Raw genomic sequence first — 57,671 nt, forward strand, 5'->3', positions numbered from 1 at the left:
GGGCGGCGTGCGTTCAGCGGTTAAGGCTGGGACTCGCAACCAATGCAAGTAACCCCACCGAACAGGCCAGAACCTGAGTTTTTGCCCACGGAACACACTGACCACACGGATGGAACCGCAGAGAAGACGGCCCATCCCCTATCCAATCTGACCTCTGCGCTCTTCCCGTCTCTGTGGTGCAATTCGGACGTCCCCAGTTCGGGTCCCATCCGTGTGATCCGTGTAATCCGTGGTCACAATCGCCTCGTTCCCTCTTCCCCGGTCAGCGGCGGTTCCGAAACAGCAACAGGGGGCATCGTCCGGGGACGGACGACACTACAACATCAGAAATCGATCTCCATCCCCGGGTCATCCCCACCGACTCTCAACATGATGCCCAGGCTCTTCGAAATCTTCAGGCAGAAGGGACAAGGTCCGAATCGTCCTTCCACAAACCCGTCGCCGAACAAGGTCAGACTGGCTCCCGCGGGTGCCGGTTGGTCCGCTCGATCCAGAAGTCCGCCATTCTTCGGATCGCTTCCAAGCCCCCCATTCGGCACGCTAGGCGTGCCCGGGATGTCCACCAAACCGACGAGTTTCAACTCTCCACGGACGCTGAAGATGCAGAGGAGTGTTCCTTCGACACCGAAGAACTGCTTAGCTCCCACCAGGATCCGACCTTCGTCGTTCACAAAGGCGAAAAACCCTGCTCCGCCACCCACCCGCACCGTGAAGAGGCAGGTGGAGGGGATCCCAAACACTTCGTTCAGCGGGATCCAGCCCTCGCCATAGGCATACACGCCCGTCAGCGGTAGCGTGCCTTCCAGTGAGGGACTGGCTTTCGACAAGGCTCTACCGACCTCCGGATCGATGTCAGCAATCACCTTCAGGTCGCAGGTCCGACCAAAATACAGACCCGCCGCCACCTCATACGCGTTCATCCGACCGCGAGCCTTCGCAGCGATGTAAGCCCAGTCCTTCGTCTTGCCGCCGCCCACCGCAATGGAGCCCATGCCCGCCGCCAACCGCACTTCCGTCACCACGACGGGGCCAATTCCAATCTGCCCGGTCAGCCCGAAGTACCCATCAAATCCCTTCACCACCAACGGGGCCTTCGGATTGCTGGGCGGATCGTTCTGCAGAGTGATTTTGCTTCCAACTTCCGCGCGGATCCCCTCGCCAATCCAGGAGATTTCAGCGTTGGCATCGACTATCACCTCGGTCAGACGGGTCGTGCCGTTCCGACATCCCGACGGCGGGCTGTCCGAATCAAACTCTTGAATCCGGAGATGCGCCCCCACCTTCATCTTGTCCGGCACGTTGAACTCGAACTGTCCGTTGATATCCAACAAGCGCAAAGACTCGTCGTTGATCTGCGCGTACCCTTCCAACTTGGCCGCGCCTAGCTTGCCGGCAATGTCGCCCAGGGCGCCGTTGACCGTGGCATCGAGGCCAGCGGTGTAATCGGACGCTTTTTCTTCCACCACCGTCCGAAGCAGCGTGTTGACCTCTCCAAACAAATCATCCAGCGCCCCGCGGAACGACGTGTTGAGATCGGCAAGGTTCTGCTTCAGGACCGACTGCAACTTCGGAACGAGCACCGTGGCGAGCAGACGCTCCTTGATAAGCCGTTTAAGCTGAGGAACCACGACATGTGGCGGGTTCTCTGTGCGCCAGCGAACGGGGTCTGGTAACGTGCCATAGCGAGCTTTGATATCATCCAACGCCGCCCGGCTGGCAGTGTCCAAGGCCTGCCCGGATTTGCCAAGCGCCGCGAAGAGCGCGCTCACTTGTGACAGCGTCACGGTTCGGGCCTGTCGCAGCCGATCCCGCACCGACGTCAGACCCTGGCTCAGACTGCGCAACTGCAGATCCATTTTCGGCAACTCAGCCACCAACACCTCGTCGACCGCGGCGCCGGCAATCGCGGCCAGGGCCGGGATGTCCGACTGGGCCAGGAGGGCCTTGACCATCGAGCCCACTCCCGGCTCGCCCGCAGGATCCGCCGAATTCAGCAGGGCGATCAGCAGGTTGAGCCCCTGCTCGGCCTGATCGAGTCGCTGAACAATATCCGTGACCAGCGCACCGTCCGATCCCACAGCGGTCAACTCCGCTCGCACCGTGGCGAGCTGAGCATCGATCGCAGCCACATTTCCCAAGCCCTGATACACCAGCTGCACCGGCGTCTCCAAGGCCGCGTCCAAGGGCGGATCCAAGGCCCGCGTCATCTGTTCGGCCAGCAGACCGTCCAGTTGTTGAATCGCATTCGCAATGGGCAGCGCCTCCCCCATCGCCTGTGACAACCCCGAGAATAGCCCAGTCACTTCCTCGATCGCCCCGGTAATTAGTTTGGCGGTGTTGAGCCGGGGCAGACCCTGGTACTCCGCTCCGAAAGTCAGTTCCGCAATCTCGGGCGTCAGCGATGTGAGGCTCCGATGCACCCCGCCAAGCACGAGCAGATCTCTCTGAATGGAGGCGGCATCAAACCTACGCGTCGTTCCCTGCCACTGCAGCGGGAAGGAAAAGTCCACCGTGTTCAACCAGACGCGTTCTCCCAGGGGGTTAAAGGTGGAGGTCGCGGGATTTCGATACTCGTTCACATCAGACCCTTCGAAGGCGTAGTGGTTGGTATCGAAGTTCCGATGCGTGAAGAAGTGACGGCCTAAGCCGTCCTTCCATCCCTCGCCCGGCCCGCGCGTAGGATCCGCATGCCAGCCGCCCATGAGAAACTGCTGACTTAATTCCGTCGCGCGCGAGCTGGAGCTCGCGTGCACCTGAACCTTGCAATCCTGATACCAGGGCAAATCCATCGTGCCGGCAAACGAGAGGAAACCGCGGTCCGGCCGGGTTTTACCCGCTGGCAATTCCGGATTGTTAAAGTATGCCTTAGTAGCAGGCGTGAGTTTCCAGGGCTTGCTGCCAGGACCAGCAATCGTCAGCTGGGTCGGCAACTCCAATCTCGAGTCCACACCCAAACCTGCGGAAAGAGGATCCCCCTCGGTCACGAAATTCCCCGAGGCTTTGAACGCGAACTCACCGAACAAGCGGGACGCGGTGACCGCCGGCAATTTCGTCTCAACTCCCAAAGCAATGAATCCCGTCGCCACGTCGGCACAGCCGTTCAAGACCGGCTGCTTGAACTCCATCGACAGCGGGATGAAATCCGTCTCCCAATAGTCCAGAGTCTTTGTCTCGCCACGAGTGTCCAGGGTGCAAACTCCCGGCTGACCCTGACACTTGAAGAACAGATTCTTAAACTGAAGGTCGAAGCCGAGAGCGGGTGTCACCGGGTCTGGCACGCGAACCGAACCTCCCGTTCGACTGTCGGTATTCTCGTTGTCCAAGTAGGCGAGGCGCAAGCCGTCCAGGGTCACGTCAAACCCATACATCTTGAGCACCGGAGGCAGGAGCGAGACCGCGTCATGAATTCCGTTCACCCCAGCCGGACGGACATAGTACTTGGAGCGCAGCTTAAGTGCGTAGGGCGGCGTTTCGCGATTGGCCAGAATGCTCTGGGCTTGCTGATCCGTGGTGCGGAAGTTCAGTCCGGCATAGTCGGAAAAACCTTCCGAATATTCGGGAGTCAAAGGCCGCTCCAGACGGTCCGCCACCTCAGGAGATCCATACCCCGTCAGAAGCAAGGCCGCCGCCTGATCGACAGTGGGTAGCGTCGAGGCCACCAGTGCGTGACCGGGCATGTGTAACCCAGCCCGCGTCCATTCCGTCGTGCGATGCGCGAACCGCGGGCTGTCATCAATCGTGCCCCATTCCATCGTTTGAGGGGCCACATTCCCTGCCGCTTGCAGCCCGCGATCCGGCGTAAAGCGCATGGTGGCATCGTCCGCGGCGAATTCGAAGCTCCCCGCCTCCACCTTCGATCCCGGACAATCCGGACCCGGGCATCCTCGATGGTATCGCAGGGTCGTTGGGTTTAACGTATCGATGAACGAGGGTTCCGTGACCACCGAGTTCACCAAGGTCAGCTGGCCACGACCGCCACCCGACCAATCGACGGGCTGCCCCAATGGAAAGTGGCTGATCAAAAAGCCCGGATCGATATCCAGCTGCGTCGTGAGCAGCGCTTTCCCCTCGGCATCGGCTGCGATGGACACATCTCCTACCCGGCCGACAAACCGATAGAACCCGTCATTGCCATAGCGTTGTTGCAATGTGGTTAGGACACCCACCTCATGACGAAGATGTTCGTTCAGCCGAACCCACTCCTGCGATTCGACCGAGAATGTCAGAGTTCCTTCACCGCGATTCCACTGAATGTAAGGAGTTCTCAAACGCAGCGGCAAGGTGTCATGAGAGGCATACCAGCTCACACCGCCTGGCGCCTCAAATCGCACCGGGGATGCGGCCGGAAGAAGGCTGTCGTCCAGCAGCACATCCCGCACCTCAAGCACCGGCAACAGCAGACGAGACGTGGGCGAAGTCGTGACACCGAAGCCGGCCGGCAACACGAGGCCCAGGGCATCGGCCACCACGCCATTCGGAGTCAACTGGAGTATCGTGCGGATCACTCGCAATCCCGCGACCGTCTCGATGTCGACGCCCGGCGTGCTCAAAGCCTGCTTGGCGGTGTCGACCATCAAGGCATCGCCATTGCGAAAAATCATCACGGGGAACGGCACACCATCCCCGTAGGTCCGGCCGGGGGCTGCGGAATAAGTCCCGGTCCCGATCGCGATCGCCAATTGTGAAGTAAACCAATCCCCGCCCGCTGGGTCGTTCGCCGGAGCGGGGACGATGGCGGCCGACGTTGGATCGTTCGCGATCTCGGTAAAGACCGTCTCAGGGGCACCCGCGAAGAGCTTTCCTGAAAGTCCCAGCAGCCGACTTGGCATGGTCGCGGGGGAACGCGGAAAACCCTGAGGAATGACCGTAACTCCATCCGACTCCAAGGTCTCCATGGTCACTTCCAGTCGATACGGCCGCAACGGATCGAACGTCAGCCAATCCGCAGGCGCAAATGTCACTCGTTGGCTAATGGCGGTGACGCTGGGACTCTGGATCAATTCGTCCTGCCGATAGGTCGGGACCGAGACAACAAAGCTGACGGTATCGGCCGCCAAGACCACATCCACGGGAGCCAACGGATCACTGTCGTCGAGCAGCCGCATGCGCAACGTCACCGTCACATCATCCGAGGTCGGCGCGGCACCCAACTCATCGAAGCGCAACAGCCGTCCATCGACTTGGGCGGAGAATTCTTCCTGTCCCGGCTGGGAACGGATGATCACCGTGCTGCTCATCAACACCTCATCCACATCTCCCAGAACATGAAACTCGGCATCCGTCGGCTCCGCAGCCGCGAAGTAAAAGAAATACTGTGGCGCGGTGGTACGGGGGGTGGAAGCCCCGGTGAACACCCCTGAGCCGGGAGGCACTTCTCGCTCCAGGGACGCTTGCACTCGGTACGCCCCAGCTGGGTTGAGAGGTGTCAACGGAATGAGCACCGCCGGGACGAACTGATCCGTTCGGATGGTTCCGATGCCACCCGGAATTCCGCCAGGTTGTTCCACTGTGACGGTCGAAGTCACTCCGCCCGCCCCATCATCGAGATCGACCACATTGCCCGCCTCGTCGAGCAACTGAAAGTGAGTCCGAAACAAGGCCGACTGCGGAGCGAGCCCCGTGCCGGTGAAGCGCAACGTCGCCTGCGCTGCCACCCCATGGCGATTGGATGCCGGGTCCCCGTCCGTGCCGTCCGCCGCAACGATGACATCATCGGGATTGGTGATGACTAGCCGGCTGATAGTGGAGGTGAACGCCGCATGGGCCGAGTGTGAAAGGCCGAGCGTCAGGCACATCCAGACACTGATCCGCAGGCAACATAGAAACGAAGTCTTCATAGGACGTAGGACAGTGTATTGAGGGAAAGGGATCATCGCGGATTAGGGTGCACGCAAGCGGAAGAACAGCCGCGAATCTTGAATGAGTAGCTCGTAAGAACGCCCCGTGGGCTGAGGAACGACATCGGTCCACGTGATTAAATCGGGACTCGATTGGAGCACAATGGCACCGGCATCCGCCGGCCAGTCGAGCCGCAGCACCGGACCATCGGGTCCAGCTGAGGTGCTGAGCGAAATGATCCGCTGAGGGTTGTCGATTGATGGGCGGCTGCGCGGATCCAGCGGGTCGGTACCTGCGTTTTGTTCCGTTAGGGCGTTCGCCCCGTCCCCATCGGTGTCCGCATTGGGATCGAACTGTCCGAACGCCGACTCCCAGGCGTCCGCCAATCCGTTCTGATCAGCATCCACCCCTGGATTCGAGGCGATGTCGGATGGACGCGGTGAAAAAGTGTAAGTAGCCGTCCGCAATAAACCCGGCTTGCCACCCGGCGGAATCGCATAGGCTTGAAGCGCGGTGGGTCCGGTTAGCTCAATGGGAGCATCCGCCACCTGCCAAGCGGACTGGCGATCCTTCCGGAAGAGGACGCTCTCGCCGCTTCGAGTGGCGCTCAGGGTTACCGACAATCTGGCGTCCCCCTCTGGGTTCAACGTCGGATACTGCCCGGCCGGCGGCGAGAACTTCACATCCCCAATGGGCGCTCCAACCCCGGCGGTCAAACTGGCGGCGCTGGCGGCCGGCAGGAGTTGATTCACTAGAGCGAAGCGGGCGGTTGGGTCGGAAACGGTCACCGAACCATTCGGACGCAACCCTTGCTCAGCATTCACAAAACGCTCCGACGCGATGGATCGGCTGTTCCCGGACAACTGCCCTCCCTGAGAACTCCAGTCGCCCTGACGCTCTCGATTGATCAAGGTCGCCCGGGGATTCACCAGCGGCTCTGCGGAAAAGAAGAACACATTGGCACGCCCTGCCGTCGAAGGAATCGCCGGAAGGGCCGTCGTAGCTCCCTCCGTCCACACACCGCCCGACAAGGTCCATCGGGTGATGGCTTGGGAACGTCCACTCGCTCCGTGGAGCAGCCCGAGATTTCCTTTCCCGCTGGGGACGGCGGTAGTGAAAACCTCCCCACCGGCAGCCGTCAGAGACTGTTCCAATCGGCTCGGAGTTCCTCCCTCGAAAGAATAGAGCGCTGCGCTTGTTCCACCCTCAAAGAAGACCAAGAGCTGCTGCGGATCGGCATCGATCACCACCAAGGAAACGAGTGGCTGTGGAAAGGCATAGTCCTCGCCGTCCGACCACACCGAACCTCCCGCGCCATTGTGACTGGAGATTTGGACATCGGCGCTGCCCGGCTTCCAGAATACAGCCATGGAATCGGCGTTTCCTGCCACAAACCGCCCGGTGACAAACCGGCTGCCCTCCGGCAAACCGGTTCGAAACACAGTCCCCGCGCCGTCGGGACTCACGCCGATCCAATCACCGGCCCGCATCGCGGCCACGCGTCGTGTCTGGCCGACGCGACGCGTGATCGGATTACCCCAAGCCAAGGGAACGTCTATCGTGGCGGCAATCGCGGTGTTTACTGCCGCTCCCGCAGTATTCAAGGCGTGAGCCAGGACAGCGCCTGGAGGATCATTCTGATCCGTCACCGCGAGTAAAGGGGCGCCAGCCGCGGCGTGGGCAGCCAAAACGCTGAGCCCCAGTCCCGGCTGATACCAGATCGCGCGCTGATTGTTGCCCGGGCTCCAAAGCTGAATCCGGTTCCAAGCGGTCGATGCCACCGCCACAACATGAGCCGAGCCTCCAAAAAAGGGTCCCACGGCCAGCAGGGAGGGATCATCGACGCCACTGGAACTCGAACTCCAGTTCCACGATCCGTTGGCTTGCTGCAAGCCGATGCGGACCTCGCCCGAGGCACGATCCACCAGCGCCACATCCAAGCGTCCATCCGCGTTGAAATCGCCCGGAGAGCACAACTCTTGCTCGGTAAAGGTGGTGACCGGCTCTTGGGCAGAAGCGACAACCGACAGCAGCGCCGCTCCGAAGATAAGAACAAAACGTTTCATAGGCGTGTGAGCGGGAAAAGTTATTCAATCAAGAGCTGACCCGCGTTGACGGAGTGCAGCAGTTCGCCTCGAGGACTGAAGGTCACCAGGGTGTATTCGTAACGAGCCCCCATCACGACCGGCTGAGTGTCGAGCAGACAGAGTTCAAAGGTATCTTGAATCTCCGAGTTGGGGCTGAAGCGGAATCGGATCGCGAAGAACGGGTCGCTCAGTGCGATACCCGGTCCATCGATTGCCGGCCGAAACGCGATTTGCCGGACCAAGGGCGAAACTTGGACGGTGTCTCCCTGCGCTTGGGGAAAGAGCGGGCTGGGCACTTGCCGACGATAGAGGACAAAGCCTTCCGCCAACTCCGGCTTCCCGTTCCCCATGGGCGCGTAGACATGAAGGTTGGGATTGGCGCGCTCCGCACCGGCCGATCCGGGCCGAGGATTGTAGACCACATGTGGATCTCCCTGCCCCCGAGGGCGTCGATAATCCCGTCGATCCGTCGAGGCCAACGTCGCCACTCTCACCCCCACCACCACAGCGTCAGGTTCATCGTAGGGCCAGAGCGTTTGATCTGTGGTATCGGGAGTGGGACCGCCAGGGGGGACCGGAGTCGCGAGGCGAACCACTTCCACGCCCGGGAAACTTCCCGAGGGCGGCAACGGTCGTGCCGGCCAGGGAACCACGGGCTCGGGCGCTGGCTCTTCAAAGGTCCAGCTAAAGGAATGGGTAGCACTGGAAGGGCCCTCCAGCTTGGGAATCCCCAGTGCCGTAACCCGGACTTCGTAAGTCACCCCTTCTTCGCAATGGAAGTCGATCGTGAACGGCGGGGCCGATGGAAAATTCCCGCCCAGCCGGCCGGTCTCAAAGAACTCCGGTGCCGAAGCCAGTTTCACAATGGCCCCTCCCGCCAGCGTTTGCAGCGGTTTCAAGACCGATCCGACCGCGGAGTAAATGATCGGAATTCCACCCGCCGTCACGCGGTCAAAGTCGGCTCCAAACTTCGGAGGAAGCGGCTTGTTGTTCAACGGCTTCACGAACACCCGAAAACGATCCACTCCCACCGGCGGACAGGACCAGGTCAAACGCATGATGGGGTCCTCGCGGGTTCCAGCCGATTCCGGCGGACTGAGCCGCGGCGCCGGCAGCGACACAGGCTGGATCGGCACGCAGGGTTCCATGCGGACGAGGGCGGAGCCATTCCCGTCACGATCAACCAACTGCGCATAATAGCAAACCGTGGCTCGCGTCGTAGGCAACCCCGTGTCCAAGGCGACCACTTCGCTCGACGGCACGCTCGGATCGAAACTCTTGAGACCTTGTCGAATCAGGGTGTAGGGCCCGTCATCCACGCGTCGGAACAATCTCCACTCCTCGGTGCGCGGCTTGAGCGGGAATCGGATCTGAAGAGGAGGAATCTCCTGACTGCCAGGAGCCGTCGCCAAATGCTCGCATGGTGAATCATCGAAACGCAGGACCGGAAAGGCTCGCACCGAGACGTTCCCGGGATTGCTCGGAAAACGCCAACCGATCACCCCCTGACGACATTGGCTGAAACCCACCTTGCGCCAGATGGTTGCAATGCCCCCGATCGACGAAGCCTGAATCAGGAGCGTCTGGCCATCGAGCTGAACCGAGGCGACCCCTTGAGCGGTGAAATCTTCCGGGTCCAGGCTGAGGATCTGCACCCCTACCGGCGGGCCTAGCAACACATCGGACAGCGGTTCTCCCGGAACCAGTTCAGCATCGGTGAGCGCTGCCGTCAGAAACGAGAGAGTCAGGCTGACATCGCCCGGAGGCGTCAATTGAGGGGCGCAGGACGCCGTATTCCCCCTGGTTCCGCCGTACGTTTGCGTCACACAGTAGAACAACTGGGTGTCACCGAGTTGAGCAATCGGAAGATCGATTTCCTGCACCACGGTGTCGAAGGTTTCCGCAAAAACGTGGGTGGGGAAGTTGATGGTCGACACCACCACCCCCCGGGAAATGACTTCCATCCAAAACGTCGCCGAGGCGATGCCGCGATTTTGTCGCGTGCATTCCACTCGGAAATGGCGACGCCCGTCTTGCGGTCCGGCATACGGTTCGAATCGCTGCGGCTGGCAAATCACCGCGGCATTCGGGCAGCTTCGATCCACCACTCCGCTGGGGGCGTCCGGACCGGTGCGCTCGCGCAAGGAGCCAAAGACCGGGGCGCTGAAAGGACTTTTGATGGGGCCGCAGGGCGAATCGTGAATCGCGCGGACCGAAAACCAGAATGTCTTGCCGCGCGTGTCTTTCACGTCGGCCGCATCGTCCACGTAACTCAACCACACGGCGTCGCCCGCATGCGCGACGGTCGCCAGCGGAACCAACCCTTCGCGAAGCACGGGATCCTGCAGTACGGGGAGATTATCCGACCCACGATAGATCTCATAGCGTTGGGTGGTGTCGCGACCGGTGTCGGTGTTGGACTCAAACGAAAAGAGGAATCCCTGAGTTCCCTCGGAGCTATCGGGAGCCGGTTGCCAATGATTTTCCAACTTGAGCCGGAAAGGCGACTTCGGCGGAAGGGTTCGGCAGACGATGCCACGTCCTCCGGCCGAAACCGCACCGTCCCGTCCTAACAGATCTCGTGCGGTGGCAAAATAGAACCACTCCGTTCCTTCAACCAACGGATCGTCGACATTCACACCCTCGGCATTCATGCGATAGCGGTTGCCGTCGTCGGAATAGAAAACCAGATCCTTGAACGTGACGAAATCGATGGCCTCTGCGGCCGTCAACATCTGCTCGGGAACGATCGACTGAGGTGTCACCAATTGGGCCGAGCCCTGGAGATCGTTGAGCGTGGGAGGGGTGTTGTCCCACCCCCGGGTCACAGCCAATTCCAGAGGCACGCGCCAGAGTACCACCCCGGCGCTGAGCAACGACTGTCGACGCAGCGGATCGGGTGTCGACCAGCGCAGTTTGATGTTCAGGTCGCCTTTGGGGGTAAGGTCTGGAACCTGAACCGGGGCACCCGGGGCAGGCAGCGGATCCGGTTGTCCGGCGGTCAAGGTGAGCCGTCCCAGAACCCGGACCACCTCGCCGGCTGCGTCCAGTTCCCGCAATTCGAAGGTAAAGACCTCCCCGAGGGCCACCGGAGTCGGCCCAGCCCATCCCAGCCCTAAAGCCATCCTCAGACTAGGATGACCTTGCGCTAGAAATCGGAGGTTTTGATCCAAGGGCGCGTCGACGGTGGCCTGTTGCAGCAGGGCCGACAGCATTTCTGCCAGCGAAGGATCCCCCGCCCCATTGAAACGACGGTACAGCTGGGTGACCGCATCGCTCAGCGTGGATAGATTTTCACCCAACTGGCTCGCACGCTGCAAAAACACTTGCAGCACAGCGACCTCCGTTCCAGCCGAGACCGGCAGGGTGGGAGCAAAGAGACCCGGACCGCCCTCTGCGCCCGCCTTCATAGCCACGCCAAGTCTCTTGCCGGCGAGCAGTTCGGGTTGGCTGGGAGTCCAGACCGCGTAGACCCACGGTCGACCGGAAGCGTCGGTGGTGGTGGTTCCCACGGTCAGAAGGGTGTCGGGCACGTCCAACTGGCCCCACGCGGACCAAGCCAAACTGCTGGCGATGATGAAAGCAACTAAGGTTTTCATGGAAAATCGATGGGTTCCGCCCTAAAAGTAGAACCCTACCTCCATTACCTCAGGAACCAGAAGCCACGATTACAAAGAGTTTACAAAATCCCAACCGAACCGAAAAAGTCCGGTTCCGGGTTTGCGTCGTGATGATCGATTGACTCAAAGTGGGACAGATCAATAGCCCGCACCCATCCAATCAAAGAACTATGCGACATCTCTCCCTGAACTGGACTCGATGGAGTCGAGCGGTCCTTCTCGCCCTAGCCGTGCTGTGTTTCCCACGTCTGTCACCGGCAGCCGAAGAATCCGCCCTCCTCGAGATTGAGCGCAAGGTGACCCATGGCTACGCCACCAACGAAGGTGTTCGTCTCCACTATGCCCAACTGGGTCAAGGCCCCCTGATCGTCATGATTCACGGATTTCCGGACTGCTGGTTGACCTGGCGGGCACAGATGGAGGTGCTGGCCAAGGATCATGAAGTCGTGGCGGTCGATCAACGCGGTTACAACCTCAGCGACCGTCCCAAGGGGGTGGAGAACTACGACATGTCGAAACTGGTATCGGATGTTGCCGCCGTGGTCCGAGCTCGCGGCCGTGAACGGGCCATCATCGTAGGACATGACTGGGGTGGGATCGTGGCTTGGACGTTCGCCATGACCCGGCCGGAGATGACGGAGAAGTTGATTATTTTGAACCTGCCCCACCCGCGGGGACTGAGTCGCGAGCTGGCCACCAATCCCGAACAACAGAAAAACAGCGCCTACGCTCGACGGTTCCAGCAGGAGGGAGCCCACACCAATCTCACGGCCGCCGGCCTCACCTTCTGGGTCAAGGATCCAGCCGCCCGCGCCCGATATGTTGAGGCCTTCGAACGGTCGGACTTCGAAGCGATGCTCAATTACTACAAGCGCAACTATCCTCGGGAGCCGTACACCGAGGACACCTCGCCCGTCTTCAAGGTGAAGTGTCCCGTGCTGCTGATCCACGGGCTGAAGGACAAGGCGCTGCTGTCCGACGCCCTGAACGGAACCTGGAAATGGGTGGAGCAGGATCTCACTCTCGTCACCGCGCCCGAGGCTGACCATTGGGTGCAACAAGACGCGGCTGATTTGGTCACCCGAACGATGGTGAGCTGGCTGAAGCGGTAGGAAAGGAGTATTCAACACGCGGGCTTCATTGTTAGAATCGGAACTCATGAAGCCGATCCGTTATGGACTCCAGGTTGCCATCGCTCTGGCCACCACGCTATTCATTAACTCGCACTCACGTCTTGAAGCCGCCGAGCAGTCTGCCAGCGCACCGGGCTTCCGAAAGGTGATCCTCGAGACGAACTGCTTCAACCCGATGGAACTCGCCGTGCTGCCTGATGGCCGGGTGCTCTTCGTCGAGCGCTTCGGAGCCGTGAAGATCTGGAAACCGGAGACTCAAGCCAGTGTGCTAGCCGCTCAAATGAACGTTCATGGCACCCTGAACGCCATGAACGCCCGTCAGGAGGACAAAGGCAGTTGGGAGGCTGGGGTGCTCGGCGTGACTCTGGACCCGGGTTTCGCCCAAAATAATTGGGTGTGGCTCTACTATTCTCCTAAGGATGCCCCGGGCAATCACCTATCGCGCTTCACGCTCAAGGGCGATACCCTGGATCTTTCCAGCGAGAAGCGGGTCCTGTCGGTGGCGGTGCAGCGCGAGGTTTGCTGTCATGAAGCCGGCTCGCTGGCCTTCGATGGCTCCGGAAACCTATTCTTGTCCACTGGCGACAATACCAATCCATTCGCGTCGGACGGCTACAACCCCACCGACTACCGAACGAACCGATACGCGTGGGATGCGGCGCGCTCTGCCGGCAACGCCAACGACCTCCGCGGAAAGATTCTGCGAATCCGCCCGCAGCCGGATGGCACCTACACGATCCCGCCAGGAAACCTGTTTCCACCGGGAACCCCCAAAACCCGCCCGGAGATCTTCGTGATGGGATGCCGCAACCCCTTCCGCATCGCCGTCGATCCACTCTCCGGGACGGTCAGCTGGGGGGATGTCGGTCCCGACGCGCGCGAAACCAAGCCTGAACGCGGACCGGCAGGTTTTGATGAGCTCAATCGCACGCGCGAAGCCGGCAACTTCGGCTGGCCTTTTGTCATTGCCGACAATAAGCCATATCGCCAATACGATTTCGCCACTCAGCAATCGGATGCCGCGCAGGATGTCCAACGTCCCGTGAACCGTTCGCCACAGAATACAGGACCGGTCGAACTACCTCCGGCCCGTCCGGCCTGGATCTGGTATCCCTACTCGGCGTCCACTCGTTTCCCTCAAACCGGCAGCGGCGGCCGAACGGCCTGCGCCGGGCCCTTTTATCATTTCCGCGCCGACCTGAAGTCTGACCGCAAGCTGCCAGCCAACCTGGATGGACGCCAGTTCTTCTATGACTGGGAACGAGGTTGGATCCTAACCGCGATACCCGATGATAAAACCGGCCAGGCTCGGCTTGAACGCTTCGCTCCGGAAATCAAGCTGAAGCGCCCGTTAGAGATGGAACTGGGGCCGGACGGCGCCCTCTACGTGATCGAATTCGGCACGGGATGGGAGAGTAACAAGGATGCCCAGATCGTGCGAATCGAACCGATTCCCACTCCCTAAGCGCAACCTAACTTGGGGGTGAAAGAACGTCCGCTGCGCTCGGGGGCCGGGGAATCGTCCGGCATGGACGACGCTACAATGGAGTGTGGTCCGTCTCGGCCCATGGGGTGTCGGACTTAATTCTCCTTTCGAGGCTAGACCCAAAAACTCAATTTCCGGGAAACTTTTCATTGGGCTCGCTTAAGAACTGGGTGAACGGACTGATCCGTTGCAACCCAACACAGATACTTATGCGAGTTACCATGAAGCAAGCCGGCCGTTTTCTCCATCGGGTCACGAGGACCTTGTCTGTAGCCCCCATGGCGATGGGGCTAGCCACCTATTTGCTAGCTGCTGATCGAGTTTCCGGGGCGATTCCCGCAGTGGTAGAGTCCAACCCGCACGTCCTGCCGGACGTGAAGACCGCCTTCCAAAAGCTGAGCCACCATGGGGAAGCCATGGGCTTTCGGATGGGAGCGGGTGCCCGGTCGGCAACGTGGGATGGGAACCTGGCCAACGCCGAGGGGGTCAATGGCCGAGAAACCCACTACCAGGGGATCACCCGATCACGCGGCCCGGGGGTTCCCTACTTCTATGTCACCCGATCCGGAATCGCGGAGGGAGATGCTGGAAACATGATGGTGGTTCGACTCGGCACGCGTCCCACCGATGGCGAGCGGCTACGCTCGAACCGCCTGCTCCAGGACGCCAAAATCAATGAAACCATTCCGGCAGCGTCGGATGCCGTCGTGGCTAACGTCGTCTTCGACTACCATCACGCCGGCAGCATCACCCGGGTGGGGGATATTCTCGCGGTAGCTTTAGAAAACCCGATCCTTAGCGGTCTGCCCAGTGGCCGAATCGTCTTCCTGGATGCCAGCAACCCCGGACGCCCCGTAAGCCTGCCCTACACTCTGGACATCCACGACCACGATGCCGGCGTTGTGGGCCTGACGAAATTGAACGACGGCCACTTCTTCTTGGTGATCAGCTGGGGTAAGAATGAGAAACTGGAATTTTATCGGTCCACGGGAACCTCTTTCCGTGACCCCGGGTTTAGATTCGAACTCCACGACGCCTGGAACAGTAGCGAACTGTCGACCTGGCCCGCCGGAAGCGGTGCGTGCTATCAGGATCTGAGCTTGGTGACCCAAAGCGATGGGCGGGTGTTCATGATCGGATCCCGACGAGACTCCACGGCGGCCCCCCTGTTTGGAAAAGATTTGATGGCGCTTTATGAGATCACCGGCTGGCAGGCGAACGCCCCGGGAAAAAAAGTGAGCCTTAGCCTAACCGTGGCCGAGACCCAGAAATGGACCGACACTCCGGGCGTGGTCGGCAACCCGGTTCGAATAGCCACCTCAACGATCAACGCTGACTTTCTGGCCGGCGCAGGCGCCTATGTTTCTCCAACCGGACAACTCTACTTCTACGCAACGGAACACTGGAATGATGGGCCGGGAGGTTCGGTTCGTTGCGTGGAGTTCCGTCACGAGACCGTAGCCAGTGCGGGATCACCCCTCTATTCCAATCGTGCCAACCTCAAGACTTCCACCTTCGTCTTGGGGGAAGGCGACAGCATTACCCTGGATGCATCCCAGGCGTCACGTGGCATCAAGCCCTGGGTGGAGGTGTATGAACATGATGACTACACCGGACGCAGTGTGGTGATGGACTATGCAGACCGCGGGGTGGAAGACTATCAGGATTTCCGCAAGTTCGGAGATGGGTTCAACGATGAGGCCAGCGCGGTCCGATGGTACACCCCCATCGGCTGGAGCATCATGCTGCACAACGAGGACAATTTCGGGCTGGATGAAAGCATTCTGCTCCTGCAGGGGTCCGGAGTTCCTTCGGCGATGAGCCTGAAGGACGCCTCCTTCAACGACCGCGTCACCTCGATGCGGTTTATTCCCCCGGCCGGCAACAATCTCGACCAGGCGGCCACCGTAACCTGGAATGCGGATGATTCGAATCCGGCGCTGGCGTCCCTCGGCGCGCGGGAGACCAAAACAGCGATTCTCACCGCCGGGTGGGAAAGCGGCACCTTTCCGGTAAGCATCATCGTCGGTCCGGCACCGACGACCACCGAGAGCTTTACTTTCACGATCACCAATAAACCACCACGCATCGTTGCCGCCAAGGCCACCCCGGTAGCTGATGTTTCGGGGGAAGTCCAACTCCAGGTTTCCTACATCGATGATGGCATTGGCGACACACATTCCGCGGAAATCCATTGGGGCGACGGCACCGTGGACCGCATCGATTCGTTACCCTCGTTCGCTAACGACTTCACCCGATCCCATGTCTACCGTGAAACGGATCCCTGTGAGCCCGACACCTCCACCTTCCAGATCCACGTGACCCTGAAGGACAATGATGGAGACACAGCGCAGATCGAAAAAACTCATACCGTCGCGTGGCCACGTCCAACCGTGCGAACCAATGGCCCGGGAAACTCGCTGGTATTCGCTGATGGATCGGGACTGGCAACGATCGAACATCACTCCTCCCTGAATCCATTCCCGTTCACGGTCATGACCTGGGTTCGAACCGAGCAGACCAACTCGACCGCGCTGGTGTCGAAATACCTTTCAAACTTCGGAGGTTACCAGATTCACCTGATTCAGGGGCAGGTCCATGCCTGGCACTTCCATGATTTGCAGGGATGGGTGGCCGGCCCCGGAGAGGGCTTTGCGGCCAATGGAGTGGATTTCAATGGCCGGGGGCTGAATGGAGGTTTTGTGGCTGACGGAGCTTGGCACCATATTGCCTGGGTCGTGGACGAGACCGGAGGCACCCTCTATGTGGACGGGGTAAACCGCAACCGCGGGAACTGGGTCGGAAGCCCGGGAGCCTCCCAGATGAGCGATCACTTGCGGTTCGGCGTTTGGCCGGGATCCCGAGGTCCGTCGGATCGCAGCCGATTCATCGGAGAGTTGGATGAAGTCAGCCTGTGGAACCGAGTCCTTGAAGCCGATGAAATCGACTACCACCGATACCATCCCCTGAGCAGCTTCGAGCCCGGATTAATCGCGGTATTTAAGATGGACGAGGCCGAGGTTGGCAACCTACTCGGGTTCCGCGAAGGAACCGCCCGCTATACCGGAACAGTCACCACCGGTATCGCCTGGAGCCCCTCGACCGTGGGACGGGCGACATCCCCCGCTCCGCTCAACCAATCCATCCGGTTTGACGGTCGCGGAGGCGTCGTCATCGCTGAGCAGGATTCTCTGATGCCTTATCCCATGACCCTCAGCGCCTGGATCAAGACCGAAAGCACGAACCGAGCCCTGGTGATTCACAACTACTCCGAAGCTTCGGACATGGGATATCTACTGAGCATCGACCGGGGACGTTTGAAGGCGGAATACGCGCGCTCGAAGACAGACTACATTAGGGATGGTCTCCAACCCTTGGATGGCGGCGTGGTGGCCGACGGAATCTGGCATCACGTGGTGTTCACCGTATCGGACGATGGCGGAAAACTCTACCTGGATGGGGACCTCAAGATCCACGGCCTCTGGAAGGGAGTTCCAGGAGGCGCGAAGTCACAGCGAGACCTGACCTTTGGCCGATCACGGGATGCCAGCAGCGCTGGATGGCAGCCATTCGTTGGCGCGCTGGATGAGGTCACACTCTGGGACCTTGAAAAGACCGTCCAAGAGGCCCGCGAACTGGCCGACGGTCCGCTTACCGGAAGCGAAGCTGGAATGATCGGTTACTGGCCAATGGAACAGAGCCAGGATCCGAGATTGGAAGGGAAGGTCAGGGATCTGGCCAGCGCGGGCGGAGTCAATGACGGGAAAGCGGATTCAACGGTGGGGTGGCAAAGCTCGGACGTGTGGTCAGTCCGCCGCACCCAGGGACCGGGATGGGGTTTGCTCTTCGATGGGGTGACCGGGACAGTGGCCGTCGGCTCTAAAAACCCCATGAACGCCTACCCGCTCTCGGTGCTCGCCTGGGTGAAAACCACTCAGACAAATGAAGCGGCGCTCATCAACAACTACGAAGCTGGCTCGGCCAACGGTTGGCAGGTGTTTATTTCCGAAGGACGCCTGCGCGCCTGGTATTTCAAGGATTCCCGAAACCTGGTCTTCGGAGGCAATAACGGGCTGGATGGCGGTTGGATTGCGGATTGCCAGTGGCATCAGGTGGGCTTCGTGGTGGATGCGGCTGGAGGTCGGCTCTACGTCGACGGAGTGCTTCGCGCCAGCCAGGCTTGGGTGGGAACTCCTGGACCTTCCAGTTCTCGAGAGCCGCTCCGGTTGGGCAACTATCCCGGGAACTCCCTCCCCTCAGGCGCCCACTATTATGGGCTGATGGATGAGATCAGCATTTGGAACGTGGCTCTGACCCTTGAGCAAGTGAATAGCTTTGGATGGAGCCAGCCGCAGGGCGACACACCCGGAATGCTCACGTATTGGCGATGCAACGAGGGGCAAGGCACTTCCCTGCTCCCCTTTAATCATGCCAAGTCCGCACTCTCAGCCACGCTGAATGAGGGGGTAAGCTGGGTGAGATCGGATGCGATTGTCGGCACTCCGGCGATGGTTCCCAGGATCGGCCAAACGGAATGGACACCCGCCACAGGAACCCATATCCGGTTCCCGGGACAGTCCCGGTATCGTTACCACGTCGAGCGAACCGCGAGTCTGGAGAATCCAACATGGCAGAGCCTGGGCCTCGCGATCGAGACGGCACCCGGCAGCTTCGAGCTGGTTGATCCCACCTCGACCGCAGGTCGTGCTGGATACTATCGTCTCGTGACCCAGTAGGTTCTGAACCTCGAACCGCATTCAGAAAATTCATAGTCCTCGTTCCTCTCCTGGCGGACCTCCTCAGTGCTTTGTCACGACAGTGGACACAGAGCGAACTCGACGAAGGTGCCCAGCATATGCTAGGAACTCAATGTGCGCATCCTGGTCGTGGAAGATGAATGTAAGGTGGCCCGCTTTATCGAGGAAGGGCTCCGCGAACAAGCGTATGCGGTCGACTGGGCTCCGGATGGCCAGGAAGGACTGTATCGGGCCTTGAATAACGCCTACGACTTGATCGTATTGGATGCACTACTGCCCAAGAAGGACGGTTTCACCCTGCTTCGGGAGATTCGCTCGACAGGCAGCAATGTGCTAGTGCTGATGCTGACTGCACGAGCGAGCGTGCGGGATCGCGTCCAGGGGCTTGATGCGGGAGCGGATGACTATCTCACCAAGCCTTTTGATTTCGATGAGTTCCTGGCTCGTGTGCGCGCGCTGTTGCGCCGGAGTACGGCCGACGGCCAACTTATACTCCGTGTTGCGGATCTTGAGCTCGACCCCCGAACACGGAAAGTAAGTCGCGCAGGCCGCCCGTTGTCACTCTCCGCCAAACAGTTCAGCGTCTTGGAGTTCCTTCTGCGCAACCCGAACGAAGTCGTCACTCGAACCAAGCTGGCCACTCATGTGTGGGATGAAAACTTCGATCCATTCAGCAATGTGATTGATGTGACCATGCATCACGTTCGTGAAAAGGTCGACCGCGAGTTCTCACCCACACTCATCCACACCGTGCGAGGAGTTGGCTACGTGCTGAAAGTGGAGGGATGCCCCCGAAATTGCATTTCTTAACGCAAGTTAATGTTGGTTTCACCCAGGGTTAATGGACCACCAGGCATCCTACCACGCATGAAAAGCATTCGGACTCGCCTCATGGTAGGCATTGGTGTTGTGGTCGGCCTGGGGCTGACCACCTTCTCGATTGCCTTTTTCAACCAAGTAGTGCTTTGGATGCGAGAGGATCTGAACGAGAAGCTCACCAATCGCGCGATCGCCTTCGCGTTCGCGGTAAATCCTCGCCGCCCCATCTACGAAGCCCATTTTGATCGCGGGTTCCGCCCTGAGGTGAGTGGAACGCTGTATCTGCTCTACGATACTAACGGCACGGTAATCGGGAAATCCACCGGCGTCAGCGTGCCCTTTGGTCTTAGCCAGCTCGCACGCGAGCAAACCCACCCGTTCGCCAGACCGTTGAAGGAGGAAATCACGCTCCCTGGGGGAATACCTTTCCAGGTGGCCACCTACCCGGTCTTCATCCGAGAGGACGGGCCGACCCGAACGCCCAAAGGTGATGATCCTACCCAATTCATTCCGACCGACCGCACCATCACCGCTTGGGCTCAGGTGGGCACCGCGATCGGGGGGCTGCACGACCGCGTCCTGCGTTTGCGCCTGTGGCTCACGCTCGCAAGTGTGGTGTTTTTCGGCAGTGTGATGGCTTGTGTCTACTATCTGACCGGACAGTGGTTGCGGTCGCTGAGTCTCGCCACGGAAACTGCCGAAAGACTCAGCAACTCCGAGATCGGGCAACTTCGCCTAATCACGCCATCGGACGAGCCGGAAATCAACCGGTTGACCCAAGCGCTCAACGGCATCCTCGACCGCTTAAACGAGTCGCACAACGCACAGCAACGCATGGTAGCGGATGCCTCCCACGAGCTGAGAACACCGCTCACCATCCTGCGGGGAGAAATCCAGGTGGCTCTCCGTCGGGAGCGATCCATCGACCGGTATCAGGCAGTTCTGGCCAGCAACCACGACGAAATTGTTCGGCTCTGCCGAATCGTCGAGAACCTGCTCACGCTGGCGCACGCGGATGCCGGAGAAGTGCTGGTGAAACAGGAACGAGTCAAGGTCGAGGTACTCGTTTCGATGGTGTGCGCCAAGCTCTCCCCCCTGGCGGACCCCCATCAAGTCCGCCTGCGCACGGAGCTCCAGGAAGGACTGATCGTGCTGGGGGACCCCCTCGCCTTGGAATCGGCCCTAACAAATCTCATCGAGAACGCCATCCGCCACTCCATGCCCGACGAGGAAGTGCAGGTGCGAGCCGCGGCGCAGGAAGAAGAAGTCGTCGTGGAGGTGATCGACGGAGGAGCGGGGATCGCACCCGAGCACCTCCCGCGGCTGTTCGAAAGATTCTATCGTGTGGACAAAGCACGTTCACGGCAACTCGGAGGTGCAGGACTGGGGCTGGCCATCGTCAAAATGCTGGTGGAAGCACATGGGGGAACCGTCGGGGTGAAGAGCACCATCGGAACCGGCAGCACGTTCACCATCCGCTTGCCGACCGCCCCTCCATGAAACACCAGGACCTTAACGCGTTTTAATCTCGCGTTAATCATGGATTAAGCCTTCGACCGGCAGGCTCGTTTTCCATGAAAACCGTCAATTCACCTGCTTCGAGTTTTCCTGAACGGACGCGCCTCTCACTCTTCCTGGCCTTCATCGGCTTGAGCCTGCTTTCGGGATCAGCCGACACCATCACCTGGACAAATGTCGCAGGAGGGACCTGGGGGAGAGCGACACACTGGAGTCCAGGCAGAGTTCCCACGATCGCGGATGATGTCCTGATCACCACGCCTGGCACTTATACCATCACTCAGGATGTTCATTCGGTGGCTGCCAGCCTCACCCTCGGTGCCGCCACGGGAAGCCAGACACTCGTGGCCAATGGGCGGAGTCTGACGGTGGCTCAAACTCTCCTCATCGGTGCCAACGGAGTTCTCACTGAGAACAACAATCTGACGAGCGCCGTGGCGCGAGTGGAGGGGCGTCTCAACTGGACAGGCGGCACGCTGGTGGGCCCGTTGGGTCGCACCGGGCTGGTGGACGTCGCGGTGGGCGGACTCGTCACGATGACCAACAACGCCGGGAGGACCCTCACTCGCATGGGTGTTACCAACGGTGGACGGATTCTGTGGACGCAAGGCAGCCTGACCAGTTCTGGAGGAAACATGGAGTTCTGGAATCTGAACCAGTTTGAGATCGGTCCCAACTCCCCAGCGACGGCATCCTGGGCGCCCTCCGCTGCCACGATCACCAGTTTTCTCCACAATACCGTGAGCGGTCGAGTCCTGAAGACCGGCAGCGCCGCTGCTCGCCTCGATGCTCGCCTGATCAATGAGGGGACCATCGAGGTTCAAGCCGGCACTTTGGAATTCTCCGACGGGGGCACTAACTCCGGACCGATCGCCATCAACGCTGGCACCACGCTGCAGATCTCCGCCGGCGTGTTCGATTTTGTGGGCGGCCAACTCACCGGCGACGGGACGAACCTGATCTCCGGAACCGCAAGGGTTCGGTATCTCGCCGGTGCCCAATTCGGGGCTGGGTCCTATCTCCTCGATGTGGCGGGCGGATCCCTCGACTTCGAGACAGGGGCGGCACCCACGGTCAACAGTCTAAGGGTTCGCGGTGGGGTCCTAGGTGGCAGCGACACGCTGGAAATCAACGGCCGATTCACTTGGAATGGCGGCAGCTTCGAAGATCTCACTCTCATTACTCATGGAGGGCTGTTTATAACCCCGACCGCCGGCGTAGCCTTAAGTTGGCGAGGAGGGCGAATCGACAATTGGGGCAACGGGGCATGGACAAACGGGAGCATTCAAACGATTTCTCAGGGGACTCAGGCCACACTCTCTAACCACGGCCGCCTTGACTTCATGCAGGGGGTCAACTGGAACGATTCAGGGAACCCCGGCGCTCGGATCGTCAATGAAGGCCTCATCCGTCTTCCCGAAAGTACCCAGGCGACTTCCCTAGGAGTGTTTCTGGAGAACCGCCCATCGGGGACGCTTCACGTGACCAACACCGATCTGACTCTCTCCAAAGGGGGCTACAACGAGGGACGTGTGGAAGTCGCAGGAACTGGATCGATGAAGCTTACCGCCACAAGCGTTCCATTCGAATTGCGCCCCGGATCTCAACTGGTGGGCAATGGCCTCCTTCAGATTAACGGTCTCCTCAAATGTTTTTCGGGTGTCGAGGTCGGTGATCCATTGATGCACCTCCGTCTCAACTCCGGCCAGCTTCTTCTCAACCAGGACTGCACATTTTCGGCCGGAGAGGTCGAGCTGGTCGCCGGCTCCGTCGCGGGACCTGGGCAACTGGTGGCCCATGGAGAAACACATTGGCAACAAGGGGATCTCCGAACGAACGTGTTCCTGAATTGCCTCGGCGGCCTGACCATCGATAGTCCAACCACCGCACCCCATTCTTTCAGCGCAGGGATCGTGCGCAACGCCGGGGTTGCCCACTGGTCGGCGGGGCTCACACAAACCACGCCTGGGCCCTCGATCATCACCAACGACGCTGGCGGGACTTTTCAAATGGACGACGGGGTCCGATGGAGTTCCCCGGGCAACACGCCCAACCGCTTAGTAAACGAAGGAACCTTCACGCGAAATCCCGGTGCAGGCACGGTCCAGATCGAAGGACATTTCGACAATGCTGGAACCAATGTCCTCCGCGGATCGCTGAGTCTCAAACCGAATGTGGGAGTCTACCATCAGACGGCCGGAAGAACTGTGTTCGAGGGTGGCGGATCCCTCCGAGCCGACGGAGGAACGCAAATCGACGGGGGCACGTTCGATGGCAATGGCGAAATCGACTCGGCCGTGACCAACGGCGGAACGATCCGTCCCGGTGCGAGCCCGGGACTGTTGCACCTCCTTCGACAGTTTGTCCAACTGCCCTCCGGCAATTTGGAAGTCGAGCTGACCGGCACCGCAGTGGACCAATTTGACCGCCTGTTGGTGGATGGCTCCGCAGCCCTCGACGGTCTGGTCAGCGTGTCCTTTCTGGGAGGGTTCACCCCTCAACCCTCCGACACTTTCAAATTTCTCACGGCGACCGGCGGGAGAACCGGGGCGTTCGCCGATCTGGCCGCCCCAGCGGGCCCACCTTGGCTGGCCTTGGGCGAGCTCGCGGACGGAGCCCAACTCAGCGTAATCACTGGCCCACCCCAGCTCTCCATCTCCCTGCCGTTTCCCTCAACCACCCTCACCGCGGAGCAATCGGTTGACATCGACGTCTCCTTGTCATTTCCGGGTGGCAACGTTGCAAACGTGAGTTTGACCGCCATCAGCGGGGACCAGTCCATTGTTCCCAACGCGAACATTACCTTCACGGGGACTGGCCGCGTGAGAGTGATGCGCATCCGTCCGAACGTGGGGAGCTCCGGGTCCACCGTAGTCACCGTAACGGCAACTGGCGAAGGGGGCCGAACCGCCAGCGCCTCGCTGAATCTGGTCGTTCTACCTGCCCCCCCCCAAGGAATGCTGGTGTATGAACCTTTTGACTACACACCTGCAGCAGGCCCGCTGTCCCTCAAGGCTGGTGGCTTTGGATTCAGCGGACCTTGGGGTGCCGCCAGTGGGTTCACTTTGGATTCTGGATCACTGCCCTATCCCAACATGCAGCAGGCGGGACATCACGCGAAGGTTCCCTCGCAGCCGATCAGTGCGCAAACCATCGCGCGTCGGTTGTCGACCCCATTGGGTACCCCAGGGACGGTCCGCTATCTGAGTTTCCTCGCCAGGCCGGCCGGAACCCTCGGGGCGGGCGGGGGCAACGGCTATTTCGGACTGCTGGCCGATGCCTCGGTCGGATTGGACCTATTCGTGGGTAAGCCGGGTGGCGGCGACTTCAACCACTGGGTGGTGGAGGATGCCGGGGGAGCTAGACAAGTCACAAGCTCCCAACCGGCACTGGTAGGAACAGCGGCCTGGCTAGTCATCAAGCTGGAGTTCTTCCCAGGCAACGATCGTATTTCCCTGTTTGTGAATCCGATCCCAGGCCAACCAGAGCCCGTGACGCCGAATGCGCTCAGGACCGATCGCGACCTCGGGGAGATCGCCGGGCTGGCCCTGACTTCGACGGGAGCATGGGCGATCGATGAACTGCGAGTGGGAACAACCTGGACCAGTGCCACACCCGATTCGGCCTATCTGGTCCCCTTGGCTTTGCAATCCGTGGGCACCTTGAAAGCCACGGAGGGAACGGCGCTCCGATTTACACCCTCGCTGCAATCGGTCGTCACACCGCGTCAGCCCATTTTCGAGCTGGTTGCTAGCCCTCCGGGCATGACGATCGACGCCAATACTGGGGCGCTCTTCTGGCTTCCGGATGAAAGGTCAGGAGGTACCCTGCCTGCGGTCACCGTTCGGGTCCACGATGAGCCATTGCCGTCCACGGGTCAGGCCGAAGTCACTTTCCAAGTCGACGTTCAGGAAGCGAACAGTCCTCCCGGGTTGAACCTCGCCTCCAACGCAAGCTTGGAGGTGGCTCCAGGGACGCCTTACCGGCTCCAACTCGGATTCATCGACAGCGATCTGCCTGCCAATACTGTGGTCTTCGCACTCACCCCTAACACCGGTCCGGTCGGTCTGACGGTTTCCCCCGACGGCCTACTGGAGTGGACTCCGCCGGTCGATGCACCTCTCGGCCCGCTGACAGTGCGTGTCCGTCTCACCGACTTCAACCCCAGCGCCCCAGCCAGCTCGCAACACCTAACCACCGATGCCCGATTTGACCTCACGATAGTAAAGCCCAACGCGGACTTGGCGGTCCGTCACGTCCTCGCGCCTCGAACGGTGGCCCAGGGCCAGACCGCCCAGTTCCAATTCGAGATTGAGAACCGGGGACCCTCGATAGCTAACCAGTCACAATTCACGTTTCAATCTCCTGAGTTTCTAGGAAATCCCGCCCGACTCGCACTGGTGAGCGCTTTCAACAACCGCGGCACCTACCAATTGCAAGGCGACAAACTGATCTGCGATTTGGGGAATCTGGGGGTGGGAGAAAAGGCGGGCGTCTTGATCGAGCTCAGATTCTTGAGCGACAGCACGACGTCGTTCATGACCTCCGCCAAGTCGAGCCTGGTGGACTTCAATCTCAGTAACAATGGAGACGCTGGAACAGTCGAAGTCGCCGAGCCACCCCCTCAAAACCCTACCCAGTGGCAGTTCACCAAGATTGAGGAACTGGGGGATACCGGTTACGGAGCGTGCCTGGCCACCGATCGAAAAGGATTACCTCACTCGATCTGGTTCAACCGCAGCCAACGCCAGATTCACTATGGGACCTGGGATGGGCTGAGATGGACGGGGCGCCTGCTGAACGCGCCATTCAGTCCCCAAAGCGCTTCACCCAGCACAGTGTCCGCAGACATCAGCACTCCGTTGTCGATGGCGGTAGACGAGAACTACCGAGTTCATGTGGCTGGGGCGATTCAACGCAGTGATTTAAGTCGAGCGTTGGTGTACTCCACTCCAAATCGTGACAACGACCCAGCGGCCGAGTGGGTGGTGGAAGAGGTGTTCCCGGGGCCAGTGTTTAGTCCGATTCTGCACATTGGCCCGGGCACCTCGCCGTCTCGCGATATCTGGTTTGTGGCTGCCGGGACGCTGAACCGCGCCACTCGAGGTGCTAGCGCCGTGGCGAGCTGGGGGACTGAGACATTTCGCCTCCCAGACGGTTGGAAGGTATCAAGTTTTGGAACCACCATCGCCCCCGTCGAAGGAGAGCAGGTTTTTCTAGCGGGCGAGCGTCCTGACGGAACGGTGGCACTGCTGCTGTTCGATGTGCACTCAAGCCAACTGCAAGTCCTGGACGAGTTAGCCAAGAGAAGTGATCGCCCTATCCATATCTCAGCGAAATCGATCCAAGAATCCACAGCTGCCGCCTACACCCGATATCCCGTGGAGGATGGACTTCCAGAAATTGCCTACGTTCATCAACAGCCGTCCGGGTGGAAGATTGAGTTGGTCAACCCACAGGACCGTTGCAGTCGCCCCTCGCTAAGTGTGGACCAACAAGGCGCACCCCTCGTCGCGTTCACCTGCACCGAACAGACGGCCAATTTCACGGTATTTGAAGACCAGGATCGGTTTTATCGACGGCTTTGGTACACGGCCCGGTTCGACGGATCGGTCTGGGCTCTCAACCGGATCTATGAAACCGAGGAGATCACCGTGGGGCTCACGCTCGAACAAAAGCGAATTCCGCTCGACCATCCGATCGATCCAGCACTGGCTCTAGGCAATTCGCTGGACGGCTCGCCCATGATTGTATTTCACACGGGGTGGCCGAACGAGAATGTGGTCTTTGGCACCCTCGCTCCTCGCTGGACGCCAATGCCCACCGTCGCCACTTTAGGTGAAGGGGTGAACGTGGCTCCTGTCCTCTCCCTCGATTCCTCTTCCTTACCCCATGTCGCCTGGTCAGACAGCCACCAAACCGCTACCGACATCCTGAATCACAAGTGGCTGTTGCCCGGCTTCGCGTACGGGGCCTCTCCTCCGCAGATCTTGAGAGGAGCGATCCACCGCGATGGGCTGCTCCACACCCGATCCGGCGAGCTGCTCGCATTGGTGACCGATCCACTGAGTGACCGTGAAGCGAAAGCGCTGCGCTGGACGACGGGAGTCACCCCCTGGATGGACGACGCTCTTCCGCCAGGCTTACGAGGAGCCGGAGATGGCAAAGTGGGTCTGGTGGAGTTGGTCAATGAAGGCTCCTCGATCAGTGTCCCTCTCCAAATCGCTCTCGGCTTTGATGATCAAAACCGGCCGACAACCTACGACACCACCTCCTTTTCCTCCTGGCTGGCTGCGCGCACGGCCAATACGGTCTCCCCGAACCCTGGACTCCCTCCCGTGACTGCTACATTCGCGGCAGGCATCGGCCGATTTGAGACGCCTGCGGCCTATGTGGCCTACGTGGTGAAGGACCAAACATTCCGTATTCGCGTCGCAAGATTCGAAGGCTTCGTCTGGCGGGAGGATCAGGAGATTCTTCAGGTCAACGATACCCTACCTCCACTGATCGATTTGATGTGGACCGATCATCCTCCCTACGATGATATTAGCAACCTCGGCTACCTCTATCTTGCCTACACGCTCCCCGCGCCCAACGGCCAGCGCTCCGTTGCAATTGCACGCCGTCACCTGACCAAGTTGAACACGGAACCTTGGGAATTCATTTCCCTCGCCAACCTCCCTCCGAGTTATATCCAGAGTTTGCGCCTGAAGGGGGTTGAAGAGTCCCTACGTCTGGCCGTATTCGGCGCCGGGCGGGCCCTGTTGGTTTCTTCCGAAGGAATCCTCGACACCAATAAATTAGGGCACGCTGCAGTAGAACGACTGCCGATATCGGGGACACCGGTGAATGTGGACATGGCGATGACCGACTCCCGAGTGTGGCTCACCTACCAGAACCAAGACCGCGTCGAACTGGTTGGGAGCGGCGGATTCATCACGTTCTCAGGGAATGAGATACCTCGGAGTCCAGGCTTAGTCCCTCCGATCATTTCCCTTGGGGCATCCTGTGAGAATCACGAGGATGATGCTGACTGCTATACTTGCTTCTTTCTAATAAAGGCCTTTGCAAACCGCTGGGTTTCAGGACTCCCATCCCCCAATTCCCCTGCCCCACCGCCCTTGATCAAGACACTAAGTCACTCATCGCCTGTCGATGACACGTCGATCAACATGGTCCCTAGCTTCTACCGAATCCGCGACCTCATGAATCAAACCTCGGAAGGGAAACGTTTGGTGGATCTTTATTATCGATTCGAGGGGACAGCGCGGCAGATCGCGAACCGGAATCCAGTCCTTTATGTCCGATCCTATCAGATGTCTCTAAACTATCTTCCCGCCCTCGCGGCTTGGCTGGCAGGCCGCGGATCCGAAGTCACCATCACTCGCGAAATGATCGAGCAGCTGAACTCCCTATGGGATACGTTCGCCGCACTCGGTGATGCGGATCTCAAGGCCGCCTTGCTGTCTGAGCGCGCGCGGTTTCATGGCTTCGACGACTTCATCGGCAAGAACATGGATGACTGGGCCGCCCTGCTCCAAATCCCCAGCACGGCTCCGAACCGCCTCCAGATCCTCAAAGCCGCGTTTGGTGGGGATGGCTTCTTTGTCACCCTCACGCCGCAACCGGGCTCCAATTACACCTTGGTTCGGAAAAGCGACGTGGAGGGCGCTACCTGGACCAGGGTAGCCAACCAGTCCCAACGCACCGTGGCGGATCAACTGGTCCTGAACGATCCACAGCCGCCCAATGGAAGGGCATTCTATCGAGTGGAAGCCGCTCCGGAGTTACCGAACCTCAAATGAGTGGCGGCCGCCTCCGTCCGTTTGAATCCAAACCCACACACAGGCAAATGGACGAAACCGATCTTCGTCTACAAATCCGTCAATGCGCGCCGGATCGCTTCTTGGACCTCCGAGGTGCCCAGATTGCCCATATGACCGCCGCGACCAAAGACCGTGATTTGCTCGGCTCGGAAGGAATTTCTGAGCCAGTCCAGATCTTCCCGAGGCAGCAGGAAATCATTCTCATTCGTAATGATCCACACCTTGGGGTTACTCTGTAGCCCCTCACTGTAGGTTCTCAAATCACCCGCCCGATCCAGGGCGCCAGGCGCGGCGAGATCAACTCCCCGCGAATGGTAGTAGGGCACCGCAAACCTCTGAAGATACTCGGCAAACGAATAGCGAAGAATCTCGTCGTAAACCGGCCCTCGACGAGAGCTGCGAATTGCGTGCTCCAGCACTCCCAGGTTGGTCCGCTGCTGGCTGCTGAAAATGACATCGCGTAGTTTGAGGCGAAAGCTGAGTCCAATAAGAAACTTGGACTCGACCGCGCTGAAAGGCACAGCCGAGGTTGAAACTTGTGACCCCTGCACGGATGACGCGATCTTCAGCAAGGCATTTTCCATGTTGGCAGTGCGCTGGTGCGCGGGCCAGGCGAGTGGGGCGTGATAAAAATCATCCAATCGAGAGATACCGTAACTCAACCTAACCGGAGCGTTAATCGCCACAAAGCGGTCAAACCGGAGGAGGGCAGCATCGCTCGCCTTCCCCGATCCAGCCAGGAACAGCGTATGGAATCCCCCCATCGAATAACCCATCAGGGCTCTAGTAGTGAGGCGCTCCGGATGCCGTCGAACGAGATATCGATCCACCTCAGTGAGCGCGACATGGAGATCGTGGGCATCCACCGGAGTGTAACCCGGCACCGCAGCGGTGGAGGCGTGGTCCATGAACTCCGGGTTATACGGACTGCTGACGCAGACCACCGAATTTCCTTTTTGATAGGCCAACTCGGCCAGCGCCAGGGTCATGTCTGTCAACCGATGCGATCCCAGTCCCGGAACCAGATATACGATCGGCGCGCGGTTCGGTTGGAGCCAGAGGGAGAACTTTAACGTGTTCCCCGTGGACGGTATTTTTATCGACTTGGTCTGACCGCGGCCGGGAAAGCCAAGTTCCTTGAACGACACCCGGGTGGACCCAAGGGTGTCCAGTGAAGCGGGATCGGTCTCCCCATGTAAACCGAGGTCGGGCGAGCGCGGGCTGCGAGCGAAGGTCCACGCGTACTGGAGCATGGCATAAGGATCTGCTTCGGCCCGCGCGAAGCGCACGTAACTGTCAACGCTGTCGGTAAGGTTGTTGTAGGTCACCCCGTAGGTGTAAAACGTGTACGGACTGATGAAGGACAGCGCACCTTCGCGGCCGCTGCTTTGGGGGGTCACGTAGTGTAGTGGATCGGCCGCCGAATCGCAGGCCAAACCAAGCGCATCCCGCTCGTTGCTGGGACCAAACACCGGAAGCATCAGATAACAGGCGGGATTCCAGCCCCACCGTCCAAACGTCTGACCGAAATCGGCGTCGGATTTCGGAATATGCCATCGCGTGGCCACGTCCACAAAACCCGCCCCGCCGGCCAAGGTGTTGCAGAGAAATCGATCCGATTCATCCATCGCCCCGCGCCAGCGCCCTTGGAGCAGGTTGTTCAGCAGGCGGCCCGGATAAGTGACGTTGCGGCCGAAGTTGGCAATACCCTGGCGAAGCGGCTTTCGAATGACAAACCGATACACTTTGCCCGTGGGCTTGACCACCCACGTCATGAGGCCGCGGTTCACACCCCACATCGCCCGATTAAACGGTTCGAGAGGATCGGGAACGGAGGGCGGGAGGTGGATGATTTCTGCCTCCGGGGCGACTGCGCCTGCTGGCGAGGACTGGTGGGTCGTGTTGGTGGCCAAGGTCGATTGCGCCCACACATCACCCGCCCAAAACCAAAGAATAAACAACGCTATCCGTCGTGCGTCCAAGTGCATCCTCATCAAACAATCCATGGCTCACCCTAACCTACGCAGCTCGCAGGGAGCAGCAAAATAAAGAAAGGCCGGACCCGAGGGCCCGGCCTTTGTGACAATATCAGGTGAGCGGCCGACTCGGCCGTCTCAATCAGGTTACTTTCTCACCGCACGGTAGAACTTCGCCTGAGCACCAGCGGTAGGCACGCGGAACGGATTCGTTGCGCCTGCCACTTCGGTGTAAGGACCTTCTACCTTGGAGGCTTCCTCCAGGACGATCGCGCCGGCTCCGGCCCAGGCCACGACGGCGTCACCCTGGTAGCTGCCCACCGCCAGCGAGGGGCTGGCCGCGCTCCAAACCTGGACTTCGGCGATGTTGAGATACCCCTTGGTCGGATCCTCGAACTGCCGCTCAACTCGAACCGTTTTGCCGTTCACCGGCGGGTTGATATCCAGGGTCAACGGATCCTCGGGCGTGCCTTCGGCCGCGTAAGTGTATTCCACCCCGCCAGTCGCGTTGAGCACCGTCACAATGAGATTGTCGCTCCGATCGCCGCAGCAGTCGGTCCGACGATAATAAACGATCTGACCGATCGACTTCACACCGCCGAGGTCGATTGACAGCCAGGGATTGACTTCATTGTCAGAGTGGAACACGGAGTTGCCGCCCCAGTTTCCATCGGTGTTGCCGTCGATCGCATACGAGGGCGGGCCACCAAAGGCGGTGGAGGAGGCGGTCGCCACAGCGTCCTCGGTGAGGGAACCGTTCGCCGGACGGATGTAAGCCCCGCCGACCTTCACCGTAGCCACGGTGGTGGTCAGGTTGCCGAGCGGGTTGGTGATCTGGAGCTGATAGTCACCAGCCTCGCTGGGAACGATCTGACTCAGGGTCAACTTGGCGGTCTTCGAACCTTTGACGTACTTGCCGTCGGTCAACGGCACACCGTTGCGAGTCCAGCGGTAGGTGTTCGGACTGCCCGAGGCGGCTGCTGTCAGCACTACTTCCGAGCCGGCGAGCACTTCAGTGCCGGACGGATTGGTCTGAATGGCTGCGGCAACGTTCTTGATCTCGAACACGCCGAAACCACCGTTTTCCAGGGCGACGTACGCATAGGACTTGCCCAAGTTCGCGGGCGCAGTCAGGTCGGGCACCACCTCGAGCCAGGACTCGGTGGTGTCGAAGTCAGGTTCAACGCTGCCGCCGTAGTCGAGCAGCACATCGTCTTCTTTGACCGGGATTACATAGGACGACTTTCCGCTGGCGATGCTGCCATCCAAACGATGGACTGCCACCCAAGCGTAGGTGTAGAAACCAACGTCATAGGAAGAGGCGGAAATGGACACGAGGTAGTCCAGCTTCGGGTTGGTATCCAGAGCCACGCTCCAGTTACCATCATACCGATCTACGCCATCAACGCCGCGTTCCAAAGGAAGCCCATCCTTACCAGCTGCCTCCCAAACGAATTTCGGGAAATTGCCAGCCTCGGCTTCGTCTTGCTTGAACAACCGTACGTCGGGCTGGTTGTTGTACGGATCGCTCGGGGTCGGGTTGTCCGGATTGGAGGTATAACGATTCGGACGAGCCTGCCAGCCGCTGCCGGGGTAGTGACCACTGTAGATCACTTCCAGGTTGGGCCGAGCGGGATCCGAACTGACCTGAACACGTCGGCTAGAAGTGCCGCCGAGCGCGAAGTCGTTCCGGCGGGCGTTGTTGCCTCGATCATCCACCCGCGCGAACGGAGTGAAGGTAAGGCCGTCCGTGGTCTTGAAGAGCTGAGGTTGCTGACCGATACGCCACGTGCCGCCACCGGCCGCGATGATGGTATCCAAGCCATAACCATAAACCCGAGTATTCCGCCAGCGCCAGGCGCGCCAGCTGCCTTGTTCGCCCGAAGTGGAGGCGGTGCCGGAAAGTCCATCACCGATGCCCGCTTCTGGCTTTACCGCGCCGTCCGCCTCGTCCAATCCGGGAAGCGGCTCTTCCCAAGCGATGGTAGGCGTCGTTTCCCAGCCGGTGCCGTCTGCTTTGGGAGCATAGCGGAGAATCAAGTGGCGATAGCCGCTGTAGATCGCGCGTTTGGTAGGATCGGGATTCTCGTCCAAAACCGGGCGCCAAAAAGCATAGCCCTTATTGGCCTGATAACCGGTTTGACCAGCCGTCACATCATAGTCGATCAAGTCGGCCGGCCGCAGGCTCTCCGACCACGCGACACCGAGAGGCTTGCCGGTGGCGGCCTCCAACCAAACCAACGAACGGTCCGGAAACTGCGCAGCCTTGGCCAACTGCTCAGGGGTCACGTCCGGGCTCAGCTCATCAATACCATTCTCAGAAACGGCCAGGAGCAGGCGGTTGGCATCATAGGGAACGAGCCGCGAATAGATCGCCAGCGACTCACGTCCGTCGCGGAGCAACCCGTCGGGCATTGCGATAACCGGCTGGTTCTCCGGCTTGTTGAGGATTGGAAGCACATTGGCAGGATCCACGTTGACGGTTCCGTTGATGTGCTGAACCCAGACCGGTGTGACTTCCTGGGCAGAAGTATGTAATGCAGCCGCCACTGAGAACAGTGGGGTTAAATAACGTAGTTTCATGGAAGGTTACTTAGTAGTTAACAAACGCATCGAGATTTGTCTGATCGCGGAATCCCCGATGACGATCTGATGTCTAGGCGAAGTGACATAGTCCAGCAAGTCTGATTTTGCTGAAATCCGGTCCGGAACTTCACAAACGCCGAGGTTTTAACCCTGGGCGCTCAGCCGCCCACGCGAATAGTTGAAAATAGTTGTGGCTATTTCACCAGAACCCGCCATGGTGCACCCATATCTGTTAGATTACTAATCTCTTTCAAGGCATGGTAGATCTTCAAGGAACTCAGTTCAGTGATGATTTTAGACCCGATGTTCGGGAACAGTCTTCTGGAAAGGAAATGGTTCTTCGGACAGTAAAACATCACTATGAGCAATAAGCTATTTGTAGGAAATCTTTCCTTCAACACCACTGAAAACGATCTTAACGACGTTTTCGCTGCACACGGCACCGTCACCGAAACGAACCTCATGATGGACCGGGAAACCGGCCGTCCTCGCGGTTTCGGATTCGTGACGATGAGCTCGGCTGAAGAAGCCAACAAGGCGATCGAAGCCTTGAACGGCAAGGATATGGACGGACGGGCTTTGACCGTCAACATCGCCAAGCCTCGTGAAGAACGCGCCCCGGGCGGCGGCGGCGGTCGCCGTGAATACGGCGGCGGCGGTGGCGGTCGCAATCGCTACTAAGAGTTCAGTAGCCCAATTTTAGACGCAGCGAGGCCCGGTTTCCGGGCCTCGCTTTTTTATGTCCTCGGCGGATGGACCCGTGGGGGGCTTAACCTAAAAAAGAGAAAGGAAACCACGGATTAAGGCAGCACGATGCGGTAAAAGGCACCTTCGGCCGGGGGATTGGCGTCCTGATACTCGACCTGGCCCTCGGCATTGGCGACCACGGTCTGGATGGTCGTCCACCCCAGCAGATCGGGACTGCGCTGGAGCAGATAGGACTGGCCCACCGTTCCGAAGAACGTCAACTCCACCGAGTCATCGGCGGACTGATAGGTGATGGTGGGGTTAGGCAGAGGTGGTGCTGAGGCGAACCCAGTGAACACGTAAACCGCGCCGGACCGATTCGCCGTGGTGCTGTCTTGATGGGCACTGAACACAGCGGTGTTGCCATCGATGGCCATGGATTGGGTGAATCGCACGCTGCCTGGAACGGAGTTGGTAAGGCGCGCGCGCGTGGCCCAAGCGCCATCCGATCCACGCTCAAAGACATAGGCCGCGCTGCGGGAGCTATTATGCGCACCCACGATAACCAAATCGTCCTGAACCGCCACGTCGTTCCCGAACTGATCCACCGCACTGGCGAAAATACCGGTAAGACCAAAAGGTTTGAGATACGCGGTTTGCGTCCAGTTGGTGCCCCCCGCAGCCCGGCCGAACACATAGGCGGCACCGCGATCCACGCTCGCCGGCTGGATCACGTTCGGATTTTGCTGCGACCCATTCACACCCTCCGCCACGCTATCCTCAAACGGAGCCCCCACCACGACGGTGGACCCAGTCTCATCGATCGCTACCGACACACCGAACTGATCATTCGGATCGGTGTTCGAAGCCTTCAGATAGGCCTGCAAGATCCATCCAGGCCCCTGCCCTTGCACATCAGGGAAACGACGATAAATATAGGCGGCACCCGATCCCGGGCTGGTGACGTCGTTCTGAACCCCGTTCACACCCGTGGCCTTACTGGATTCCTTGGGAGCTCCAACCACCAGCCATTCTCCGTCCTTCGACAGCGCGATCGAGCGACCGAAGTCGAAGGAGAAAGCCACCCCGACTGGCTCCCGGCCCATGAGCACGGACTCGAGGGTCCATTGTCCACCCACCAATGAATAAATATGGGCAGAGCCTCGGCCGCTCAACTGACCGACCGCCATCCGTCCGGGAGTCATCGCGATCGATTCACCAAAGTAATTGCCCTGAATGACCAAGGTCGACCCTATCTTGCCGGCCACCTCCCAGTCTCCATTCGCACCCGTCGGTTTGAAAAGATACACGAAGCCCAGATTGGCGTTGGTCGTGAAATTCGGCTCGCGAGAGGCCACCACCGCCAGCCAGTCGTCGAGCAGAGCGACTCGGTAGCCGAAATTGGCCAGGCTGGCAGAACCATTCCCAGGGAAGAACACGATCTGCTTCTGGGCCCACTCCGTCCCGGACCTCGCGAAGTAGTAGGCCCGGTTGTAGGGTCCGCCACCCGCACTCCAATTACCCACCACCAACTTGTTTCCTCGGAGGGCAACATCGGTCCCAAAGGTCCCAAACGGAACCGGATCAGAGGGCTTGAGATAGGCTTCCTGACTGAAAGGGCCAGCGGCTCCCAGCGCCGACGCGGTCAAAACGCAAGCCACCGCCATCCAGGCACACTTCAAAACATTCATAGAACTCATAAGGGATGATCGTGGACCCCGTGGAACGTTGGTTAGGGCCTGACCCTCCGAATCACTCACTTAACGGCATCTTTACTACACTATCGTCCGGCAAACGCAAGCCTGCATCCGGATTCTGCGGTTTGGGGGTGTGATTAGAAGTGGGTGAGATCCTTCTTTCCGCCATGGGGATTCCCGACTCCGTCGATGTGAAAAAGCTGTAGAGGGCTACAGCAGTCCATGACGCTTCGCGAGGTACTACCCATTAGGGAGCGCGGCAGCCCTCTCCCGCTTTAGCTCCCCAGCGGAGCTGGCATCTTCCACCAATCTCACCGATGTTTGAGGGTCTTGCGGCTACGGGTCCTCGGAACTCAGCTCCCGAAACCGGTAGAACCGTTCCGCGTGATCTCCCTCGGAGACGTCGACAAACTCCTCGGGATCCTGAGTGGTGCCAATCTCCTCCCAGAGCACCAAATCGCTCGAAGCGTCCACCGCCCACGTGATGGGTTGTGAGGCAACCGATTCCTCCTGCAGTGAGGGGGCAGGCAACGGAACGACGACATGGCGGTGATAGCGGTTGTGCCGCCACAGCAACACCTTCATGCGGCGGGTCAAAGGCTGTCCGGGAGTCAAGAAGGAGTCGCGAATGCTCGCACCCGCCGAACTGCGAAGGGTCGACGATCCACTCAACACATAAGGGGGCGGATACACGTCCGAGGGCGGCCGAGCCAGGCTGACGCTAATGCTCTCGGTTGGCTCGGCCACCCCATCAGCAATCGCTTTGATTAGAATGGTCGAGCGCGCGCTCCCGGCGGGAATAGTGACGACTCCAGACATCTCCTCGTAGTCAACGCCGTGAAGAGCCGTCCCCCCCAGCGAATAGGGAACCGTCAAACTCTCGGCCAGGTTTCCAACCCGCTGCACCGTAAACGACGCGGTGCGGTTGAAGGATTCATTCTCGATGGCTTGGGAATCCGCCGTCTTGATATAAACCACTGGTGTCAGTGCCGGCAGCACAAAATCGCGAATGACCAAGCTCGCCATGGAGTTGGTATACAGAAGGTAACTCGAGGAGCTCGGCACCGGAATCGACGAGGGGCGCAGATGGATCTGCACATACTCAGGCGACTCCGTTACGAGATCATGAATGGGTGCGATGACAATGTCCGTGCTCGTGGCCCCAGCCGGGATCGTCGCTACACCCAGGCTGGGAAGAACCACATAGTCGATCCCATGCTGCGCCTGCACGGGAATGGGAAAGCGCAAGGGAATGTCGCGCGGCCGCGCCGTCAACTGGTAGTTCACGCTCAGGGGAAGGTCGGTAGGCCCGACCCGTGAAATGGTGAAGACACCGACATTGGCCACACCCGCACCTGGAGCCGTCTCCTCCGCGTCGCTATCCGTGGCGGCGATGGCCACGACTGCAAAAGGAGTGGGCTCTGTATCGTTATCCAAGAGGGTGGCGGTGGCCACCGAGTTGGTGGTCAGATCATAGTCAAAGTAGCGCACCGGCAGGGCATAAGGATCGAACGGAGGGGTGTGGAACCCACCTTCGGTAAACTGAACGATTCCTTCAAACGTTCGTTCAGTAAAAACAAAGGGATAGCTCAGGGTCAACGTCAGGGCCTCGTTCCCTTCCTGCATCGCATCTTCGACCGGCTCCACCTCAATCACAACCCGGGTGGTCCCTTTGGGAAAGAAGGCATAGCCATAGTCAGTCGGTCCGATCGGCCAATACATCGGCCAATTGGTCTGGCTGTAGCCGGCCGGAGGATGAAAATCGAGACCGGGTCCGGGGGAAGTCAGGCGGTAAACCACATACTGATCGGTTGGCATCGGAACATCGACGGTAATGGCAAAGGCTGCCGGATTCGACGGCCCGCCCATCGGGCCCTCGGCAGCTTCCGCATCCAGCGCCTCGACCGACATTTTAGAAATGATCGGCGGGATGTTCGTGACAATGGACTGCACCACCGAAGAGGAACCCATCTGACCCGAGTTCGACCAGGCCCTGGCACGAAAGGAATGCAGGCCGGCGCGCACATTGGTGAGTGTGGTGGTGAACTCGAAAGGCGTACCCGGCAGCGGAGGAGTCACGTGAGTCACCCCATTCGAGGCGATCACCGTTGGACCATCGGTCAGCACAAAGCGCACAATATGCCCCAGCGGATCCACGGCGGAAACCGCCACCTGGATAGTGCCCGGAGCAGCTTGGCTGCTTCCGGCAACGGGAGAAGTAATGGTGACTGCCGGCGGAGGCGGAAGATCCTCCGAGATGAGGTTCATCGTACCGCTCGTGACCTGACCCAACGCGTAAGCGTCGACCGGCGGCGGAACTTCACCGCCCCTGGGATGAGGCATCAGGGTCAGGATCACCGATTCGGAGGTCTCGATGAGCGTATCATTGATCGCCACCAGGGTGAGGTCGCCGAACGTCGCGCCGGCAGGAATGATGACCCTGTCTGCCGATACCTGATAGTCCGCTCCCGGGGTCGCGCTGCCTCCCAGGGTGTAAAGCACCTCCAACGGGACACTGAGATTGCCTTCCCGAAAAACGCGAAACGAAACCGCATTGCTGAGCGACTCCAACATCTGCGCTCCCAACGATGCTACACGAACTACCGCTCGGGGAGGAAGGCTGGGGTCCTCATTATCCTGAATCCTGACCTCCGCACGATCAGCACCGATACGGTAAGGCACCGCGGCACCGGAGTTGGTTTCATCCTCCAGGTCGATGCGGATCTCCTCGTCAGCCTCCGTGAAAGCGTCATCTCTCACCCGGATGGGGATGTCCAAGCTGGAACTGCCAACGGGAATTACCACGAAGCTCCCGATGGCATTTCCAAAAGTATAGTCCGTGCCCTGGATGGCATTTCCGGCCACCTTGACCCAAACGGTCAGCGGTGCCGAGGTCGCCCCAGTGCGAGTGATCCGGATGAGCCCCGGATTCTCGGGTTGCCCCGCCAGGGTCTCCGCCGCGCTGCCGTCGGCCACCAGGATCGTAACGGTCGTTTGAGCCGCTGCCACCCGGGCCAGGATCCCCAGGAGGCAGAACATCAACAGGTAGCTTCGCATAAGATGAGTCGAGAGTCTAAGACACCTCTAGCAAAACCCAGGCCAGGTCAAAACCACGAAAACCATCAGTAAATCCATTGCTACGAGTTGAGCGCCTGGGAGAAAGGGCCCAGAAGCCAGGCCAGGCTGGGCCGCACAGCCCATTCAGGAGAGCCACCCTCCAGAATCCAAGTCTTGGCGGATCCGTGTCATCCGAGAAATCCGTGGTTTCCATCAACCCTTCTAGGTTTAGCCGCAAGAAACGAAAGATGACGAAAAAATGGTCGAACCCAGGAAATCAGTCACCCTACCTCCGTCCGCTTCTTTCGTCTCTTTTCGTTCTTTGCGGCTAATGCGGCAGTTCCGGCGATCGGGGTCCCTCGGGCTTTGGGCAGCAGAACTCTTCGAGGCTTCGTGGCCTCGTTGGCTTTGTGTGAAAAAATCGGGGGGATATGGGGAGCGTTTGCCATGGTCAGACTATCAGTCGTCCGCGGAACGAATACCCCGTCGATGGGCCGAGACGGCCCATGCTACACTGTGGCGGCAGAGTTCATCCCCCGCTGGACCGAGTGTGTTTAAAAAGCAGCTGATTATGGGGTATCCCGACTCCGTCAGGGGGGGGAAAGCGGCACAGGTGTACACGACGAATGAACTTTAAGCCGGGTCGGATCGGTTCTCGATCAAATCCAAGACGCTTCGCGAGGCAGCTACTCCGTTTGGAGTGCTGTAGCCCTCTACAGCTTTTCAAGACCGGACGGAGTCGGGTATCCCCCCACTCTGAATCACCCCGCCGGGCCGACGGCCCAATTGACGACTCGACCGGCGAGGGGCGGGCCTCTTAAACTGGCCTCTCGTGTTTCCGCGCGCCACCATAAAAAATTGCACGCCTTCCGGGGCTACTACGTCCCAGCCTCAAGTTTTCCACTCCACTGCCCCACTGACACCCACCCATGAAAGCTGAAATTCGGATTCTGATGGCGGATGATCACCCGGTTTACCGCGAAGGGCTGCGTCAGATCATCAGCACCGATCCCGTCATGAAGATCCTGCGTGAGACTGGGAACGGGACCGAGGCACTCCTGCTAGCCAGGGAACTCAAACCTCATATTGCCCTCCTCGACATGGATATGCCGGGAATGAACGGACTGGATGTCGCACGGGCCCGGAAGAAGGACCAGCTGTCGTTCGAAATTATCTTTCTGACCATGTATCGCGAGCGGGACATGTTTAACGAGGCCATGGATCTAGGCGCCAAGGGATACGTTCTGAAAGACAGCGCCGCCGGCGAAATCCTTCAGAGCATTCGCGCGGTCGCAGCGGGCGACTACTACATCAGCCCCGCCATCTCCGGACTTCTCGTGAGCCGAACGAATCGTTCCGCCGGAGCAGAAGGCCAAAAGCAAGGGCTCGACACCCTCACCCCGGCGGAACGTCGCATTCTCAAGCTCATCGCCTCGGACAAGACGAGCAAAGAAATCGCAGAGGAGCTTGGCCTCAGTCCGCGCACGGTTGAGAACCACCGCACCAACATGAGCGCCAAGCTTGGACTGCAAGGGAGCCACAGCCTGCTCAAGTTTGCCTTCGAGAACAAAAATCGCCTGTAACGTTTAATCGGCCTGCTAGGTAGAAACACTCAGGCGTCTGAGTAATCTCCGCCTCTTCACACGGGAGTTCACCTCTATTCACAGGAGAGAGTGTCTGCCTCACTCTCCAACCGTGAACAGCACTCCGAGAACCGCCGGTCGCCCCATCAAGTTTCTGGTCGTTGATGATCACGCCGGTTTCCGAAAGACTCTTCGCGCGTTCCTCCCCTCAGGGAGCGTGACCGAATGCGGGAGCGGGCTCGAAGCGCTTGTGCTCTATGCTGCCGAGCAGCCCGACTGGGTGCTCATGGACATCGAGATGCCAGTCATGGACGGACTCACCGCCACCCGGGAACTCCTGGCCCGATTTCCGAAAGCGCGGGTCATTCTGGTGAGCAATCATGACGGCGAGGAATTCCACCTTAAGGCCCGGGAGCTGGGGTCCTATGGATTCGTGCATAAGTCCCACTTGGAGGAAGTCCCCCGCCTGATTCACAGCCACGATTTAGCCTACTAACAACGGAACACAAATCCTCATCCACCCACCCATTGAATCAAAAGACCCATGAAACCAACAAAGCCTCAGATTCGTCCCCATAGGAGAGAGCTTGGCATCGCGCTGGTTGCGATGCTGGGCAACTTCGGCCCGGCCTACTCGAGCGCGCAAGCGCAGCCGTTCAACATCGATACGGGAAGTCGCGAGATCGTTCGCTCCTTCTACAATCGAGTCTACCAGGCCTCCGAAGGAGTGCCCATCGGTTGGACCGGCGATATTGCGAGCTGCAACGCGGGCACCGTATCCCCGGCCTACCAAGAAGCGACGCGTCTCCGGGTGAACTTCTTCCGCGCGATGGCCGGACTCCCGTCCAACATCACCTTCAACGACGCCAACAACGCCAAGGCGCAAGCTGCTGCGCTGATGATGAGCGCCAACAAGCAGCTCAACCACCAACCGCCAACCTCCTGGACCTGCTACACTCAATTAGGGAGCGATGGAGCACCTTCCAACCTCAACATGGGCAGCACCGGACCGAAATCCATCGACAGCTTCATGCAGGATGGAGGTGACAACAACGCCGAGGCGGGACACCGACGGTGGATTATGGTGCCGGAACAACTGACGATGGGATCGGGCCACATCCCCGGGACCAGCAGCACCGACTGGCAGAGCATGACGGCAGCGCTCTGGGTTCACGACCCACGCGCCCAGCAACGACCGCCGACTCGCGAAGAGTTCGAAGCGTGGCCGCCCAAGGGTTATGTGCCCTATCAAATCGTCTATCCGCGTTGGTCCTTCGGTCTCTCCGGCTCGGATATGGCAGGCGCGACCGTGACCGTGCAGCGTGCCGGCCAGTCGCTCCCCATAAAGATTGATTCACGATCCGGTGGCAACCTGGTGTTCATCCCCAACAACCTGAACCACAGCGCCAGCTGGACCAGACCGACCGCGGATGATCCCCACGTGGTGACCATCGGCAATGTCATGGTCGGCGGGACGGCACGCAACTACTCGTATACGGTCACCATCTTCGATCCCCAGGTGCCGAGTGCGGATTATGCGCGCACCGCAGTGACCGGGCCTGATCGCCCGAACCTGAATCAGGACAACGCCTATAACTTCTCCGCTGTCCCCATCGCCACGGGATACCAATGGCGCGCGACCAAAATCACCGGAGCCAACCTCACCGATGGCGCGGAAAGTGGCCTGGCGAACTTCGACGCTGCGGGAGGAATTGGCAACCCAGTGAACACCGCCGTCAAAGCGACGGGGGCCAGTTCCTTTCGACTGCACCGAGTCAGCGGCGCAGCCCCACAAACACTCACCCTGAAGCGGACTCTCCTGGCGGGCCCCGCAAGCCAGATCACCTTCAAGAACCGGTCTCTGAGCACCTCCTCATACGCGTCGACCGTCCAGGTTTCCACCGACGCAGGAGCGAGCTGGCAAACGGTCTTCACGCAAGCGGGATCGGATACGAGCGACGCCGGCTTCACGGATCGGATGGTCTCCTTGGCCAGCCTCGCCAATCGCCAATTTCTGCTGCGATTTGCACTCGAAAACACCGGGGGGCCTTTCTACACCGGGGACAACCCGGGATGGTACATCGATGACATCACGCTCGTAAACCTTGAGGAGGCGTTCCCCAACCCGATCATCAACACTGTGGCGGCCGGGACCACCTTCAACTTCAGGCCAACCGAGGCCGCCGACTTCGCACTGGATGTGCGTCCGCAGGTCTTCGGCAACTACTTCGAGGAATGGGGCAATTCCCTCCGGGTGTCCACCTCCACCACCGTTCCCACAGCTCCGACCATCGGCTCGCAACCCCAAAGCCAGACGGTCGTGGCTGGCGCGAACGTCACCTTCTCGGTGACCGCCCAAGGCACCGCCCCCCTGAGCTATGTTTGGAAGCGCAACAACACCGACCTGGCTGATGGAGCAGGTGTTCAGGGTTCCCGCACGGCCACGCTGAACCTGCAGAACGTCCAAGCCGCGCAAGCCGGCAGCTACACCGTGCAAATCAGCAACGGCGCCGGCAACGTTACCAGCACCCCGGCCACCCTGGTGCTGGGCGAAGCTCCGAGCCTGGCGACCGCTCTTGATACAACCGGCCTCACCTGGACCACGGCTGGCGCGGTCGGATGGCAGGTTCAAACCGCCACTACTCACGACAACGTCGATGCTGTCCAAAGCGGCAAGATTGCCGACAGCCAGGAAAGCACTCTGGAAACGGTCATCAATGGCCCGGCCACCGTAGCCTTCTGGTGGCGGTCCGACTCGGAACAAAACTTCGACTTCCTCAGTGTGGAACTGGATGGAGCCCTGCAGTTCCGCATCTCGGGAACCATCGCCTGGGAGCAGAAAACCGTGGCCGTGCCGGCCGGAACCCACACCCTGCGGTGGGCTTATCGCAAGGATACCAGCGACTCGCGCGGAGCTGACGCCGGCTGGGTAGATCAGGTGGAAATCCGCCAAGCTCAACCCCCGCCCAGCCTCGGCGATGCCCTCGACAACAACGACATCCGCTGGGCGGCTGCCGGCGATCGCCCCTGGTTCGCTCAGACGACCACCACTCGCGACGGGACCGATGCCGCTCAAAGCGGGCCGATCACGGACAACCAGAGGAGCACTCTTGAAGCAACCGTGGTCGGACCGGCCAACTTGTCCTTCTGGTGGAAGGTCGATTCGGAACAGAACTACGACCTCCTCAGCTTCGAGTTGGACAACGCGGCCGCAGCCAGCGCGGCTCCCATCTCGGGTTCGGTAAACTGGGAGCAGAAGACAGTGCCCATCCCCGCCGGCACGCACACCATCCGCTGGGTCTACACCAAGGACGCCAGCGCCTCGAGCGGGGCCGATGCCGCCTACGTGGATCAAGTGGTCCTGACCAAGCTAACCCCTGGCGAAGCGGGCGAGCCCGGGCCTAAACTGGAATACACCCTCAGCGGAACCAAGCTCCGCATCACCTGGCCGGAAGCAGCCGAACGGTTTAAGCTGCAATCCGCCACGTCCATCACGGCTGGAAATTGGACGGACGTGTCCGAGAACGACATCTCCAAGGAAGAAGGTGAGTTCTTCACCACGGTCATCACCTCCGCGGGCACTCGCTTCTACCGACTGGTGGACCAATAAGCAGCTGATCCCATCGGTCTCGCCGATGACCTCGAACTGAATACCCAACGTGGTATCCAACAGCAGGCCCAACTAAACAGCGGGCGGTGGCCTGAGGCCACCGCCCGCTTCCCGCTCTTCAATCTCACTCCAACTCGGACCATGAACATCAAACAGGCTCTCGGCACGGTGGCCCTGCTCATCTGCATCGCAGTCGGCTCGCACTGGGCAACGCGTTCCCACCCTCCAGACCCATCCCATCCCTCCGAGAGCACCGTCCGAGTCGGAGAAGGGCCACTTCGGGAATCGAAGCGAGGACAACCACCCCTTTCCGAACCATCAACGTCGCTCGCGCCAGAGCACGCCAGCCTACATCAAGCACTCAAGCCCGAAAGCGATGAAGGCGCCAAGACCCCGACACCCCTCCGAAGGCTCTCCAGCCTATGGCCCGGGGCGCGGCTTTTGGAGACACGCGAATCCGATCCGCTGGACGGCTTAATCACGCGGGTCACCCTGCTGCAACCCAACCACTTTCCCTATCCCGTCTACGTCAGAGAGATTCTGAACACCCAGGACGCACCCGAGGAACAGCGCCTCGTGCGACGATCTGAGATGGTCGCCAGCCACCTACTGATCAAACTGCGTCCGGGCCGAGCGGCGATCGAACTCGAGCCGTTGGCACGCTCCTTGAATGCCAGACTGAGAGCGCACCCAACCGCACCGGCGCTCTACTTTTTGGAGCTGCCCGACCTCACCCTGGATGGCGTCTCACAAGCCCAGGCGATTCTTGCCCAATATCCCGAGCTGATCGAGTATGCCGAGCCCGACGCCATCGTTCGCGCCGCCGCTACTTCGCCCAATGATCCCCGCTTTTCCACAGAACAATGGGGACTGCAAAACACGGGGCAAGCGGGAGGCACCGCCGACGTCGACATCGACGCTCCCGAAGCTTGGGACATCCGCCGGGAAGCCACCAACGTGGTCGTCGCAGTGGTCGACTCCGGGGTCCGTTACACCCACGAAGACCTGGCCGCCAACATGTGGCGAAATCCCGGCGAAATCCCGGGCAACGGCCTCGATGATGATGGAAACGGTTTCGTGGATGACATTCACGGGATCAATGCGATCGACGACACCAGCAATCCGGACGACGATGTTCCTGATCCGGTTCTAGGCGTCGGCGGCCATGGAACATCGGTGGCCGGAGTGATTGGAGCCGTGGGCAACAACGGACTGGGAATCGCCGGGGTGGCCTGGAAGGTCCAGATCATGGCCCTCAAGTGGTTCAACAACCAAGGAGCCGGCGCCCTTTCCGACGCCATTCAATGCCTGGACTACGCCCGTTCAGAAGGCGCGGCTATCGTCAATGCCAGCTGGCAGCAAGGCGGACTGCTAAGCGGCACTGTCAACCAGTCCATGATGGACGCGCTGGAACGCTTGAGGCAGGCGGGAATCCTGTTTGTTTCGAGCGCGGGCAACGACGCAGCCAACAACGACCTGGTGGCACATTTCCCCTCCAACTATCCCTTCGACAACATGGTCGCCGTGGCCGCCGGCACCCGCACGGGGTCGCTTTCACGCCAATCCAATTTCGGGGAGCGCCTGGTGGACGTAGTCGCGCCGGGAGAGGAGATTTTAACAACCGCGTCCAAATCGGATACCGAGTATGCGGTAGTCAGCGGAACCTCTTTCGCCGCACCGCATGTGTCCGGAATTCTCGCGATTCTCAAAGCTCATTTCCCCTCCGCCGACTACCGAACCTTGATCAACCGGCTGCTGAGCAGCGCGGACCGCCGGGATCGCCTCGTCGGAAAGGTGCGCACCGGCGCTTTCGTCAACCTGTTCAATGCGCTCAGCTTGCGCAACGTCTCCGAGTTCCCGCAGATCACCACCTTCACTCTCAACGGTCAACCCGTGGGCAGCCTCGAAGAAGTCTCCGTACTGCAGGGAACGAATGTCAGCCTGGCCTCGGTGGTCGCTGGAGCCACGCCCCTCAGCTACTCCTGGAAAAAAGATGGGAAAGCGATCACCGGAGCCACCAGCGCCAATTTGAACATCCCCTCCTTCGCCGCCGGTGACATCGGCGAGTATCAGCTGCGAGCAACCAATCCCGCGGGGGCAATCACGGTCAGCGTCAAGCTTCTCGGCGTGGTTTCGAAGCCCGAGGTCGCAGCCGCCGTGAACGCCACGAACCGCACTTTCCTCAGCAGCGGGAACGCCCTGTGGGAAGGCCAGCGCACCGTGACTCGGGATGGACTTAGCGCCGGGGCGAGTGGAAAAATCGTCGCCCGCCAAGCCACCCTGGCGGCCACCACGGTCGTCGGCCCCGGCAAGGCAAGCTTCATGTGGAAGGTATCCTCGGAACGAAACAATGACACCTTGGAATGCTTGATCGACGGCGTGCGCATCGATGCGATCTCAGGCGAGGTCGACTGGACCAAAAAAGAGCTTCAGGTCTCGGCCGGAACTCATGAGATTCGCTGGCGTTACCTCAAGGACTCCAGCCTGTCCAAGGGCGCGGACAAGGGCTACCTGGACCTGTTCACGTTTACAGCCGATGCAAAGTCGGCACCGACCATCACCGCCCAACCCATCACTCAGTCTGTCCTGGAAGGCAGCCCGGCCTTCCTCTCCGTCGTGGCGGCAGGCTCGGTACCGCTGAGTTATCAGTGGCTCAAAGACGGCACCAATATCGTGAGCGCGCGGTCCAACCGTCTCGACTTCGCGAGTGCAAGTCGGGCGGATGAAGGGCGCTATTCGGTCATCGTCAGCAACGAGGCCGGGATCGTGACCAGCGCGACCGCCCGCCTCACCGTCACGCCCATCGCACTCCCCCCTCGAATCACCAGCCAGCCGACCGGCGTCTCCGCGGATGAAGGCGGGAGCGCGCGATTCAGCGTTGCCGTCAGCGGAACTCCACCGCTGCGTTATCAATGGCAGAAGGCGGGGACCGCACTCCAGGGGCAGACCAACGCGAGTCTCGCGCTCACGAACCTGAGCCTGGCCGATGCCGGCAATTACAGCGTGGTGGTATCCAATGGCGCCGGGCAGGAGCTGAGCCGCTCCGCCTCGCTGGCGGTGGTCCAACTCCAACTGGCACCCACCATCACCAAACAGGCTTCAGGACAGAGTCTGGCGGCAGGCCAAAGGCTGGAGCTGGCAGTGGAGGTCAAAGGCCTGGGCCCGTTCAGCTACCAGTGGATCCGCAACGGGCAACCCCTGCCTGGGGAAACGAAACCCGAGCTGGTGCGTCCCTCGGCTCAGGCCGCTGACGCCGGAAAATATCAGGTCCGCGTCAGCAGCCCATTCGGGGTCACCTTGAGTGGCAGCGCTTCAGTCATCGTCACTGTCTCCTCCCCTCCGCTGGCTCAGGCGGTGAACAACACTAATTTCCTTTGGACCACAGCCGGCGATGCCCCGTGGTTCCACCAAACGAAGACAACCTTCGATGGACTTGATGCGCTCCAGAGCGGAGCCATTACGAATCTCCAGTTCAGCGAAGTCACGGCCGAGATCATCGGGCCGGGCCAGATTTCCTTCTGGTGGAAAGTCTCCTCCGAGTTCGGATACGATTTTCTGGATCTCTATGTCGATGGCGAATTCGTCGATGGCATCAGCGGCGAATGGGGATGGGAGGAAATCCTCTGGAACGTTGGTGAAGGGACGCATACCGTCACTTGGAGGTATTCCAAGGATGACGATTTCTCGGCGGGAGCCGATGCAGCCTGGCTTGATCAGGTAGCTTTTGTCTCCTTCGACACCGAAAGCCCGGTGGTCGCCCAGCATCCCGTGAACCAAAGCGGCCTTCAGGGTGGTTCGGCTACCTTCGAAGCGTACGCGCTGGGAAGTCCTCCGCTTCGCTTCCAATGGTTCAAGGGGGAGACGCCTTTGCCGGGCGCAACTTCTCGAACCTTGACCCTCAGCGGGCTGGCCGCCGCGGACGAGGCCGCCTATTCTGTGACCGTCTCCAATCGATTCGGGGTAGCGATCAGCCGCGAGGCCTTCCTGTTTGTATTCAATGAATCGGAGGCCACGGACTTCGCTCTGGATCAGCCCGGCCTCAGCTGGACGAACTATCTCTACGCCTCGTGGTATCCTCAGGTGCAAACCGCCTACTTCGGGGACAGCGCACTACGGAGTGGACCCATCGGAGACGCGGAGGTTGCCTGGCTCGGCAGCGCGGTGGTAGGACCAGGGATCCTCTATTACTCCTGGAAGGTATCCTCGGAGCAGGACTACGACTTCCTTGAATTCCTGCTCGATGACCAACTCTATGACTATATCTCTGGCGAGGTGGATTGGCAGGAAGGGTCCGCACTCATCCCGCCGGGTATCCATTTCATCGACTTTGTGTATCTCAAGGACGCAGCCATAGCGTCCGGGGACGATGCCGGGTGGCTTGATCAAGTGAGCTTCGTCCCCCTGAACGGGTTCTCCTATTGGCAACAGCTTTACTTCAATCCGTCCGACCTGATTGATCCCCAAATCAGCGGTCCCGAGGCAGATGCCGATTTCGACGGCATCGCCAACGAACTCGAATACGCCTTCGGTTTGGATCCGCAATGGCCGGATCAGCAGGGATTGCCCTCCGCCTCCCTGGAAGGCACTGGCCCGACCAGGACGCTGGCTGTTACCTATCGCCGACGCACCGACGATCCCTCGCTCACCTATCAACTGGAGACCTCGACCGACCTGCAAGTGTGGACACCGGTTGATGCGACAGCCTGGGTGGAGTCCGTCAGCGAGTGGGATGAAGGAATCGAAGAGGTTCGAGCATCCTCGCGAAATTCAATCCCCAGGCAAGGCCAGGCCTTTTACCGAGTGCGATTCAATGTCGTTGAAGTGACAGTAAGGTGACAAGTCTGACAGGATGCTAGAGGACCGATGTTGGCCATCCCCAGGCCAATATATTTCCACCATTTTGATAGACAGGGGTAGCAGCTTACGCTAAGTCAGCAGGCAATCAGACAGTGGATCAGTGAGGGACACCGGATGAAGCTTTCAGCCACGAGAGATCTTTCGGGCCTGGCGCTGCTCTCCACCCAACTCAAACCCCTCAACACTATGCTCACCTCCTTCGCTCGCGCCCTGATGCCGACTCTCAGTCGGTATCTGTCCACGGCCCTGCTCGCCGTGGTCGCCATAATGCCCACAGAAGCCCTCGCACAGACCTGGGGACGGCCCACTCATTCCAGCCCGATCGCTGTGTCGAGAAACGACCGACTGATCTGGGTGGTAAACCCTGAGGCTGACAGCGTCAGCGTGATTCGGCCGGACAACAATACCCGCATCACGACCATCGGGGTAGGAGACGAGCCGCAGAGCGTCACCCTGACCCCAGACGGTCGATACGCTTTTGTGGCCAACGCCGCCGGCAATTCCGTCAGTGTTATCCAGATCAACGATCCTGCCTGGGGCACCTTCAGTGCCAACGTGGTGCAAACGATCCCGACGGGATCCGAGCCCTGGAATATCGTGGTATCCCCGGATGGTAATCGCGTGTTCGTGGCCAACAGCGCCCAGGACACCGTGGCGGTGATCAAGACCGCGGATCTTTCGGTCACCGGGTATATCAATCTTCGATCCAGCGTGGCGAACCTTCCAGATGTCTCCCGACGTTTTCAGCCCCGCGGCCTCGCGGTTACCGAAGACAGCACCAAACTCTACGTCACTCGGTTCCTCTCTTATACCAAACCAGGTGGACGACAGGGAGACGATTTTGGAAAAGAGGGCGTGGTGGCCGTGATCCGCATCAACACCAGTTCAGATGCCATCAGCGACTACGAGGTGGTCAGGGCGATCACCTTGGCTCCTCAGGTGACCGGATTCAAGTTCCCAGGCGTCGACGCGGATACCGGGGCTTTTCCGAACCAGCTCCAGAGCATCGTGCTGCGCGGCACACGCGCGTATCTGCCCAACATCGCAGCGTCACCCAGCGGTCCGCTGCGATTCAACCTGGACACGCACGCTTTCGTAAACCAGTTGGGCGAAATCAATGGCAACGCGCCCACCGATTTGGGAGCCGTCAACTTGCATTTGGGTGCCCGCGACCCAGAGGCTGGCAAAGAACGCCTCTTCTTCGCCAACCCTTGGGCCATCGCGTTCAACACCCAATCGGGTGCCGGCTCCGCTTATGTCGTGTCCGCCGCGAGCGACCTCTTGGTCAAGCTGAACGTGGCCGCCGATGGGGCGCTCAGCTTTACTACAGACGACAACACCACACGCTACATTGATCTCAATGACCCAACCAACCCAGCCACCAGCGGACCCAACGCGGGCAAAAATCCTCAGGGAATCGCGATCAACAGCACCGGCGACCGAGCCTATGTCGCCAATTTTGTGTCGCGCAATGTCTCCGTCGTGAATCTCGCCACCGACACGGTTATCGCCACCGTGCAGACCAGTCCCCTGCCCGAGGAAGGCTCCAAGGCACAAGAGGTCCTGGTAGGGGCTGAAATGTTTTTCTCCTCCCGGGGTCATTTCGATTCCATCCCGGGAACCAACTCCTTGCGCAACCGCCTGTCTAGCGAAGGGTGGCAAAGCTGCGCCAGCTGCCACTTCAACGGTCTCACGGACGGAGTGGTGTGGCAGTTCGGTGCAGGCCCGCGCAAAAGCGTGCCGTTGAATTCCACCTTCAACCCTCACAACCGCAACCAACAGCGGGTGCTCAACTACTCCGCCATCTTTGATGAGGTTGAGGACTTCGAAGCCAATATTCGCAACGTCTCTGGTCCAGGCCCCCTGGCGGGCGGCGCCTTGAATCCCAATCAAGGACTACTGATCGGTGACGCCGGCGACCTGAACGTGCCTCCAAGCGCGGTGAACGCGTTCGCCCTCGCCAACGCCAACCGGGCGCAGGTCACGGTCACCCTTCCGGGCAGCACCAATAAAATCCCAGCCCTGACCGCGATGCGCGAATGGGTACGGTTTGCGGTGCGCACCCCGAACGCACCGGTTCCAAACCTTCCCGCCTCCGCTTCGGCAAGCCTCATCGCTGAGGGACGGGAGTTGTTCGCCCGAGCCAACTGTGCCAGCTGCCACGGAGGCCAAAACTGGACCATCAGCGTCAAAGACTTCACCTCTCCTCCGGCGGCAGCCGAGATCAGCACCGAGCGAGCACCTACCCCCTTCACCGACAACCCGGTCGGGGCTCAATACCTGAACCGATTCCTCCGCGATATCGGCTCGTTCAACCTCGGCGTACCCGGTCAGGGCAATCCGCTCCTCGGCAATGTGGGAGCCGACGAAAAGACCACCCAGGCGGTCACCGCCGGAGTCGTCCAGCCCGCCCCGGATGCACTGGGTCGTGACTATAACGCCGATGGAAAAGGGATCGGTTTCAACGTGCCGTCGTTGCTAGGGCTGGCGTCGCTTCCCCCCTACCTCCACAACGGCGCGGCGGAATCGCTGCTCGCGGTCGTCGGCGACAGAAACCATCGGACGGATGGAGGAAGAATTCCCGATGTGCTGAGCAACCCGGCCGATCAACTCAAGGTCACGGCGTTCCTGGAGTCAATCGACGCCAGCACCACCCCGGTGACCGATGTGCCGGTCCGCCCCACGCACTCCAGCCCCATCGCCATCAACCGAACCGACCGCCTGATCTGGGTTGTGAATCCGTCGGATGACAGCGTCAGTGTGATCCGCCCGGACAACTACACTCGCATCGCGAAGATCGGTGTGGGCGATGAGCCGGAAAGCATTGCCCTCACTCCCGACAACCAGTGGGCCTATGTGGCCAATGCAGCTGGCAACTCTGTGACCGTTCTCCGGATCAACGACCCCGCCTGGGGCACCTTCAGCGCGAGCGTCGCGACCACCATCATCACAGGGGCGGAGCCCTGGAACATCGTGTGCTCTCCAGATGGAAAACGAGTCTTTGTGGCCAACAGCGCGCAGGACACCATCACGGTGATCAACACCGCCAACCAGTCCGTGATCGGAAACATCGACCTGCGCGACAGCCCCGCGAATGATCCCGACCGAAGCCGCCATTTCCAACCCCGGGGGCTCGCGGTCACCGCCGACAGCCGCAAGCTGTATGTCACCCGGTTTTTGTCGTTCACCAAGCCCGGCGGGCGGCAGGGTGACGATTTCGGGAAGGAGGGACTCGTGGCCGTGCTCGATATCAACACGAGCTCAACGGCCCTCGCCGATTACAAAGTATCAACCGCGATCCCGCTCGCAGCCCAGCTCGCCGGCTTTCGGTTCCCCGGCCTGACCAATGACACCGCCGCCTTCCCCAACCAACTGCAGAGCATTGTGCTGCGGGGCGACTTGGCCTACCTGCCCAACATCGCCGCCTCTCCGACGGGCCCGCTCCGGTTCAATCTCGATACCCACGCTTTCTTGAATGTGATCTCGGGAGTCAACTCGGTAGCTCCGTCCAGCCGTGGTGCCCTCAACCTCCATCTCGGAGCCCGTAACCCCGAGCCCGGCAAGGCTCGCTTGTTTTTCGCCAATCCATGGGCGGTGGCATTCAACCGCCAAGTCGGTGCTGGGGCCGCCTACATCGTTTCGGCAGCCAGCGACCTGCTCGTGAAGGTGAACGTCGGCGAGGACGGCCGGCCGGCATTCACCGAGGATGGTGACACGACCCGGTACATCGACCTGAACGACCCGAGCAATCCCGCAACCCGCGGAGCTAACGCGGGCAAGAATCCGCAAGGCATCGCCATCACGAGCGACGGCACGCGCGCTTATGTGGCGAACTTCGTTTCCCGCAACGTCTCCGTCGTCGACCTGACCACCGATGAAGTGATCGCGGTCGTCCAGACCTCGGACCTCCCTGCGCCCGGATCACGAGGTGAGACCACCCTGGTCGGAGCCGAGATGTTTTTCTCCTCGCGCGGGAACTTCGATTCCATACCAGGAACCAATTCTCTCCGCGACCGCTTGTCGAGTGAGGGTTGGCAAAGCTGCGCCAGCTGTCATTTTAAGGGGCTGACCGACGGTGTGGTGTGGCAGTTCGCTGCGGGGCCGCGTAAAAGCGTGCCACTCAACGCGACTTTCAATCCGCACAACCGGGACGAGCAGCGCCTCCTGAACTACTCGGCGATCTTTGACGAGGTCCAGGACTTCGAAATTAACATCCGCAATGTGTCTGGTCCTGGGCCGTTGGCTGGAGGGGCTCTGGATCCGAACCACGGACTCCTGATCGGTAATACCGGCGATTTGAATGTGCCTCCCGGCACGATCAACGCCTTCACGGTGGCCAACGCCGGCCGGCCCCAGGTCACCGTGACCCTGCCCGGCAGCACCATCCGCGTGCCGGCGCTGGATGCGCTGGCCGAGTGGGTGCGCTTCTCCGTGCGGACTCCGAACAGTCCTCTGACCGGAGGGTATGGAGGCTATGATGCCACCGGTACCGAACTGGCGACGGGCCGTCACCTTTTCCAGACCGCTGGCTGCGCCAATTGTCACGGCGGCGGCAATTGGACCACTAGCCTCAAGGACTTTGTTTCGCCCCCCTCGGCTTCCGACATCAGCACCGAACGCAGTCCTGCGCAAACCTTCGGAAATCCGGTTGGCGCCGGCTTCCTGGACCGGTTCCTCGAGAACATCGGATCCTTCAACCTGGGTGTGCCGGGACAAGGAAACGAGTTCGGCAACAACATCGGCGCCGATGAGGTGGCCGCTCCCGCAGTTGCCACAGGGGTGCTGCAACCGGCGCAGGATGGCCTGGGCCGGGATTACAACGGCGACGGCAAGGGCATTGGCTTCAATGTGCCTTCCCTATTGGGCATCCACGCGGTTCCGCCCTACCTGCATCACGGGGCCGCGGAGTCCCTGGCGGCAATCGTGGCCGATGTGAATCACCGCACCGACAACGGCAGCCTGCCGGACACCCTCAGCAACCCAGCCGACCAGGCTCTGTTGGTGAAGTTCCTGCAATCGATCGACGTTCAAACGGTTCCGTTCGTACCCCTTCACGTTCAGCTCGATGGAGCCGGCGTGCTGGTCTCGTTCGACACCATCGTAGGCGCGCGCTACGCACTTCAGTCCAAGGGGCTCATCTCCGATGCCTGGTCGCCCCAGGGCGCGGCGGTGAATGGGACCGGCGAACGCATCACCGTGACCGTGCCATTGGACGTCGCCGCGAAGTTCCTACGTTTAGTGGCATTGCCCGAGTAGCTTCGGCTACCCCGTCCACTAGAATTAGAGCGCACAGGCCCGGTGAGCCCTCATCGAGAGGGCTCACCGTCGCCTGCCTCCAAGTTCGATACTATCCTAAAGAACGCGCGCGGGCCCTCGGTTGAGATCTCCAACGGCGAGGTGGCTGCTGGAACCACATCGGCCCACGTCGGAACATCGATGTTTCGAGTGCTCTGGAGCACGAAGGGTCCGACGCCGCCGGTCCACTCGATTCTAACCTGGTTGCCTAGCATCGTAACTGCAGTCAGGCGCAAGGGGGGCTGGTAGATCCATCTGACGAGGTCATTCACCGTGGTAGTGCCGCCAAGGCCGGGGGCGAAACTGTAGGTGGAGCCCACGACGACAACGGTGTTGGTGCCGGTCATCATGAGCGGCAGACTCTCCACAGCCCAGTTTGTTGTGCCGATGCCGGTGCCGCCCCGTCTGGAGAGCAAGTTCGTCCAGGTGAGCTTCGTGAGCGGCTCACCAAACACACGGGCCACTCCCGCCAGCAAGACGTTCGTGGCGGAGGTCGGCACCAACTCTCTGCTGTTCACGATATTTGTGATCTGGAGATCAGGAGGGATCTGCGACGGCAGGGCTCGACGCTGTGACAGCGTCCATTCCACCAGGCCTGGCGTGGCCCAAGCCTGCGCCCAAATGGCATGCCCACCTTCGGCATACTCGGTGTAAACCGGCCGTCCCCCGACGGCGCGGACAGCTCGGATCATTTGCCGAGACAGGTCGACTGGAACGATGCTATCGATCGCCGAGTGAAAATTCCAGATCGGGAGATCCTTCAAGTCGACCGCCCGACTCGGCGTCCCGCCGCCTGCGATGGGCACCGCGGCCGCAAAGTAGGAGGAGCGAATTCTTGGAAGCTCCCAGCTGCCGAACCCGCCCATGGATAGACCGGTGACGTAAATGCGGTTCGTGTCGACTGGAAAGGCCGAGATAAGGGCATCGATCAGAGCGAACAACTGTCCCCGAATGTCGGTCTCGAGCCAGTCCCTACCGGCCGGGCATTGAGGAGCCACAAAAACCAGGGGGAAGCGCACCTGATTCGTGTACGCGATAAAAACCATCGGCTGCGGCCATGCGCTGAGCTGGGCGATGTTGTCACTCCCACGCTCGCCGGCGCCATGCAGCGCGAGAACCAGGGGATACGGCCCAGCTCCTTCAGCCGGTGGAACACTCGGCGTGAACAGCCGGTAAGGCAAGGGAACACGTCCATCCCCCGGTAGCACGCGCGCTTGGAGTGCTGACGGAGCCGGAGTGATGCGGACCCGGGCCACGCGACTGGTCGCGGCGCCATAGGGGTTGGTAGCGACTACAAAATAGTCTCCCTCGTTGGTCCTGGATGCCCTCGCAACCGCCAAGCTCTGGCCCGTTCGTCCGGCGATCGCTTGTCCATCGAGAAACCACTGGTAACGAATGGGGGCGGTCCCGACGACCGTGAGGCCCAACAAGAAGTCGCTGCCCTCCACCGCGATCGTGGAGGACGGATCGATGGAGAAGCTCGGCGGACGCAGCACCGTCAGAGTAGCGAGTCGGCTCGTGACCGAACCTGCGCTATTCGACGCAACCAGGGCAAACCTTCGCGTCGTGGGTTGGATATTGGTGAGAGTCAGCGCGGAACTCGTCGCTCCAGGAACGTTGGTAAAGAGGCTGCCGAGGTAGGACCGCCACTGCAGTTGCAAGGGTGGCTCACCCTCTACGGTAGCAGCAAAACGCACGGTCGAGCCGATGACGTTGGTTTGGTTAGCGGGCTCGGAGACGATCTGAGGCGCTGCCGCGACGGCGACCGCGAAAGAGACATCCAGCCACAAGAGCAGAAGTGTCGTGAGAGCGATGGGTTTCATGGAGTGAGAGCGACGGTCATGAGCCCTTTATAGCACGCCCGGGTAGAATGAGACACCTCGAAATGCCGCTGACGGGGAGTGCGATCCAGAAGGCCTTGATACAGGCTTGCACCCCAGCGCCCTGCTATTATGTTGCTCTCGCTCATGCGAGCTTGGAAATCATATGCAACGCATCACTTCTTTCGTCGGATCCCTCGCCTTATCGCTCCTGACCATCATAGCGGTCGGATGTTCCAGTCCCGAAGCCAAGCCACCTGCATCCCCGGTTGGCATCTGGGAAGCCTATACCACCGTCACCACGCTTGAACTCTCTGCCAGCGGACAAGCGCTGATGTCGCAGAAGGGAGTCACGATCGAGGGTAAGTACTCCATGCTCGGTGACAACGCGCACGTGAAACTGGACTTCGAGTTCGAGCCAGGCAAGAGCACCGCCATGTATGGAGTGATCGCAGGCAACTCGCTCTCCTTTGTGAATCTCAAGGGCAAGAAAGTGCGTTTCGTAAAGAAGGACGCGCAGTAGTCGTCCGCAATCCATCAGCCGTCGGAGCGAGGTCAGGATCGTTCACGAAGCAGTTCGCGATACGAGATGCGTTCGCCATAGTGCGCACCGAGCGAGTCCCACAAAGCGGGATGCGGCAAGGCTTCTGGGTGATGACTCCGAATGTCCCGATACGCCTCCACTAGACCCAGCCCCTCCGTTTCACGGAGTGTGGCAATGGCGATCGTGACCGAGCGACTGATCCCAGCCCCGCAGGCGATCAGCAAGTTAGCGTGAGAGTTACGCGCTTCTCTGATGAACGCCAAAGCTCGGGGCAACACCTCGGGAGGAATGGGCATACCGTCGTCAAAGGGGAGATAGCGGGTGGTGATGCCCACTTGGGGAACCGACTCCGCCAACTGCAACATCGCACCCACCTTGAAGTGACTGAGCAGCCCGTAGTTTAAAGTGTCGCGATATCCCCCGACATGAAGCCATGGTCTGATGCATCGCATGTGGCTGACACCTAGCAGACTCGCACCCTCGATGCAACCGAGCAGTCCTCACGGAGCGTTTTCCCACACCGCGTAAAATGCCGCAGGATTACCCCCGGCGAAGGTGAACTGGCCGGTCACGTAGAGCTGCTGACCTCGCAGCTGCAAACGGGCCACCGAGCCAGACACGCGCGCTGCCCCCTCGAAGGAACCCGCCTCCGACTCCACACCGATCCCTGGGGCGCTCCACTCAGTGCCGTTCCAAAGGCCAATCCCTTGGGTCACAGTGGAGTTCTCCGGACGGCCGGTCGCAGTGTCATCCGACAGGTTGAACAACATTCCCCCAACCACGATAGTCTCGCCCCGAACCACCATATCACTGACCCCGAAGGACGGCAGGGAAGTCGGCCCACGTCGCCATTCAGTTCCCGTCCAGACCGCAAA

Annotated in this window: 23 protein-coding genes (1 of these 23 running past the window's edge); 13 read left to right on the plus strand and 10 right to left on the minus strand. The window is 60.2% G+C overall.

Annotated elements, in window-relative coordinates:
- Positions 1–323: 323 nt before the first annotated feature.
- The 3 genes from JNN07_25125 to JNN07_25135 are packed head-to-tail and all read right to left on the minus strand — an operon-like array spanning position 324 to position 11,524.
- Complete coding sequence (locus JNN07_25125; GenBank protein MBL9171039.1) at positions 324–5,837, minus strand: hypothetical protein; 5,514 nt, start codon at positions 5,835–5,837, stop codon at positions 324–326.
- A gap of 42 nt (positions 5,838–5,879) precedes the next feature.
- Positions 5,880–7,904 (minus strand): hypothetical protein, encoded by a 2,025-nt coding sequence (locus JNN07_25130; protein ID MBL9171040.1) that lies wholly within the window; start codon positions 7,902–7,904, stop codon positions 5,880–5,882.
- A gap of 20 nt (positions 7,905–7,924) precedes the next feature.
- Positions 7,925–11,524 (minus strand): hypothetical protein, encoded by a 3,600-nt coding sequence (locus JNN07_25135; GenBank protein MBL9171041.1) that lies wholly within the window; start codon positions 11,522–11,524, stop codon positions 7,925–7,927.
- Positions 11,525–11,715: 191 nt separating this feature from the next.
- Between JNN07_25135 and JNN07_25140 the strand changes: the two genes are divergently transcribed.
- From JNN07_25140 to JNN07_25165, 6 genes are all read left to right on the plus strand, one after another.
- Positions 11,716–12,657 carry an alpha/beta hydrolase gene (locus JNN07_25140; protein MBL9171042.1) on the plus strand — a complete coding sequence of 314 codons (942 nt, stop codon included), beginning with the start codon at positions 11,716–11,718 and terminating at the stop codon, positions 12,655–12,657.
- A 46-nt stretch (positions 12,658–12,703) separates the two neighbouring features.
- A complete protein-coding gene (locus JNN07_25145; protein ID MBL9171043.1) occupies positions 12,704–14,143 on the plus strand; it encodes a PQQ-dependent sugar dehydrogenase in 1,440 nt (479 codons plus the stop codon).
- Positions 14,144–14,373: 230 nt separating this feature from the next.
- A complete protein-coding gene (locus JNN07_25150) occupies positions 14,374–18,900 on the plus strand; it encodes a hypothetical protein (GenBank protein ID MBL9171044.1) in 4,527 nt (1,508 codons plus the stop codon).
- A 135-nt stretch (positions 18,901–19,035) separates the two neighbouring features.
- Positions 19,036–19,731, plus strand: a complete 696-nt coding sequence (locus JNN07_25155) for a response regulator transcription factor (protein ID MBL9171045.1) — start codon at positions 19,036–19,038, stop codon at positions 19,729–19,731.
- 57 nt (positions 19,732–19,788) lie between these two features.
- Positions 19,789–21,240 carry an ATP-binding protein gene (locus JNN07_25160; GenBank protein ID MBL9171046.1) on the plus strand — a complete coding sequence of 484 codons (1,452 nt, stop codon included), beginning with the start codon at positions 19,789–19,791 and terminating at the stop codon, positions 21,238–21,240.
- A 74-nt stretch (positions 21,241–21,314) separates the two neighbouring features.
- Positions 21,315–29,063: a hypothetical protein gene (locus JNN07_25165; GenBank protein ID MBL9171047.1), complete on the plus strand. Its 7,749-nt coding sequence runs from the start codon at positions 21,315–21,317 to the stop codon at positions 29,061–29,063.
- A gap of 68 nt (positions 29,064–29,131) precedes the next feature.
- On the opposite strand, the gene JNN07_25170 is transcribed toward JNN07_25165, so the two are convergent.
- Together JNN07_25170 and JNN07_25175 are read right to left on the minus strand one after the other, a co-directional pair.
- Positions 29,132–31,072, minus strand: coding sequence for a VacJ family lipoprotein (locus tag JNN07_25170; protein ID MBL9171048.1), 1,941 nt, complete (start codon positions 31,070–31,072; stop codon positions 29,132–29,134).
- A gap of 135 nt (positions 31,073–31,207) precedes the next feature.
- Complete coding sequence (locus JNN07_25175) at positions 31,208–33,643, minus strand: discoidin domain-containing protein (protein ID MBL9171049.1); 2,436 nt, start codon at positions 33,641–33,643, stop codon at positions 31,208–31,210.
- Positions 33,644–34,006: 363 nt separating this feature from the next.
- Here JNN07_25175 and JNN07_25180 point away from each other — a divergent pair, with 363 nt between their 5' ends.
- Complete coding sequence (locus JNN07_25180) at positions 34,007–34,327, plus strand: RNA-binding protein (protein MBL9171050.1); 321 nt, start codon at positions 34,007–34,009, stop codon at positions 34,325–34,327.
- A 119-nt stretch (positions 34,328–34,446) separates the two neighbouring features.
- On the opposite strand, the gene JNN07_25185 is transcribed toward JNN07_25180, so the two are convergent.
- Both JNN07_25185 and JNN07_25190 read right to left on the minus strand, forming a co-directional pair.
- Positions 34,447–36,033 carry a hypothetical protein gene (locus JNN07_25185; protein MBL9171051.1) on the minus strand — a complete coding sequence of 529 codons (1,587 nt, stop codon included), beginning with the start codon at positions 36,031–36,033 and terminating at the stop codon, positions 34,447–34,449.
- A 333-nt stretch (positions 36,034–36,366) separates the two neighbouring features.
- A complete protein-coding gene (locus tag JNN07_25190) occupies positions 36,367–39,087 on the minus strand; it encodes a hypothetical protein (GenBank protein MBL9171052.1) in 2,721 nt (906 codons plus the stop codon).
- A gap of 929 nt (positions 39,088–40,016) precedes the next feature.
- Here JNN07_25190 and JNN07_25195 point away from each other — a divergent pair.
- From JNN07_25195 to JNN07_25215, 5 genes are all read left to right on the plus strand, one after another.
- Complete coding sequence (locus tag JNN07_25195) at positions 40,017–40,670, plus strand: response regulator transcription factor (protein MBL9171053.1); 654 nt, start codon at positions 40,017–40,019, stop codon at positions 40,668–40,670.
- A gap of 112 nt (positions 40,671–40,782) precedes the next feature.
- Positions 40,783–41,166, plus strand: a complete 384-nt coding sequence (locus JNN07_25200; GenBank protein MBL9171054.1) for a response regulator transcription factor — start codon at positions 40,783–40,785, stop codon at positions 41,164–41,166.
- Positions 41,167–41,214: 48 nt separating this feature from the next.
- Positions 41,215–44,280, plus strand: a complete 3,066-nt coding sequence (locus JNN07_25205) for an immunoglobulin domain-containing protein (protein MBL9171055.1) — start codon at positions 41,215–41,217, stop codon at positions 44,278–44,280.
- Between the two features lie 141 nt (positions 44,281–44,421).
- Positions 44,422–49,116 carry an immunoglobulin domain-containing protein gene (locus tag JNN07_25210; protein MBL9171056.1) on the plus strand — a complete coding sequence of 1,565 codons (4,695 nt, stop codon included), beginning with the start codon at positions 44,422–44,424 and terminating at the stop codon, positions 49,114–49,116.
- Between the two features lie 207 nt (positions 49,117–49,323).
- The gene (locus JNN07_25215) at positions 49,324–54,393 is read left to right on the plus strand and encodes a beta-propeller fold lactonase family protein (GenBank protein MBL9171057.1); all 5,070 of its coding nucleotides are present in this window, start codon (positions 49,324–49,326) and stop codon (positions 54,391–54,393) included.
- A 50-nt stretch (positions 54,394–54,443) separates the two neighbouring features.
- Here the strand turns inward: JNN07_25215 and JNN07_25220 are convergent, their stop codons facing one another.
- Entirely contained in the window at positions 54,444–56,255 is a 1,812-nt protein-coding gene (locus JNN07_25220) for a hypothetical protein (GenBank protein MBL9171058.1), read from the minus strand.
- Between the two features lie 163 nt (positions 56,256–56,418).
- On the opposite strand from JNN07_25220, the gene JNN07_25225 reads away from it, so the two are divergent.
- Entirely contained in the window at positions 56,419–56,775 is a 357-nt protein-coding gene (locus tag JNN07_25225; protein ID MBL9171059.1) for a hypothetical protein, read from the plus strand.
- A 32-nt stretch (positions 56,776–56,807) separates the two neighbouring features.
- On the opposite strand, the gene JNN07_25230 is transcribed toward JNN07_25225, so the two are convergent.
- Together JNN07_25230 and JNN07_25235 are read right to left on the minus strand one after the other, a co-directional pair.
- Complete coding sequence (locus JNN07_25230; protein ID MBL9171060.1) at positions 56,808–57,248, minus strand: dual specificity protein phosphatase family protein; 441 nt, start codon at positions 57,246–57,248, stop codon at positions 56,808–56,810.
- Positions 57,249–57,296: 48 nt separating this feature from the next.
- Positions 57,297–57,671, minus strand: partial view of an Ig-like domain-containing protein gene (locus tag JNN07_25235; protein MBL9171061.1) — the 3' portion only. It continues 7,692 nt past the right edge of the window; 375 of the gene's 8,067 nt are visible here — the last part of the coding sequence; the start codon falls outside the window, past its right edge — the gene reads right to left on this strand; it ends in the stop codon at positions 57,297–57,299.

The organism is Verrucomicrobiales bacterium (assembly GCA_016793885.1).
Lineage (GTDB): Bacteria > Verrucomicrobiota > Verrucomicrobiia > Limisphaerales > UBA11320 > UBA11320.

Excerpts from the sequence above, each read along its gene's own strand:
- JNN07_25140 (MBL9171042.1), top strand. The coding sequence starts at position 11,716 with ATGCGACATCTCTCCCTGAACTGGACTCGATGGAGTCGAGCGGTCCTT.
- JNN07_25170 (MBL9171048.1), bottom strand. The coding sequence starts at position 31,072 with ATGCACTTGGACGCACGACGGATAGCGTTGTTTATTCTTTGGTTTTGG.
- JNN07_25230 (MBL9171060.1), bottom strand. The coding sequence starts at position 57,248 with ATGCGATGCATCAGACCATGGCTTCATGTCGGGGGATATCGCGACACT.
- JNN07_25220 (MBL9171058.1), bottom strand. The coding sequence starts at position 56,255 with ATGAAACCCATCGCTCTCACGACACTTCTGCTCTTGTGGCTGGATGTC.
- JNN07_25225 (MBL9171059.1), top strand. The coding sequence starts at position 56,419 with ATGCAACGCATCACTTCTTTCGTCGGATCCCTCGCCTTATCGCTCCTG.
- JNN07_25175 (MBL9171049.1), bottom strand. The coding sequence starts at position 33,643 with ATGAAACTACGTTATTTAACCCCACTGTTCTCAGTGGCGGCTGCATTA.
- JNN07_25160 (MBL9171046.1), top strand. The coding sequence starts at position 19,789 with ATGAAAAGCATTCGGACTCGCCTCATGGTAGGCATTGGTGTTGTGGTC.
- JNN07_25130 (MBL9171040.1), bottom strand. The coding sequence starts at position 7,904 with ATGAAACGTTTTGTTCTTATCTTCGGAGCGGCGCTGCTGTCGGTTGTC.
- JNN07_25185 (MBL9171051.1), bottom strand. The coding sequence starts at position 36,033 with ATGAGTTCTATGAATGTTTTGAAGTGTGCCTGGATGGCGGTGGCTTGC.
- JNN07_25125 (MBL9171039.1), bottom strand. The coding sequence starts at position 5,837 with ATGAAGACTTCGTTTCTATGTTGCCTGCGGATCAGTGTCTGGATGTGC.
- JNN07_25215 (MBL9171057.1), top strand. The coding sequence starts at position 49,324 with ATGCTCACCTCCTTCGCTCGCGCCCTGATGCCGACTCTCAGTCGGTAT.
- JNN07_25180 (MBL9171050.1), top strand. The coding sequence starts at position 34,007 with ATGAGCAATAAGCTATTTGTAGGAAATCTTTCCTTCAACACCACTGAA.
- JNN07_25210 (MBL9171056.1), top strand. The coding sequence starts at position 44,422 with ATGAACATCAAACAGGCTCTCGGCACGGTGGCCCTGCTCATCTGCATC.
- JNN07_25135 (MBL9171041.1), bottom strand. The coding sequence starts at position 11,524 with ATGAAAACCTTAGTTGCTTTCATCATCGCCAGCAGTTTGGCTTGGTCC.
- JNN07_25205 (MBL9171055.1), top strand. The coding sequence starts at position 41,215 with ATGAAACCAACAAAGCCTCAGATTCGTCCCCATAGGAGAGAGCTTGGC.
- JNN07_25165 (MBL9171047.1), top strand. The coding sequence starts at position 21,315 with ATGAAAACCGTCAATTCACCTGCTTCGAGTTTTCCTGAACGGACGCGC.
- JNN07_25145 (MBL9171043.1), top strand. The coding sequence starts at position 12,704 with ATGAAGCCGATCCGTTATGGACTCCAGGTTGCCATCGCTCTGGCCACC.
- JNN07_25195 (MBL9171053.1), top strand. The coding sequence starts at position 40,017 with ATGAAAGCTGAAATTCGGATTCTGATGGCGGATGATCACCCGGTTTAC.
- JNN07_25150 (MBL9171044.1), top strand. The coding sequence starts at position 14,374 with ATGCGAGTTACCATGAAGCAAGCCGGCCGTTTTCTCCATCGGGTCACG.
- JNN07_25190 (MBL9171052.1), bottom strand. The coding sequence starts at position 39,087 with ATGCGAAGCTACCTGTTGATGTTCTGCCTCCTGGGGATCCTGGCCCGG.